Source organism: Dactylosporangium sp. NPDC000244, assembly GCF_040300725.1.
Classification (GTDB): Bacteria; Actinomycetota; Actinomycetes; order Mycobacteriales; family Micromonosporaceae; genus Dactylosporangium.
The window spans coordinates 115343-172181 of the sequence record NZ_JBEPEH010000019.1; the positions used below are offsets into that span (position 1 = coordinate 115343).

The following is a 56839-nucleotide window of genomic DNA, read 5'->3' on the forward strand; positions in this document are numbered from 1 at the left end:
TTGCGGCTCGCGAGGCCGTTCGCTGTGGCGGCGCACGGCGTGCAGCCGCCCTGGCCGCTGGTGATGTTGGTCAGCCTCGGGCTGGAGATCTCGCCGCAGTCGAGGCAGCGGCTGTGCCAGGGTTTCGCGCCTCCCGGGTACGGGTCGAGCGGCTGCATTCCGGCTGTCCGCATCCGGGAGACGGCTTCGGCTACGTCGAGGCGGCGGGCGAGTCCGTTGGCCGCGTCTGCGCAGGGCTTGCACCCACCTTCGCCGATGTCGTGCAACCGGGGACTACGGACCTCACCGCACTTCATGCACAGGCTTCGCCACGGCCCATGGCTGCCCGGATAGGGATCGAGAGGTTCCATCCACGCGGCGCGCATCCGGGCTACTGCAGCATCCTCTGGAAGTCTGCGAGCTTGGGTAGTACGTGCCCGACCGCAGGGCTTACAACCGCGGCCACCGCGGCGGGCAGTCACCAGCAGAACCGGGCCAGCCCATCCGCATACCAGGCACCTGCACCTCCACGGCGTCGCCCGGTCTCCGGGGTAGGGCTCCAGCGGCTGCATCAGCGCTGCGTACATCTTCTCGATGGCTTCGTGTGCGATCCGAGCCAAAGTCTCGGCGCTTGGTCGGCCGCCGCCCACTTCGCGAACCTGGATGTCACGCTTGCGCAGCCACGAGGTGACGGTGCCGGTGGCCACGCCATAGATTGCGCCGATCTTTTTCGCTGACAGGCCTTCGGTTTCATACAGGCGCCGAAGCTCGCGGTGAGGGGGGGATGGGGTGGGCCACGCAGGCACACTAGATGACTAATACGACATCCTGCGGGAACGTCACTCAAAGGCCCTGGATAAGCAGCCCGAGACGTCGACGGTCAGCATTGCCGCTGAACCCAGATGCGACGGAGCCCACGCGCCAGAACTCCGCGCCATCAACGGTGCCCTGCTGTCCATCGATCACGGCGGTGCCGCTGAGATCCGGCAGAGACCGGGGTTGATACTGGTGAGAACGCCTATTCAACTGTCGCGAGTTCTCGCCCCAGGGACGGGAAGCTGCCACCTAGCGGTTGCTGTGCGTAGCTGGGGTCAGTAGTGGCTGGGGAGCATGTCGCTGTCGAGCGCAGGATTTCGACGTTGATGATGGTGGGCTGGCCGCCACAGCGGCAGGCGTATCAGACAAGCCTTGGAGCAGATCAAGACGGAGACATCGACATGAAAATCTTCAGCTACGAGGACGAACCTGAAATCACCATGGACCCGGAGACCCGCCGCGCCTTAGTCCAGCAGCTCCTCGGCCCCGACGCGCCGCCTGCGTGGTGCGAGCTGGTTGAGGCGTTGGCGATGCTCGCCCCGGCCCACAACAATGACATCAGCCCGCTGCACTGCACGCTGGGTGAGCTGATCGTCTGTGCCCAACCAGCTGGAGTACCCATCGCCGAGATCGAGCGGCTGGAGGAGATCGGCTTTCACGTCGCCGATGACGAGGAGGACTTCAGGTCGACCCGGTTCGGCAGCGCCTGAGCTAACGTGATCCAGCAATCCTGGTGGAGTGACAGAACAGGTGGAAGTGACATGCGACTCGAATGGAGCCTAGATCGAATGGAGCGGTTTGATCGTCTTTGCGACGTATTGAGACGCTGTGTCACTGTCCGGAGCGAGTAATTCGTCGGCGTATGTTCTTGCCAGGTCGGGAGCGAGGTGAGCCATCGCGGTGAAGCAGGCGTCCCAGCCACCGGCGATCAACGCCCGGGAGAACAGCGGTTGTTGTGCGTGAGCGGGAGCTGCGACGGCGAGCGCGGCGAGCGCAGCTGCTTGCAGGTCGGGGTCTTCGATCGATTGCGAGAGGTTCTCGGCGGCCGTGAGGTTTCCCGCCTGGGCCGCGGTCTCGGCGAGTCGCTTCTGGATGTGTGGCCGCCACGTTCCGCTGATGCCGTCCAGGATGTGGGTCGCCCGTTCTACATCGTCCTGTTGGATCATCAGCTCGAGTACTTCGGCGATATTCGATGCGTGCGAGCTCCAGGAAATTCGTGAAGTCTTGCCGCGCTCGCTGAGGAGTGTCTCGGCTGCATCGAGCCGCCTTGCCTTCGCTGCTGCGACGGCCACGAGCGCAGCAACCTGGTCGTGCGTCAGCGGGTCGAGGCGTGCTGCGGCAGCGGCCCGCTGCAGGAGTTCGTCGGTCAGGGCGATCAGGCCGGCTGCAGCGGCTGCCGTAGCGAGCCTCGCGAGGGCGTCCACCCGCGGGTGCACCGTATCGAGAGTGGTGGTCAGCTCCTCGGCCTCGGCAATGACCTGTTCGACCTGGTCGACGCTACTGCCCGCTGCGACCGTCTCCGCGATCTGCACGAGCGCCGCAATCCGAGGCTCGGATGACCGGATCATGCCGGCGACGCGACGCGCGTCCTCGACGTCGCCCAGCCGGCACAGCACAGCCGGAAGCCAGTGCAGCGCATAGTCATGGTCGCGTGGGTCGCCGATCGCGTCCGCCGTAGCACGGGCGAGTTTGACCAGCTCACGTGCCTGCTCGGGCCGGCCCGCGGCAAGGTGTTCGTGTGCGACTTGTGTCAGTGTGTGGACCCTGTGCGACGAGACGGGAATAGACAACACGATGTCGCGAGCGCGGGCGGCGAGGCCCGCGCGCACGGCGGCGAGTGCCACCGCGGTAATCGCGCTCGGATCTCCGGAAGGGTTCTCGTTGGTGCGGGCGAGCCGCAGTGCTGCGGCCAAGTCTCCCACCGCGACCAGCGCCTCGAGCCCGGCGATCCGCAGCAGGGCCTGCTGTCCGACCGGGTCGAGCAGGCCGACGTTGGGCTCAAGGTGTGCGGCCAGCGCCGCGGCCCGGTCGTGATCGCCGATACGCAGCATGGCGTTGATGGCCGCGACTAGCGATGCGGTCCTGGCCTCGGCGGTGTCGATGGACTGGGCTATCTGTTCTGCCTGATCGGCGCACCTGACGGCGTCGTCGAAGGCGCCGTTGCAGGCGAGGCTCATGGCGACTCCGGCCAGGGCCTGCGCCCGCCGGAACGGATCGTGAATCATGCCGGCCAGCTCGTGCAAGTGCTCCGGGCTGGCCCCGGCCGGTTGGCGAAGAGCATGTTCAAGCACTTGGTCGCGTGTCTCGGACTGGTCGAACTCCTCCAGCAGGCGTGCGAACCACGCCGCGTCGACGGCGGCCACCAGCCCGGCGACCCACGCGAGTTGCGTGGAACGTTCACGCGGATCGGCTACGGACCGCGCTGCCTCTTCAGCCTCACGTGCCAGGGCGACCGCGTGATCAAGGTTGCCGGCCATGATCGCTGCCTCTACGCACCAGCAGAGCACCCTGGCCCGCCCGGCGGGTTCGAGTTGCCGTGCGGTGGTAACGGCGCGTTCAGTCATCTCGACAGCGCGTCGGGCGTCGCCCAAGTCCGCGAACCCTATCGCGACCAGCGCGCACTTGTCGGCGCGATCCTGAGCGCCGTCGAGCGTGGAACACAGATCAGCTGCCTGCTCAATCCATGCCGCTGCCTTTTCCCGGTCGCCGTGCCGAGCTGCGGTCTCCGCGAGCCGCCGTAGCTGCTGTACTTGGGCAGACGGACCGGGTAAAAGGTTGAGCAGCCGCACCGCACGGTCGGTATCACCGGCCTTCACCGCGGCGAGCCCTGCCACATCGACTTCCTGCTGCCGCATCCCGGGAAACTGCATGGCAGCAGCGCAACACTCGGCCTGGTCGGCGAACCACGCCGACGCAGCACGATCGCTGAGGCCGGCCGCCGCGACCGCGAGCTGGCCGTACACCCCGGCCTGCTGCAAGCCGGGATCGGCGGCCACGAGGCCGGCCGCCACGTCAACCAGCCGACGCGCCCGCAGCTGCTCGTTGGCCGCCACCGCCTGTATGGCGATGGCCAGCAGAGCACCTACATGCCGGCTCCCCGCGGGGATCGACATGGCCAGGCGTTCCGCCTCGTCGAACTGGCCGCACTCAGCCGCGACGCCCGCCAACTCAGCGAATACTACGGCCCGGTCGTCCATACCGGTCAGGGAACGGGCGAGCGCTTCGGCCCGGGCGGTCTGGCCCAGGCGTGCCCGCGCCTCGACGAGCGGCCACGGAATGTGGTTGTTCCGCCGGCGGATCCGGTTCCGCAGCCAGGCCAGCTGCGCAATGTCGGGCAGATGATTGTCGCCGGCCCGGTGCAGGGCATGCTGGGTGTCGCTGATCTCGGCGAGGGCGGTGTCGTCACCTCCCGTAACGGTCCGTAGCCACCGATGCCGATCGGTGTCAGTGGCCAGCGCAAGCATCCTCCGAAGGTCGCCGATGCTCTTCAGCATCCGGAAGTAACCGCGAATCAGGTAGCCGGCGGGGGTCTCAACGGGCCAACGCAACTGCCGGTAGCTGTCCGCCCACGTATAGAGGCGCTCCTGAAAATCCGCGAGCGTCTGCGGCCCGAGCCGGTCGAGGGCCTGGACTCGCAGGGTCTCGTGGGTGAAAAGGAAGACCCGGCCGTCGGCGCGCTGATCGGTGCGCCCGGCAACGGTGCGGCCGAACACACCGCCCAGGAGCCGATCGATCTGATACCCCGGCCTCCTGGTCAGCAGGTGGAGATCATCGCGGTTGAGGCCGCCGCCGCTGGCGGCGACCAGGCCGAGCACCTGGAAACCGAGCCCGTCGTGGCGATCGGGGTCGACGGCCAGGATCTCGTCGAGTTCACGATCGGCGAGCTCGATGACATGGCGGGCGTGCGGCGAGGCCGTCAGGGGCCGTATCCGGGCGGTACGCAGGGGGTGGTCGGCGTCGACGTCGGCCGGTAGCGGCGGATCGGGGCGCCCCACGACGATAACCTTGAGGCCGTTCTGGCGCTTGGGTAGCAGGGCGGCGATGCTGGCCTGGCCCGATCCTGGCAACGACCCGCAGTCCTCGTCAAGACCGTCGACGAGTAGCACCAGCCGGCGGCCCGCGGCAGCGGCCTTCGCCACGGCGTCGGCGAGCAGGCGGCGGCGCAGCCGGTCACGTTGGGCGGGCGAGAGGAGCGGCGGGGGCTGCTCGCCGGTGAGCGCCGTGAGCTGGTCCAGCAGGCCATCGGTGAAGGCCGCGCTGTCCGCCTGGCTCGCCAGCCGCGCTGTGACGAAGAACGACACCACCCACACGTCCGGCGGAGGGTGCAGGACGAACCAGGACATCAGCGCCGACTTGCCCGCCCGGGCCGGTGCCTGCCACCACACGTACGCCTCGTCGGTGGTGCACCAGGCAGCGAGTTCGGCGAGCTCAGCGTCGCGGTCGAGAAGTTTGACTGGCGCCATGTCGGCGAGCTGTTCGAGGTAGCCCGACCGGCGCCACCAGTCCGGACGCTCCCGTACGGCAGCTGCGGTGTCCCGCTCGAGGCGGGCCTTCTCGAAGAGCTGCTTCCCTCGCCTGACCTCCGTGTCAGTCGCACCGAGCGCACGCAGGAGGCTCTCGGCCTGGATGCCATCTGCGGGCCAGGCGATGCCGCGCAGGATCTCGCCAACCCGGCTGGCCGAGGAGAGCTGCATCCGGCCGGCGAGCGTTCGCAAGCTGGGCAGCCCGTTCTCTCGGTGGATCCGCGCGCACAGGTCGAGCCAATCGCGCCACGGCCCCCGAGCAGGCCACCGTGACTGGTCCACCGGCTTACCCCGCCCGCTGATGATCGCCGCCCTTTCGCCCCGCCCGCTGTGCGCTCAGCGTACGGCCGGTGTACTCCTGAAGGTCACTCCGGTCCTGGCCGGAGGCGTACGACCAAGGACAGTACGGCAGCACACCGCCGGAGGCGCGGCATCGGGGCGAACCTGAATCCCATACCGATTCCCCGTGCACGAAGGGCATACCACCATGCAGATCTGGATCACCGTGACCGCCGTCCTCGGCGACCTGCTCACGCTCGCCGGCGGCGCCGTCACCCTGGTGGCGGCCGTACAGGCGAACCATCGTCCCCCACGCCGATGCCGCGCACTTACGTCACGTCGGAGACGCGGCGTCGAGTAGATCAACTAGCCGCCGCTAATGCCGCGATTCGCGCCGTGCGCGAGCCGGTGCATCTCCCGTCGATCAAAGAGCGTAGCCGGCCGAGGTCGGCGCAGGCCGACGCAACGGAGTTCGGCGGCACGCGGACAGACTTCGCTGGCGACGGGCAAACACGCTGGCTCGCCTACCCGAGCCCAACCGGCGTCAGCGTGGGTCCCGAACTGACGAACACAACAATCGGCCATCGGCCGGTGGGACCCGAGCTCACCAACAAACGGGTCCCACAGTCGCCGACGAAGCCAAAAGACGGTCACCCGGCAGACGCTTGTTGCCGAGGCCGGTATCGCGTTGATCCACATGCGGGCGACAGAGATGGGGTACCTGTTCCACCCAGCGCCATCGTCCGGAGTCAGGCAACAGACAGTCAGCGAACTGTGCGCGGTGTGCAACGCGGTGGTGCGTGGCGGGTATCCTGAGCCGCTCGACTGACCACGCCGGTGACGCTTCGGCGACGGCCAATGATCTGTGGGCTTGCTCGAAGGGTGCTGCTGGTGTGGGCTGACAATGAGACAGAAGTTGATCTCCTTGGTTACGAGTTCCTCGTCGACAGCCTTGTTGTCGCCTTGACGGAGCCTCGTCTCCTGCCTTTGACACTCGGAGTGCTCGGCGATTGGGGCTCGGGTAAGTCGAGCCTCATGATCATGGCTCGTCTGCAGTTGGAGAAGCTATCAGCGGCTGCTGAGGAAGAAGCGAGCGATGGCCAAGAGCCGGGGCGGTACGTGTGCGTGCCGTTCAGCCCGTGGCGTCACCAAGACTTCGAGGACGTTAAGGTCGCGCTGATGTCGGCTGTGCTTGATCGGCTGGCACAAGAAATCACCGAGCCGGAGGATGAGCAGCACGAGCGGATCGGGCGGCTAAGCCGATTCAAGGAGAAATTGCGGGCAAGTGGCCGGTGGGTCGGCAGAACGACCCTTGCTGGAGTCCCGGCTGCTGTGACCGCCGCCGCTGCTTACGATCCGACCCTGGTGCCCGTGGAGGTCTTGCCGATCGCTCAGGCCGTTGTTGGTGCGGCCGTGAGCGAGGGCCAACGAGCACTGGCAAGTTCTTCGGCGAAGAGCACGACGTCGGTGGGCACACCCACCGACGTCGAAATCACGAACAGCACCGAGTTTCATCGGCAGTTCGAAGAGCTAGTTGAGAATCTCACCGGCGTTCGGGCGGTCGTAGTCTTCATCGATGACCTCGACAGGTGCCTTCCTGATGCAGTAGTTGACACGTTCGAAGCGATCAGGCTGTTCCTCAATAGCAGTAAGACCGCGTACGTCGTAGCCGCTAATCAGGCTGTGGTTGAGGCGGCGATCGACTCTCGGTACCCAGAGCTTCGCCGTGACGATGGCGTAGGTATTGGCGCGGACTATCTGGAGAAAATGCTTCAGCTCAAGATTGCGATCCCCGCGTTAGCTGTCCCGGAAGCCGAAACGTACGTAAACCTCCTCCTGGCCGATCTGTGGCTGGGACCTGAGGAATTCGCGACAGTGCTCGAATCCACGCAGAAGTTGCGTGCTGGCGGAGAACTGACGGTCGCGTTTAATCTGGGGATCGCCGCCGGTCTGCTCAATGCAGTTCCCGACAAACTGGCTCGCGATCTGGGTTGGGCCGCCGAAATAACGCCCTCCCTCGCCACGGGGCTGCGCGGCAATCCGCGGCAGATCAAACGATTCCTGAACACGCTGATGTTACGACACCGCAGCGCGGCGCTACGCGGCGTCGTACTGCGACCCGACGTACTCGCCAAGCTCCAAATCCTGGAGGAACAGCATTTCCCCGACTTCAAACGACTGTTCGACTGGCAGCTCGGCGCTGAGGGGATTATCCCGGAACTCGCGCAGGCGGAGGGCGCGGTCCTCCACGTCGCCGCAGCGGAGACCGACAGCGCAACCTCAGCCACGTCCGGGTCAGCAGTCGCCGCGTCGAAGGCGGGCAGTAACAACACCAGGGCGAACGACGGTGGCTCTGAGAGGCCATCTCGGGTACGGAAGGCGTCAGCGCCCCCGAAGCTTCGAGCCGACGTTCAGGCGTGGACCGACAAGGAGCACGTGAGGCATTGGTTGGCGCTAGAGCCGCGCCTCGGGGCGACCAACCTGCGTCCTTACTTCACCTACTCGCGCGACAAGCTTTCGCTCGGTGTGGCGGTGTCCCGGATGCCGCAGCACCTCCAAGCGCTGCTACGGCGAGTTCAGGACGCTCTGCCAGCCACGCGCAGGGCAGCGATCGGCGATGTTGCACAACTGCCACCGCACGAGCTGGCTCAGCTCGTGGACGGTCTGATGGACCGCGTTGGTCGGAATCCGGGCGGCCCTGGCACGCTGGGGGCGGTCGAGTTGGCCGACCGGATCCCGGACACGGCCGCCACGATTGTGCAGGGGTTGCTTCCGCTGCCGCCCTCGGCCGTTCCCGGCTCGGTTGGAACGGCGGCCGTTCGCCGCCTTGCGGGCGTTGCCGGCATCGATGAGCTCCTGGACAAATGGGCAGGTGGCGATAACACCGCGCTTGCCAGCGCCGTTCGAGCCGCTCGCCGTCCCAGCACCTGATGGGCACGTCAGCGGACCGATCGGCCGGAGCGGGCGGGGCCTGGACACCGCTCAAGCAGGCCACCACCGCGTACCTGCGGACGCTACCCACTGGCGGCGACTCAGCCCGTGCCCGGCGGGTCATCAGCCGGCACGTGCCCGTGCTCGGCGGCGCCGGTGCCGCCACCGCGAGTGCCCGCGCCGGACGTGCAGGCATCCAACGACTCGGCGACTTCCTCACCGACATCGGCACTGGCGACCTCGGCTCGGCGCTGCGTGACGCGGGTTTGGAACGTCTCGTGGGCCAAGATCGGTTTGATGTACTCGACGAATTGATCACTTACATCGCGGGCGACGGCAGTGACGCGGATTCGCAGGCAGCGCGCGACGCCGCCTGCGACGTCATCGATGACGTCTTCGGGGATGCCGACAGCTGGGACGATCTCCACGCGACTGCCATCTCTGCCGAGGACCTACCGCGACTGTTGGAGGCGTTCCTTGCGCGCTATATCTACAACCGCATGCCGGTCGTCGCCGAGCGACTCAGCCGACTGTTCGACCCGCAGGCAGCGCAGCAAGCCGACGCCGACATGCGCGCCATCATCGAGGACATGGTCGCTATCGCGATGCCCACAGACCCGTTCAACGTCGACTGGTCAGGACCACAGGGCCGTCAGATTGCCGACGACGCGCTGAGACGGGCCTATGAAGCATTCGAAGGCTGGGACGGAGACGAGTCATGATCCGTTACCGGGTACGCACGGACTTGAGCACCTCTCTACCCGATGACCTTTCCGCAGACGTCCGCCTTCTGGATTGGGCACCCGGCGACGTGGCCGCCACCATACAGACCGGAGACCACGGCCCCGCCTTCTTCTCCGGCTGGCGTCCGCCGCGACCAGCCGCAGATCTCCTGATGCTGGGCGCGGCGGCGTACTGCGTCGACAAGACTGCACGTCGCAGCCGGCGCCCGGACCGGTGGACACGCGACCTGGCCCTTGAGCTACCAGTCGGCGACGTATCCGCGTGGGCTAAGGCCGACTGGCCCCAAGTCCTCAACTTCCTGACCGGTGACCACTGGGACGTTGCTGCATACGCCTCAACCGGCCACCCTCTCACCGGAGTACGCGGAGTTCCCGCCGGCCCGCAGCCCACCGGCCTCGGGGTGGACGCGGTGTGCCTGTTCTCTGGTGGGCTCGACTCGTTGTGCGGGGTCATCGACCTGCTGGAGGAAGACCCGAACCGCACCCTGTGCCTCGTATCCCACCACGAAGGCGGACAAGCATCCACCGCCCAGCAAGACCTCTACGCGCAACTGACCGCCCACTACGGCACCCACCGGCTCGCGCTGCGCCGTTTGTACCTCCGTCCGGCACCAGCCAACCAATGGCAAACCCGTCCGCTTCCGCGAACCCGAGAGAACACGACACGAGCCCGATCCATGCTGTTCCTGTCGACCGCTCTGGCCATCGCGGCGTCATGCGGGCCCAACGTGCCCGTTTACATCCCAGAGAACGGCTTCATCGGCATCAACGTGCCACTAACCCGTGCCCGGTTCGGGAGCTTGAGTACCCGCACCACTCATCCCCATTTCATGAATCTGTTGCAGGCGGCGGCTTTAACGGTGGGAGTGGGGAACCCGATCCTGAACCCCTATCGGCTCGCGACCAAAGGAGAGATGCTCGCCTCATCGCGCAACCCGTCCCTGCTGGGGCGCCTGGCACCTGTGAGCGTCTCATGTGCACACCCGGAAGCCCCGCGATGGTCGAAGCGGAGGCAGGGCAACTGTGGCTATTGCTTCCCTTGTCTGATCCGCAGGTCGGCGATGGCGCACGTCGGATGGGACAACGATGAGTACGCATGGGATGCCTTGACTGAAGCAGTACTGCTCGACAGTCAGAAGCAGCGCGGAAGCGACCTGCGCGCGGTCGTCAACGGAGCGTTCACGCCACGCCCAGATCGTGATGCCCTCCGCAACGGCCCGCTGCCCGCCGGGGAGCGACGCGCCTTCGTCGACGTCTGGCGCCGCGGGCAAGCCGAACTCAGAACGTGGCTGGCCAGTGGAGCCGAAGGCGACCTTGCACAGATCATCGGAGCGCTGCAATGACCTCCGACCAGCCCGTGCTTTGGGACACCCACTGCCATCTCGACACCTACGACAACCCGGTCAACGTCTTGCAAGAGGCCACAGCGTCAGGCGTCGCGGTCGTAGCCGTGACGGAGGATCCGGGACGCTACCGACAACTGCGAACTCGACTCGGACGACGCAGCGGGCTGGAAGTCGCCCTTGGATGGCACCCCCTGCGCATCCAAGACGGGTTCGAGGCAACCCTGGCCCGGTTTCTGCGACTCCTGCCCCAAGCAACCTGGGTCGGTGAGATCGGCCTGGACTTCTCTCGGGCAGGGGCGGACACGAAACGGGCCCAACTCCGAGTCTTCGACGCACTCCTCGCCCAGCCGCACCTGCGTAGTCATCCGACGACCGTGCACAGCCGAGGAGCCGAAAACGACTGTGTCACCCGACTGATTGACGCCCAAGTCCCCGCCATCCTGCACTGGTACACCGGATCAATCAGCATCGCGGAGAAGGCATTGGCCGGCGGCCTCTACTTCTCGATCAACCCCGCCATGATGGTCTCCCGCCGCGCCGCCCCTTTGCTAGCGTTCGTCCCACCCGAACGGGTCCTGCTGGAGACGGACGGGCCCTACACCAGGTCGGCGGGTCGAGCTGCACGACCCTCCGATCTTCTAGGTCTCGTCAGGCGCCTCGCCCTCATATGGAACGTCAGCGACAGCGACGCTCGCTCGACTTTGTCTACCAACCACGAGCGACTCCTTCAACGCCCAGCTGATCGCACGAGCTGACCGACGGCCGAGCCAAGCCAAGGTGTTCTTTGACTCGAAGGTTTGATACATGGTCTGAACAGGGCGAGTGCCTGGTGATTAGCTACCGGATCCGCCCGTCCGGCCCTGGCGTTGCCGGCGCCTTGGTACGCCGGTACGAGGGTGGGGCTCGACACCGGTCCGTGGCCTCTTGGGCGCGGCGAGATCGTGACGTCGGGGCCGGTATGGACGTCGTAGCAGGACGCATAGCACGTCCAAGGCAGCGTCGCGGCGATGGGGGTTGTTGGTAACGACCGCGGTGACCGCGAGTACCGTGACCAGGCTTAAGGCGAGTACGGCGAGCGCGAGATACGCCGGCCACGGCAGCGATCTGGCTTGCTCGAACAACCATGACATCGGGGGCCGCTCCCAGGGCAAAGAACAGGGAGGGCCTTATGTGTCAGGTGTAGGCCAACTCCCGGGGGACGGACAAGACAGTGTTCGTCCACGACTCGGTCGGTCCGCGGGTCAGCTGCGGTCCTGGCGGCACGGGGACCCCGAGCGGGTCTACGCCGGGGATGTGTCCATACATTGAGGCTGCGCGGTCCAGTTGCGTGTGCGCGTGGCGACGCAGCCGCCGGATCGCAGCGGTGAGCAGCTCCGCCAACGATCGGGTGCGAGTGTCCAGGCGCGCGAGCAGCCGGCGGATCGGCCGGAGCAGTGACCGGTCAGAGAGATTCATCCGTGGCACCTGGGGTCGCCGGTTCGCCACGGCGAACAGTTCCGGCGCGACCCGCCGCAGCGCTGTGTATCCGCTGGTCGGACTCGCCTGTGTCGTCGTGCGGGGAATTACCAGCACCTGACGGGCGTGATCACCTTCGGTGACATCGATCCCGTTCGACAGCATCGATGTCGTCAGCAGGACCTGGAGCCGCTGCGCGACCTGCATCGTCTCGGCCACCGTGGGTGCTGCGATCAGCACCTGCCGGTTGGTGTGGGCCAGGTGTGAAACCAAGGTCAGCGCTGTCGTCGTCTTGCCGCAGCCGGCGGGCAGGTCGATGTGCGCGACACCGGGCACGATGATGCCGTCCGGCGTGATGTGCAGCTCGACCTGCGAAGGCATCGTGTCGGCGTGCCGTAGCACCAGATCGGTGAATGCGTCGCGCCGTCGCGCGACCTCGGTGAGGTCGAAGGACGCGATCCCGATGGCCACGGCGACACTGTACGCGTTGGACACAACGGTCTTGGGCCGGTCCGGCGTGCGACACGCTCCCCGCAGTGCCACGGACGTTGGATCGGGTGGATCATCAACAAGCTATTCGGCGGCGACATCTGCCGGTGCGGCCCGCAGGTGAGTGCCATCACCCAGGACCATGTCGGCTTTGCGTACCTCAACAACTCCGGCGGCTCCACAGCGACGCTCAGCGGCAACAGCTGGCAGGACGGCGGCGGCCCGATCGAGGCGCCCTTCGGTGGCACCCCGGCGGCGGTCCCCGGCACATCCAGGCGGAGAACTACGACACCGGCGGACAGGGCGTCGCCTACAACGTGACGTCGGTCAACGGCACCGCGCCACCGACGACCGTGTGAGTCCTTCCGGCCACGACGCCGCGGCCCGCCGGCACAGGAAAGCACGCCGCGGAGACGCGCGCTATGACGTCGCCGCGAGGAAAACCGTTGTCGGCTCCATGGAATGCGGCGTTAACCTCGGTCTCATGATCTGGCGGTCGCAGTACGTTGCGGTGGACGATGTTCACGTAGTCGAGCCCGATTGGCGCGCGCTGCGCGAGGCGACCGACGAGAACCCGTTCATGCACGCCGCCGTCGAACTCCTCAAAGGGGCCTTGGGCGTGACCAGTGCCCTGGCCGGCATCGTGCCCGACCAGCCGTACGATCTACATGCCGCGATCCGATGCGGCTTGCTCGTCCGGGCCTGCAAGCTGTGCACCGACCTGGTCGCGGACGCGTGCATGCTTATGGGACGTCAGCAGATCGCCTTGACGCGGCAGCTTCTCGAAACGCTGGCCAACCTGTCCTACCTCTGCGGCGACGACGAATGCGGCGCGCGGCACCTCGCTTTCATCCAGGACAGCCTCATCGCCGAACGCGAGTTCCTCAAAGTCGTCGAGCGTCAGCAGGCCGCCAACAGTGCCGCCGAACTACCGATCGAGGCCCGGATCCGCGCATCCATCAACGACACCGCCCGAGCCGCCGGTATTGAGGTCGACCAGATCCCCGGACGACGGCAGATCAACTGGCCGTCCGCGCTGGACCGGATCGAGATGGCGTTCGGCCCCACCGCGTACCCGTCGTTCCGCACCGGATCCGGTGCGGTACACGGCACGTGGCACGACCTGCTGCGCAACCACCTCCGGCAGGTCGATGGCGGCTTCGAACCCGACTTCGGGGCCGCGACTGCACGCCCCCAGCCGTTGTTGTCGGCCACGATCCAACTCACGACGGTCGCGATCACCTACCTGCGCCGACAGTCGCACCACCACCAGCAGATGTTCGACGAGCCCTTGGCCGCAGCACTGGGATTCGCGTTTCGCACCGACGACATGCACGAGCGGTGGATTTCGGCCGCCACCGACCACCGCCGCGAAGACCCCGCTCATGCCGGCTAGGCCGGAAAGCGCCACCCGACCCTGTGTGCCGCGCGGCCGGTCTCACCTGCAGGTTGAAGATCAAGCTTAAGGAGCCGGATGTTCCGGCCCTTGGTTGCAGGCGGCTTACCAAGTCGGCCGAATCGATCCCCACCTTTGGCCAGCCCTAAGCGTTGTGCGGGCAGGTTTTCGCTTACCACCTGCTCTTGGCGTGTCGTTCCCGCCCAATCGGCAGTTGGATGGCAGGGTGGTTACATCTCGCAACTCCTCGTAAGCTGAGTCCGCAGATAGCGTGTATCTCTGGAAGGGCCATCGTGACACCAGCCGCTGATGGATTGCTTGATGAGCAACACGAAGTACCGCCTCGCACGGTGAAGAAAACGATAAAGACGGACCTCATCGCGGGCTTTGCGACCGAGAGCGCCAAAGATGGCGAATCGGTGCGGGTGGCACACCAATTTCAAGTCACGGCTGACAGTCCATATTTCTACATGTTCGTCAACCAGATCAGTGACGATTTCTTACAGCTTGCCGGCTTGAGCGGCGACTCCGTCACAAAGTTCTTCATCGTCCAGCGACCGGATGGTGAGGCCGATGTCTACACCGACTATCCAGTCATCGCCCAGGCGCGCGTCAGCCGCGCTGTGACAAAGGGTGATCCCCTTTACGTCCACGATATCAGCGATATCGTGAGCTACCGTCCTGAAGGAATCACGCTAGAACCGACCGATACCGTCATATGCGTCATGAAGGTTGGTTGGAAGTACGGCCTGTTCTTTGACGCCAGCCGCAAAATCTCCCAAGATGGTGTGTGGGCGCAACTGGGCGCGCTTTATCAAGACCTACATGTTGATCGCGTACTGGCTAATATCCGGGATCGCATCAGGCTTTCGCAGCGACCACACATCATTACAGAGGGCAGGACGGATTGGCGGCACATTGAAGCCGCACGCCGGGCATTGGGTGTGGATATGTCGCTCGGATACCCAACTACCAGTGATTCGTTGGGGGATTCTGCGCTCTTTCAGGTATGCGAGCGTCTATCGAAATTTGGGCCACCCAACACAAACAAGGTGATCGCAATATTCGATCGCGACAACCCGCAGGTACTGGCCAAGCTGAAGGCGCGCGGCGACCTGGATGCCTTCCAGGCATGGGGCAATAATGTCTATTCAATTGTCCTCCCCGTGCCTGCACACCGAGTGGACTACAAGAATATCTCAGTTGAGATGCTCTACACCGACACGGACATAGCGACTAGGACAAGCGACGGCAAACGGCTCTACTTTAACAACGAGTTGAGGAAAGAGATTGTTGCCGACGCTGTCCTCCGCTACGCGCCAATCCCGCCTGCTGAATCGGCGGAGTTGACCAAGAAGCCATATGACGACGAGGCAGAGCTAATCGTTGATGACAACGGCTGCCATGTCGGCTTGTCCAAAGGCCGGTTCGCGGATCTGGTCTACGCCAGGACAGACGCCTTCGGGCATTTGGACATGTCAGCATTCGCGCCAATCTTTCAGATTATAAGGGACATCTTGGCGCACGATGGGAACGCAGACACTTCGACTTCGTGACTGTCTTACGGCCCTGGCGCGGCGCGCAATTAAGGAGAGCTGGCCATCGTCCGGTCAAGTTGCGGTAAACCCCGCATCGGGTTGCCCGGATCGATCTCCAGGCAAGCGGACAGCTTCACGATGTTGTGCAGGCTGATGTTCCGCCGGCCACTCTCAACCTGTCTCCCATGTAGGTCCAGTGGGCGCCGGAGGAACCGGCGAGTTGCTCCTGGCTCTTGCCGGGCTCGTGTCGTGGGCGAACGTCCCGTCCCGGCCGGTCGAAGATCCACGCGGACGGCTTCGTCGACCGCCCCACACTCGACTTGCTCACAGAATCGCTCACCGTGCAAGATCGAACCTGCAGAACTGGGCATCAGGAACCAACATCAGCCGGCATTCGACCAAAGGCGTTCTTCCTGGAAAAAGCATGAGTCGACATTGGGCGTCAGCGTATGGCAGAATGGGTTCTTCACTGGCAGTGTGGGGGTCAGGGGTTCGAGTCCCCTCGGCTCCACCCATCGGGAAGTACGGCTAACGCCCTGGTCACCGCATTGCGCGGAGAACCAGGGCGTCGCTCGTTTCAGATCACGCCGTGAGCCGGTCGGTGGCGTCCTCCAAAAGGGCGTCCAGGGTGGCGGCGATGGCGTGATCGCGGTCACGGGTCGTGTGCTGGTAGATCATGGCCGCGCGGGTGCTGGAGTGGTCGATGCGCGCCATGAGTTCCTTGAGGGTGGCGCCGCTCTGTGCAGGCCAGGTGCTCCCGGTGTGCCGGAGATCGTGAAGGTGCAGGTCGAGATCGGGTGAGATGCCCGCCTCCCGGAGCGCCTTCCGCCAGATGCGGTGGAAGTTGCGGCGGCGGGGATGCCGCCCAGGGGGCCGACGAACAGCCGACCGTGCGGGCCGGGCTCGGCCCAGTCGGTCAGGTGCTGCTCGATGTCGGCCCGCAGCCCGCCTCGGACTTCGGGTCGTCGTCGACCTGGGTGCCGTCCTCCATCTCCACGGTTGCCCGTTGCTCCGCCTGCGGAGCGCGACCAGCTCGCCGAAGCGCAGTTGTGCGAAGGTCGCCGGCAGCACGAGCATCCGGTAGCGCGGCTGGATGCTGGCGGCGGCCGTTCCTCCACCTTCACCGTGGCGGCGCCCTTGATACGGCAGGGGTTGCGCCGGATCAGGTCGTCGTCAACGGCCGTGTTGAAGACCGCGTGCGGGATGCGGTAGGTCTTCGCCACCGTCGACCGGCCGATCCCGCCGTCGAGCAGCCGGGTACGCCACGCGCGGACCTTCGGCGGGGTGATCTGGCTCAGCGTCGCATCGCCGGAGTGCGGGAGGATGTGGAGGGGCGCCCCTACTTGATGTGGAGAGCCCGACGATGCTTGCCGTCGAATTGGCTCAATCCACCGAAATCTGCAGGAGTGTGATTGGTGCCTGGCTACTTCTGGGTCGTTTGGGTCTTGCCGACGGTGAATGTTCCGGTGACCGTCTTTCCGTCCGACTCATATACGGTTGGCACGCGCGGCTTGACCATGTTTTGCCGAGACCATTCAACGGCGTCTTGCGGTCGGGTGAAATTGGGCGGATCAAGGTCCACCTTCTTGACGTATCCCTCTTGTGCTTGATCCGACATGACGCGGATGAGATCGGGTTCCTGATCACGTGAGCCGGCATCGGCGGCCGATCCGTAGGTTTGACCATCCGCGTTCCGGGCGTGCGACTCAACTGTCAACGGAGCGCAGTGCCCGGGGCGTATAAATAGCGAATACCGACGCGACGGTTAGGACAGGGTCACAGTGCGGGATGCCGAGGACTTCACGCAGTTCGTGCATCGCTGCGCCTACCGGTTTGAAGAAGATCGCGTTCCTCCTGACAGGCAGCGAACACGACGCGGAAGATCTACTTCAGACGGTGCTGGTGAAGCTGTACCGCAGATGGCCGCGGCTTGAGGCAAGCGGTGACCCGATCGCATATGCCCACCGCATCTTGGTCAACACGCATGTCAGCGTCCGGCGGCCGACGGGCGATCTGCCCGAAGGCACCCACGGGCCAGACCCGGCTGCGCGCGTCGACGCCGCTCTCGCACTGCGCCAGGCGCTGCAGACGCTGACTCCGCGCCAACGGGCCGTGGTGGTGCTGCGTCACTACGAGGACCTCAACGAGCGCAGCGTGGCCGAGATTCTCGGCTGCTCGGTCGGAACGGTGAAGCCCTGAACTCGCGGGCCCAAGGATGGCTCAGGAAGCAGATGCAACCGGACACGGAGGGGGCGCGCGACGACCATGAACGATCGCGATGAACTCTTGCGGGAACTGGCGGACAGCTGCCCACCGCCTCACGATCCGGTGGCGTCGGCGATCAGCGAGGGCCGCGCACGGCAACGGCGGCGTATCTTCCTCGTGGCAGCGGCGGCGGCCGCCCTCGCCATCGGCGCTGGTGCGACAACCTTGGCCGTCCGGCCCTTCGCGTCAAAGCCGGCGATTGGCAGCCCGGTGGCCGCGCCGCCAGCAGCTTGGCCGCCGCGCGGCGACCTAGCCGCGGACACGAACGTGCTGCCAGCGGTAATCCGGACGTGGAACGTCGGCTATCAGCAAATCCGTGTCCTGTACGCCGGCCGGAACTTCGCCGGAAAGGGCCCTGAACCGGTCGTCGTGGTCGCCGCCGCCCAGGATTCGCACGGCCGGAAGCGAATCGGCTGGTTCACCGCCTCCGGCACTGCATTGAACACCATGACGCCGCTAATCCGGCGGGCAGAGACGGCTGAGCCGGAGGAGACTGGTTTCTACGACCTCGGCGTGGTTGTCAACCTGTCCGACGCTTGGGTGGCATTCGACCTGGCGGCGCCCGGCTTTACCGTCTTGGTCCCGTCGGTCCCCGGCCCCGATCTCCCCTACGGCGTCAACGACCCCGTGGGCGAATTCGTCCAGCGGATCATCAGCGGGCCCCGAACCTGGGTGACGATCACGCGTGACGGCCAGGTCGTCGCCCAACATGACCTGGGTTAACGGAAACCGAATGCCGGTGGCCGCCAGAGGACAACCACCGGCATTCGAGCGGGGCTTTTTACAGGATCGCGCCGACGCCGATAGCCGCGACTCCGCGAACGGGTAGCGCCATGGCGACGAGGATTGAAAGCCGAAGCCGACGCCGGGCAGCCCACGTGAGCATCCCCATGGCCCGCTTCCGCATCAACACCAGCGGCGTCTTGCTCCAAGCCCGGCGAGCCCGCACCGCAGGGCGTAAATCTAGGCGTGGATGAGGGCCAGGTCCTCGCCGGCTCGGATGCCGGGGCCGCTGAAGGTCGACCGGGTGCCGCCCGGGCCCGCGTGGACCACTCGGGCGCCGGCCAAGTAGCGGATGCTCACGTTCTCGGCGAAGTTCCTGCCGTTCGGCAGGGCGCCGGCGGCCATGACGGTGCCGATGTCCACGCCCCAGACCCGGTGACCCTCGTGGCCGTCACGGAACAGCACCGCCACGTCGCCGCTCAAGTAGGCGTCGTAGACGATGCGCACGCCCAGGTCCAGTCGCAGGGCCAGCAGGGTGTCGCCCCGGGCGCCGTCCGACAGCGCCGTGCTCGCCGATTCGATGGTGTCGGCGCCCCGCGTGTGCTCATAGGTGAGGCGCTGGGCGTTCGGGATTTCGATGTCGTACTTCAGGTGCTCCGCCGCCACCACCCCGCCGTTCGGGGACCACAGGTGGGCCGCGGTGGCGACCAGCCGCGGCGCGTCCTCGATCGGCAGCTCCACCGGCTCCGAGCCCACCCCGGTGATCGAGGCGCTCGCCACGCGCAGCGTCGTGGTGACCGGCGTCCAGCCGTGCGTGCCGTGCAGCAGGCCGTCGATCTGGACCCGATCCGGCGTGCGGCCCAGGCACGCGGCCACGGCCTCGGTCAGGCCCTCGTCGCCGAGGCCGAACAGCTCCACCTCCGACGCGCTCGTCGGATGGCGGTCCTGCCCGTGGGCGTTGACGCTTGATGACGCATAACACTGGCCCGCAACGATCGACAGCTCAATGCCCATGACCGGCCCCCGAGATCACGCAATGTTACGCATACGTTACGCCTGGTCGAGTGAACTTGACCTTGAAAAGCGAAACCGGGGCCGAGCCGCGATTCAGGGGCGGGCGGGCGCCGCGTGGAAGGCCGGTGCCGACTGCTCGGGCGCGACCGCGGTCGCCTTGCGCAGGCGCAGTTCGGCGTCGAAGGCCTCGTCGTCCAGGCTCCGCTTCGCGGCCGCGGCCATGTCCGCGGCCTTCGCGGTCTGGCGCTCGATCTCGGACGCCTCCTGGTACGCGTTGAACTTCCGGTCCCGAATGACCTTGCGCAGCATGAGTTGCTGCGCGAACGGGTGCGCCTGCGGGTCCCACCCGTTGCGGTGCATGAGCGCGTCGGCCAGGTCCGAGGCCGTGATCTCGCCGCGGTCGTGCGCGGCGTTGACCATGCGGACGAGGTCGCGGCGGCGGTTCTCCGGGTCGTCCTCGGTCACCGGGAACGCGTTCGCGCGGCGGAGGCGGTGCACGGCCCCCTCCGACTCCTCGAACGCGCGCCACGCGGCGTCCTGGGTCCGCTGGGCCGCCTCCCACTCGCCCCGCCGGCGCTCGGCCATGGCGTTGGCGCGCTCGGCGGCGATGGCGATCTCGGCGCAGTACCGCTGCAGCTCTTCGATCTCCTTGGCGCTGCGCTCGAGCTTGGCCTGCTTCTCGCGCGCGGCCTCGGGGTCGCGGATCGCCTTGCGCAGGCGGCTCCACCAGGACGGTCCGCCGGAGCCGCGGCGGGAGATCAGCGTCATGATCAGGAACGTGATGACGACGGCGGCGAGCAGGGCCAGCCAGATGGCCAGGGCTTCCTGCATGCCGTGCGAGAAGTTCTGCATGGTGGGGGGCACCTCGGATGGGCGAGACCGGTCAGGGAGGGGTTCGTCTCACGCCGGGTGCGCTGGTGGTGCCCGGCCCGCCACGGCACCCACGTGGCGGCCGGTGAGCAGCGGGCTCGAGCCGTCGGCGAGGACGGGCTCGGCGTGGGCGAGGGGGACGACCGGCCGCGCCTCGTCCACTGTGGACTCCGACTCGGGCGCCGCGGGCGCGGTGGCGTTCAGCGACACCGGCGCGGGGCGGGCGGGCTCCACTGTGGACGGCAGGGCGGGGGTGAAGCCGGCGCCGATGATCAGCGCGCAGACGGCCAGCGCGAGTCGTCGCACGCGTCGCCGCAAACGGCTGGGCGGCGAGACGACCTGCATCACTCAAACATGCCCCTTCCCGGCGAAGGTCGCAACCTAGGGTGAAAATTCCTACAGTCGGGGAGGCGTACCGTGTCGCCGTGGATCTGACCGTCATCCTCGGCCCGATGAAGAGCGGCAAGTCGCTGGAGCTGGTGAGCCTGCTCTCGCCGCTGCAGTACACGGACGCGCGCCACCGCGTGTTCCAGAGCGCGCGCCACGTGCGCGACGCCGGTGTCGTCTCGCGCAGCGGCGCCGCGCTCGCGACCGTCAAGGCGACCTCGCTGGCCGCGGCGCTGGACGAGGAGCTCGACGTCGTCGGCATCGACGAGGTGCACATGTTCACGCTCGCCGACATGCTCGTCGTGCGCCGGCTGCTCGAGCGCGGCACGCGCGTGGTGGCGGCCGGCATCGACCTCGACCACCGCGGCGAGCTGTTCGCGCCGGTGCGGGCGCTGCTGGAGCTCGGGCCCGCGAGCGTCACCTACCGGCGCGCGGTGTGCGATCGCTGCCGCTCGTTCTCGGCCGTGTACACGCAGGTGCTCGAGCGCGGCGAGCCGATGATCCGGGAGCTCGCGCCGTCGACGGCACTGCCGGACGACGGGACGTACGCGTACGAGGCCCGCTGCCGCATCTGCGTGGTGCTCCCGGACAAGCTGATCCTCGCGGTCTAGATACCCCCTGGGGGTTACCGCGCGCGGGTATGCTGGCGGGTATGACCAGCCCGACGCCGCGTGGGTACACCGCCACCAAGGACCAGCTCCAGAGCCGCCTGCGCCGCATCGAGGGCCAGGTGCGCGGCGTGGAGAAGATGGTCGACGAGGATCGGTACTGCATCGACGTCCTCACCCAGATCAGTGCCATCCAGGCCGCCCTGGACAAGGTGGCGCTCGGGCTGCTCGACGACCACGCCCGGCACTGCATGCACAACGGCGCCCAGGACGGCAAGGGCGAGGAGATGGCCACGGAGATGATGGCGGCCGTGGGACGGCTCCTCCGCCGGGGCTGACGGTTCCCTATTGTCTACTGCCGTGCCCGATTACGCGTTCGTACGGCAGACCGACGGCTTCACCTGTGGCCCCACGGTCGCGATGGTGGCCTCCGCGGCCCTGGACCCCTCCTACGGCGCGACCGTCTCGGACGCGGGTGAGGAGCAGCACCGCATCCACGCCGCCGCCAGCCGGCTGTGGCCCCGCAAGCTCGGCACCACCCCGTGGGGTGTGGCCGGGATCATCTCCGCGCACACGGCGGCGCTGGGCGTGCGCTACGGGTGGCGGCTCTTCCGCGGCGACCTGGCGGCGGCGATCGCGGCGGTGGAGTGCGACTGGCCGGTGGCGATGCTCATCGGCGCCGCGATCCCGCGCCACTGGGTGCTGATCGTGGGGCACCGCGACGGGGTGCTGGAGTGCTTCAACCCGGCCCGGGGCGTGGTGGCGTCGATTCCGGTCGCGGACGTGGCGGCGCGGCGGCTGGAGCCGCTGGGCTTCCCGCGCGCGTTCGCTCTGGTTCTGCCGCGACACGTCACGTCCTGAAACCAGCGCGACGGGATGATCACGGGTACGTTGCTGGCGTGGTACCGCTGAGCTATGTCCAGGGCGACGCGACCAGCCCGCACGCCGCCGGGCCCAAGATCATTGCGCATGTGTGCAACGACCTCGGCGGCTGGGGCAAGGGCTTCGTCGTGGCCGTGTCGCGCCGCTGGCCCGAGCCGGAGCGGGACTATCGCGCCTGGCACCGCGAGCGGGCCCGGAACGACTTCGGGCTCGGGGCGGTCCGTGTCGTCCAGGTGCGGCCCGACACCTGGGTCGCGAACATGATCGGACAGCACGGGATGCGCACCGGCTCCAAGGGACCGCCGATCCGGTACGACGCCGTCGACCGCTGCCTCGACGCGCTCGCCGGCCACGCCGGCCGCCTCGGCGCGTCGGTGCACATGCCGCGCATCGGCGCCGGCCTGGCCGGTGGCCGGTGGGAGCGCATCGAGCCGCTGATCATCACCCGGCTGTGTGCCAGCGACATTCCGACGACCGTGTACGACCTAGCCTGATCACGTTGCCGCCGACGTCCTCTGGGAGTGTGCAGTGAGGCGCATCCTGAGCCTGGTCCTGGCCGCCGCCATGCTGGCCGGCTGCTCGAACGACGACAAGAGCACTCCCGCGCCCGCCGGCGAGCCGTCGGCCGGGACCGTGGTCGCCATGGCGCACGCGGATGCGCAGGCGCTCGCGGACAAGTACCGCACCGAGGCCGTCACGGCCCTGGGCGCGACGCTGACCGGCCCGCCGACGAGCAGCCTGGCGCCGTGCGAGGGCCCGCACACGTTCACCGCGATCACGTACGGTGACGTGCCCGTCCCCGTCGACCAGCAGGCCGCCGCCCTGCAGAAGCTGCGCGAGCACTACAGCGGAGCGCAGTACACGGTCGCGCCGCCCGGGGCCGACGCCTCCCTGAACGCGATCACGTCCGACCGGGTCAAGATCTCGATCGCCCCGGAGGGCGCCGACACGCTGCGCATCAACATCGCGACCGCGTGCTATTCGTCGGACGAGCCGTTGTGACCTACGAGTTGTCGGACGAGCCGCTGTGACCTACGAGCGGGACCCGCGCGTGGACGCGTACATCGACGCGCTGCCCGAGTGGCAGCGGGTGATCTGCCGCCGGGTCCGGGACCTCGTCCACGAGGCCGATCCGCAGGTGACGGAGACGATCAAGCGCACGGTCCGGCCGTACTTCGTGCTCGACGGCAACATCTGCGCGCTGCTGGCCGCGAAGACGCACGTCAACGTGTTCCTCTACGACGGGGCGATCGTCCCGGACCCGGACGGCATCATCACGGCGGGCCACGGGAACTCGACCGCCCGGACCGTCGCCGTGCGCGAGGGCGGGGAGGTGCCCGCCGGCCCGCTGCTCGCGATGTTCCGTCAGATCATCGCGAACAACCGCGCCGGCGGGTGGCGCCGGCTCAAGCGCTCCGGGTGACGAGGCTCAAGCGCTCCGGGTGACGAGGACCGGGCGGCCGCTGTGGACGTGGTCGCGCAGGGCTTCGATGTCCGGCTTCCGGCCGTTCTTCTTCAGCACCTCCGCCGCCAGGATGTCGCTCAGTGGGGCGTCGGGGTCCGGGTCCTCGGCGGTGAGCTCGACGTAGGACGGGGCCACCAGGCGGCCGTGGACGGTGCCCTGCACCAGGTCGGGCTCGAACTCGTCGTCGAGGACCACGGCGCGGGTGCGCAGGTCGCCGTGCAGCATGACGAGCTTGTCGGTCATCTCGCCGGCGAACAGGTCCGCGTGCACGTCGCCGAGGACGATCAGCTTGGGGTCGCACCACAGGAAGATGTCGCGGGTCTTCAGGCTGCCCAGGACCACGAGGGCCGCGGCGCCGTCGTCCTCGTCGAAGAGGTTGCCGCGCACGGTCAGGTCGCCGTCGACGATGTATCCCGTCGCCGCCTCGGGTGTGTCCGCGGCGAAGGGGTGGTCCCCGGCGTGGCCGGTCAGGCGCAGGTCGCCGTCGATGACCAGGTCGGGGCCGGTCACGAGGATGTACTCCTCGTTGTAAAGGTTCTCGTACGAGGACTCGGGCAGCCCGCGCCGCTCGAAGAGCTCGACCGCCTCGTCCCATGACACGTACCGCGTCCGCATGCGGCGCACGCTACCAAGGCTGATATCAGGGCGGCGCGACCACCCGCGGACCTGGCAGTGACGGCGCGCCAGCGCCGAGCGGTGTCTGGCGGGAGCGACGGTCCGCCACCACCGCGGACCCGAGTCATGGGCTTGAGTGACCTTCCTGAGAGAGCGCTCTCCAGGCGCCGATTTTCCGGGCTCTTGACTGCGGGGTCACATCGACGTAACACTTCATCTACTCGCTGAGAGCGCTCTCACCGCCATGGATCGCGCCCGGCCGGCAACCTCGAAAGCAGGCAGCCCATGAGTTCCAGATCTCGCGCCCTACGCAATGTTCTGCTGGCCGGGACGACATTGACCGTTGTCGCGTTCGGCCTCGCCGGCGTCATCGGGTCGGCCTCCGCCGCCGTCACCGGCAACCCGATCATCGGTCCCGGCGGCAAGTGCGTGGACATCTCCGGCGACGACACCGGCGTGAACGGCACCGCGGCCCAGCTGTGGGACTGCCAGGCCGCGGCCGCGGACCAGCACTGGACCTGGAGCGGCACCGCGCTGACCGCGATCGGCCGGTGCCTCGACGTGGTCAGCGGCGGCACCGCCAACGGCACCAAGCTGCAGCTGTGGGACTGCAACGGCACGGGCGCCCAGCAGTGGGTGGCGCAGGCCGACGGCTCGATGAAGAACCCGCAGTCCGGCCGGTGCATGGACTCGCCGAGCGGGGCCACCGCCAACGGCACCCGCCTGCAGATCTGGGACTGCAACGGCACCGGCGCCCAGAAGTTCTCCATCACCACGACGACGCCGCCGACGGGCACCTGCCCCACGTACTCCGACACGCCGGACTTCGGCGCGAACGTGCACATCTACGACCACTCGATGAGCGACGCGGCCATCCAGGCCTCGCTGGACTCGGTCTTCAACGCGCAGAAGGACACCCAGTCCGCGCAGTTCGGGACCCGCCGCGACGCCCTGGTGTTCAAGCCGAGCACGACCCCGTACGCGGTCGGCGCGAACATCGGCTTCAACACCTCGATCCTCGGCCTGGGCCAGAACCCCGACGACACGCGCATCAACGGCGCCGTCACCGTCGACGCCTTCAACGCGAGCGACGCGGGCAACGCCACCCAGAACTTCTGGCGCTCGGCGGAGAACCTCTCGGTCAACACCCTCGGCGGGACCAACCGCTGGGCCGTCGCGCAGGCCGCGCCGTATCGCCGCATGCACGTCATCGGCGGGCTCAACCTGTTCCCGGCCAGCTACGGCTGGGCCAGCGGCGGCTACATCTCCGACTCCAAGGTGGACGGCAACGTCGAGTCGGCGTCGCAGCAGCAGTGGTACACCAAGGACAGCACCCTGGGCAGCTGGAGCGGTTCCAACTGGAACATGGTCTTCTCCGGCGTCAACGGCGCCCCGGCGAACAACTTCAACACCAACCCGGCCGCCGGTCCCCGCTACACGACCCTGGCCACGACCCCGATCTCGCGGGACGTGCCCTACCTCTACATCGACGGCAGCGGCAAGTACCGCGTGTTCCTGCCCTCGCTGCGCACCAACGCGTCCGGCGCGAGCTGGGCCGGCGGCTCGACCCCCGGCACCTCGGTGCCGATGAGCACCTTCTTCGTCGCCAAGCCGAGCGACTCCGCCGCGACGATCAACACCGCCCTCGCCAACGGCTGCAACGTCTTCTTCACGCCCGGCGTCTACCACGTCAACCAGACGCTGCACGTGACCAAGGCCAACACGGTCGTCCTCGGCATCGGCTACCCGACGATCATCCCCGACGGCGGCGTCAACGCGATGGACGTCGCCGACGTCGACGGCGTGCGGCTCAAGGGCCTGCTCTTCGACGCCGGCACCACCAACAGCGACACCCTGCTCAAGGTCGGCCCGGCCAAGTCGGCCGTGTCCCACGCAGGCAACCCGACCACGGTCCAGGACGTGTTCTTCCGCATCGGCGGCATGGTCGCCGGCAAGGCCACGAACAGCCTGGTGGTCAACACCAACAACACGATCATCGACCACACCTGGGCCTGGCGTGCCGACCACGGCAACGGCATCGGCTGGACGGTGAACACCGCGGACAACGGCCTCACCGTCAACGGCGACAACGTCCTGGCGACCGGCCTGTTCGTGGAGCACTACCAGAAGAACGAGGTGGTCTGGAACGGCGCCAACGGCCGGATCATCTTCTTCCAGAACGAGATGCCCTACGACCCGCCGAACCAGGCGGCCTGGATGAACGGCTCGACGCAGGGGTACCCGGCCATCAAGGTGGCGTCGGGGGTCACCACCTTCGAGGCCTGGGGCCTGGGCAGCTACTGCTTCTTCAACGTCAACAACTCCGTGGTCTCGGCCCGCGCGTTCGAGGTCCCGGCGGTGGCGGGCGTGAAGTTCCACAACATGGCGGTCGTCTCCCTCGGCGGGGTCGGCACCATCAGCCACGTCATCAACAACACGGGGGCGGCGGCGAACTCGACCACCAACAACGTGTACCTGGTCAACTTCCCCTGACCCACACATCGTCGACGGCCGGCCCGGCGCATCGGGCCGGCCGTCGCCGTGTGGCCCCTTCCCCTCAGCGCGTCATGACGGCGCCGCCGCGGCGCCTCACCCGCTAGGTTGATCGGGTGGCCTACCTGCTCTCCGTCAACGTCGGCACGCCCGTGCGCACGGATCACTCCGACATGTCGCACACGGGCATTGACAAGCAACCCGTCGAGGGCCCGGTGGCGATCTTCGTGCCCGGCCCGCGCGGGACGCAGGAGACCGGCGTGGCGGGCGACCGCGTCTGCGACACCCGCCACCACGGCGGCCCGGACCAGGCCGTCTACGCCTACGCCCGCGAAGACCTCGACACATGGGCCGGGGAACTGGGCCGCGACCTGCCCAGCGGCGTCTTCGGCGAGAACCTGACCACGTCCGGCCTGGACGTGACCGGCGCGCGGATCGGCGAGCGCTGGCTCGTGGGCGACACGGCCGTGCTCGAGGTGTCCGCCCCGCGCATCCCGTGCCGCACGTTCGCCGGCTGGCTGGGGGAGCGGGGCTGGATCAAGACCTTCACCCGGCGCGCCATCCCCGGTGCCTACCTCCGCGTCATCCACCCCGGCTCGGTCCGGGCCGGCGACGAGGTGCGCGTGGTGCACACCCCGCCCCACGACGTCACGATCGGTCTCGCCTTCCGCGCGCTGACCGCCGAGCCGGAGCTGCTGCCCCGGCTCCTCCCGGCCGACGCGTTGCCGGTGTGGACCCGCGAGAAGATCCGCAACCGCCTGGCCGCGTAGCCCCGCTGCCTGGCGCTAAGCCGTCTGGAGCGAGCGCTTCGACAGGCCCATGAAGTAGCCGTCGATCACCGACCGCACCGGGGCGTCGGGCTGGTCCGCGGCCCCGAGCGTGACGAACAGCGGCGTGTAGTGCTCGGCCGTCGGGTGCGCGAAGGGCATGCCCGGGGCCTGGCTGGCGTACCGGCTCAGCGTGTCGACATCCCCGCGGGCGAGCGCGTCGGCGGCCCAGGCGTCGAAGTCGGCCGACCAGCCCGGCGGGCTGCCGTGCCCGGTCCAGTGCTCCCGCGTGAGGAACGGCAGCCCGTGGGTCATGAACCCGGAGCCGATGACGAGCACGCCCTCCTGGCGTAGCGGCCGGAGCCGGCGCCCGAGTTCGAGCAGCCGGTCGGGGTCGTGGGTGGGCAGGCTGAGCTGCAGCACCGGGACGTCGCCGAGCGGGTACATCGTCATGAGCGGTACCCAGGCCCCGTGATCGAGCCCGCGACTGCGGTGCTCGTGCAGCGGCTCCGAGTCGGGCATGAGCGCCGCGACCTGGCGCGCGAGCTCGGTGGCGTCCGGCGTGTTGTACTGCAGCGTCCAGAAGACGGGCTTGAAGCCGCCGAAGTCGTACACCAGCGGCGTGTGGGCGGCCGTGGCCGAAACGCTCAGCGGCGCCTGCTCCCAGTGCGCGCTCACGATGAGAATCGCCTTCGGCTTGGGCAGCGCGAGCGCCCATTCGTGCAGCTGGCGCATCCACTCGGCGTCCTCGAGCAGCGGCGGCGCGCCATGGCTGATGTACAGGCTGGGCAGCGCCCCATCCTCGGGCGCCCACATCCGCTGCTCGCGACTGGCCGGCACGGCCACCGCGAGGTGCCGTTCGAGAAGGGGAAGCTCGTTCATGTTTTTAGAGTAGCGCGTTAGTTGAGCGCTCAACAGTGTGACGGCGCTCGCGGGTGGCTACTGGGCGCGCTGGGATGCTCGCCACTTGCCACTCGCGACCGGGCGCAGTGGGGATGCTCGCCACGCGCGAGCGGGTGCGGACACGGAGGCTGGCCAGCAGCGGCGCCCTGGACGTGCAAGGTGCCCGGGCGGCCGGCGCGAGGACGGCGGTGACCCTCGCGCCCCCGCGACCTTCGCGACCTTCCGCCTCCTGTGACGGCCTGCTGCCCTTTGTTTCTGCGAGCTGGTGATCCGCCGTTCGCCTTCGTCCGTTCGCCAGCGCGCCGCCTTCCCTCTGCAATGCGGCCGGCCGACTCAACCAGCCGCCATCTCGGAGGCTCGGTGCAGGGCATCGGCCACGGCCCGCGTCTCTTCGGCGCCGTACACGAGGAGGAGTTCGCGCTCACGTCCACCACGGCGATCGGTAGCCGTGGCGCGCTCAACGACGACCCGGGTGGTGGTGAGCCGGTCATCGACGCAGATGTCCATGTCGGCCACGCCGATGTCCACCTGCCGGACGAAGAGTTCTTCCATGAGGGAAAGCGTGGCGCCACCCCGAACCCGGTACGCCGCCCTGATCGGGTTATTCGCCCTCGCCTCCGCACGGCCCGGCCCCGGCCTCGTTCGCGCCGCCCCGCCCGCTGTCGTGGGTCGCGCCCTGTCCGCCGCTGTGGGCGTGGAACCGTTCCGCTCGACATCCGCGGATGCGCCCGGTGCCTCCGACACCCGCGATGGGCAGAGTCGCCGTGGGCAGCCCGGCCCTTAGAAGTGGGCGCGCGCGGCGGTGGTGACCAGGAGCTTGGCCTCGTGCAGGTGGACCTTCTCGTCAGCGGTGACGTTGGCGTCGGCGGAGCGCCGGTGCACGGCCGCTTCGAGCTGGGAGAGGGGGTTGTCGCGAGTACAACTCAGGAGCGTGTCCAGGAATGCCTCGGCCCGCTCGGCGAACTGGTGCCCGGGCAGCACCGCGACCGTGGCGATGATGAGCGCCGTCATCGCCACGTCCAGCTCCGGCGGCCCCTCGCAGCTGTTGCGCCAGTCGATGACGACCGGGCCGCCCTCGGTCATGACCACGTTCTCGGGGTGCAGATCGAGGTGGAGAATGCGCGTACCAGGGTCGGTGGCTGAGCGAACGCGCACCTTGTGCAGCCGTTCGAGCAGATCGGCCAGCACGGTGGCACCCGCCTTGAGGTCGAGGGTGCCGTCGCCGAGGGCCTGCAGCATCGTGGGCCCTTCGAGCCGCTCCATGACCAGGTCGGCGCCCTCGGCCTGGTAGATGCGCGGAACGGGATATCCATGGTCGGAGACGTATCGCATGATCGCCGCCTCCGCCGCGACATCCCCGCCGCGACGGTACCGCCGGAGCACTCGCCGCTCGTCGAGCGCATAGACATCCGCGTCGCGGCCGCTGGCGAGAAGTGCGGTCATGCCGCGACTCTACGTCCCCGGCCGGAATCATTCAGCCCTTAGGTGCGGGGCCATCCACTCTCATGAGCGACATGCGGCCGCTTGAGCCAAACACCGCGTGACGAACGCCTTCCAGCACGCCCGATGCCCAACCACGACAGCGAGTAACCGCAACCGATCCCCGGGCCGGAGCGCACCGCACGTTCGCTCACATTCGCTCGTGCAAGTCACGCATGCACATTCGTTCATCTCCACCGCACGGCTCGCGCATGCACGTTCGCTCACGCCCCGCCGTGCGAGTTGCGCATGCACGTTCGCCCGGCTCCCCGTCGTGCGAGTCCCCGCGCTCGTGCGAATTTCCATGCACGTTCGCTCATGTCCAGCTGTGCGAGTCGCGTGTGCACGTTCGCTCGGCTTCCGTGTGCGAATGCTCGTGCTCGTGCTCGTGCGAGTCCGCGTGCTCGTTCGCTCATATCCGGCTGTGCGGGTTGCGTGTGCGCGTTCGCTCACGTTGCGCTGTGCGGGGCGCGCGTGGCTTGCCGCCGTGCGAATCGCCAGGTCGAGGAAGTCGAGGAGTGGTGTGGCTAGAGCCAGCCGTTCTCGTCGGCCAGGCGGACGGCTTCGGCTCGGGTGCGGGCGCCGGTCTTGCCGATGGCCGCGGACAGGTGGTTGCGCACGGTGCCCTCGGACAGGCCGAGCTGGGCGGCGACGTCGGCTACGGTGCCGCCTTCTCGGGCTGCGCGTAGTACGTCGGCCTCGCGTGGCGTCAAAGGACTGTCGCCGCTGGCCAGAGTCTCGGCGGCCAGGGTCGGGTCGACCACGCGGAGACCCTGGGCGATGCGGCGCACGGCATCGGCGAGCTGCTTCGCGGGCGTGTCCTTCACGACGAACCCGGATGCGCCGGCGGCCATCGCGCGCCGGAGGTACCCGGGGCGGCCGAACGTCGTCACCATCAGCACCTTGCACGAGGGCAGCGCCTTGCGCAGCGCCGCGGCGGCGGCGATACCGTCGAGGCCGGGCATCTCCACGTCGAGCAGGGCGACGTCCGGCCGGTGCTCCCGCGCGGCCGCGACGACCTCGTCCCCGCGCCCGACCTCCGCGACGACGGACAGATCGGCCTCGAGATCGAGCAGCGCCGCGAGCGCGCCCCGCACGAGGGCCTGGTCGTCGGCGATCAAGAGTCGGATGGACACCCGAGCATCGTGTCACGCCATGAACGCGAGCCCGTCACGCGTCACTGCGCACGAGGTCGAGCGCTCGGAGATGCACGAGGGCTCCACTTGGCCGAACGCGGTGCTCGTTCGGGTGTGGCATTGGCGACACCGGCTATGTAGTGATCTGGATTACTTCGCGAGCGTGAGTGGTCGTTGGCGCGGCGCTGACGGTCGCCGGCGCGCCGCGTCTGGCTTGGTGCGCGAGTTCGGTGGTCGTTCGCGCGGTGCGGAAGTCGTAGCGTCCGCGCGGTACTGAGGCTGAAGACGTCCGGGTGGCGCTGGGGTCGGGAAACGGCCGCGTGGCGCTGGGGTTGCCGGTGCAGGGCGGCTTACTGGGCCAGCTCCGTGATCGTTCGCACGGCGGCGGTCGCTACGTTGGCTGCGAAGTCGTAGTCCAGCGTGTCCGCGGTGTCGTCGGTTCGGTGGTAGTGCACGTTGCGATAGTCGGCCGTGTCCGTTACGAGCAGGGAGCGGCGGCCGGCGTCCCAGTACGGTACGTGGTCGCTGCGCATTGCCACATGCTCGGCGAAGGCCGGCAGAACCAGCGGCAGCGACGGTATCTCCAGGTGCCGTGCGAAGCGCGTCTGCAGGTCCTGGGAGCGCTCGTCGGCGACGAGGGCGATGAAGTCGCCGCGGTCGGGGATGTCCAGGAAGTCGCCGAGCTCCTCCGGGATGCGCTGGTGCGCGGCGGTGTGTCCGATCATCTCGAAGACGATCGACTCTGTCTGCGCGGTGATGAAGGCTTGGTGAGCGGCGCTGCCGTCGAATCCTGACTCTTCGCCGCCGAACAGACAGAAACGAATGGTGCGGGCGGGCAGGTCCGCGTCGCGCAGGACGCGGGCGGCCTCCAGCACGCCGGCCACGCCGCTCGCGTTGTCGTCGGCGCCGGGGCTGGCCTCGACCGTGTCCCAGTGCGCGCAGAGCTCGACGGCATCGTCGGAGGTGCCGCCCTCGATCTCGGCGACGAGGTTGACCTGGTGCAACTCGCTGCCGTAGCGCTCGACGCGCACCTTGAGGCCCATGGCGCTGAGCTGATCCGTCGAGTACCGCAGGCACGCGGCGACTCCCGGCAGGTCCTCGAACCGCGGTCCGTGCGCGGTGAGCGCTTCGACATGTGCGCGCAGCCGTTTCGCGGAGATCATGGCCACAGGATAAGGAATCCGAGCCATGCCCGGGAACGCCGGAACCGTCGCGCGTTTGGGAATCCGCCCATCCGTGCGGGGGATCGCTCGCCGCTTGCAGTGGCTGGTCCCGGGAGGCGGGAGAGCGGGCAGGTCGCGCGAGGTGGGCGAATGCGGCGGCTGGGAAGCGAGGGGGAGACACCCGCGAGAGGTGGAGAGCCAGGGTGGCCGGAGGCGGAGACGCCTGCGCGGGGTGGGGAGCCAGGGGGGCCGGGGGCGGAGACGCCCGCGCGGGGTGGGGAGCCAGGGTGGCCGGAGGCGGAGACGCCTGCGCGGGGTGGGGAGCCAGGGTGGCCGGAGGCGGAGACGCCTGCGCGGGGTGGGGAGCGAGGGCGGCGGAGACGGAGAGGTCCGCGCGGGGTGGACGAGCGTGGCGGTGGAGGAGCGGGGGGTGGGGGAAGAGGTGGAGGAGAGAAGCGGCGACCAGTGGGCCGAGGCTGGGCCTGGATATGGAACAGCCCCCGAGGTTCCCGCGCTCTGCGCGTGGGCCGGTCGGACTACACCGGAAAGCCTCGGGGGCTGGGTGGCTGTCTCGTATTCGCCTGCCGCCATCCGGGCGGACACACGAAGTGCGAGTCCAGAGGACGGCGACTAGCGGACAGTCACCTCACGAGTCCCATTGCTACACAACTTTGGACCACCTCCTTTCCCGTGTACGCCCAACCTAGCCAGCCCCATGGATCACCCGCAACGGTTTTTCGAGAGCATCTTGGTTAGCGGCCTCCGCGCTGCCCAGGCGCTTGATCAAACGGCGCACCACGAGCAGGGGGATGATGCCGAAGACGCCGAACGAGATGTCGATGACCGACCACCAGATCGGGATGCCGCGCACGGGGCCGGCGAACAGGGCCAGCGGCACGACGCCGACGCAGGCGATCATGCCCCAGTCGATGATCCAGATGTTGCGCACCGGGTCGCGGAAGGGGCCCCAGAAGGCGACGGCGATGACGAGGTGGGCGAAGGCCAGCCAGTCAGTGCCGTACATGATGAAGGGGTAGCGGTCGTTGGTCTCCGTGATGCCGCGGTCGACCCGGGCGATCCAGTCCACCAGGGCCTGCGGGGCGGGGGAGCCGTCCAGCAGATTGTGCAGCCAGCGGACCTCGTGCTCCAGGGGGAACGCGGTCACGCCGCTGGCGACCAGGCCGACGATGAAGATGATCAGCCAGACGCGGATTTTCGTCATGCCCGCAGCGTAGGGGCGGGCATGACGGATTGGCGGGGGCCGTCACGAGATCTGCACAACATCCGTCCGGGAACGGAACCCGAGGCCAGTAGGAGGCGTGACGGGCGGGGATGAGATCCGGGAAGCCGACGCCAGTAGGAAGCGCTACCCGCCGCGGAGGGTGAGGCCACGGGAGTAACGGTCCGTACCCCGGCGGACATCGCGGTAGCTCTCTGCTTCTGGATGCTCTTGAAACCGCCCTCAGCGCGCCGCTGCCGACCGTAAACGCCGCGACGCCCCCGGCGGGTGCCGAGGGCGTCGCGGAAGGCGCAGACGGGTCAGGAGTCCTGGTAGCTGGCGCCGCCGTCGGCCTCGTGGCTGAGGGGCCGGGCGCCGCCGGGCGGCGGGGCCTCCAGGGAGTGGCCGGGCGCGTGGGCCGGGAAGCGGGCGTCGAACGCCGGCCGCTCCGAGCGGATGCGCGGCATGCTGTCGAAGTTGCGCAGCGGCGGCGGGCAGGACGTCGCCCACTCCAGGGACATGCCGTGGCCCCACGGGTCGTTGACCTCGACGACGCGGCCGGTCTTGTACGACTTCCACACGTTCCAGATGAACGGCAGCGTCGACAGGCCGGTGATGAACGAGCCGATCGTGGAGATCGTGTTCAGCGTCGTGAAGCCGTCCGAGGCCAGGTAGTCGGCGTAGCGGCGGGGCATGCCCTGCGTGCCGAGCCAGTGCTGGACCAGGAACGTGGTGTGGAAGCCGATCGTGGTCAGCCAGAAGTGGATCTTGCCCAGGCGGTCGTCCAGCATGCGGCCGGTCATCTTCGGGAACCAGAAGTAGATGCCGGAGTACACCGCGAAGACGATCGTGCCGAAGAGCACGTAGTGGAAGTGGGCGACCACGAAGTAGGTGTCCGACACGTGGAAGTCGATCGGCGGGCTGGCCAGCAGCACGCCCGACAGGCCACCGAAGAGGAAGGTCACCAGGAAGCCGATCGCGAAGAGCATCGGCGTCTCGAAGGTGATCTGGCCTCGCCACATGGTGCCGATCCAGTTGAAGAACTTCATGCCGGTCGGCACGGCGATGACGAAGCTCAGGAACGAGAAGAACGGCATCAGGACCTGGCCCGTGGCGAACATGTGGTGCGCCCACACGCTCATCGACAGGGCGCCGATCGCGATCGTCGCGCCGACGAGGCCCTTGTAGCCGAAGACCGGCTTGCGGCTGAAGACCGGGATGACCTCGGTGATGATGCCGAAGAACGGCAGCGCCACGATGTAGACCTCGGGGTGGCCGAAGAACCAGAAGAGGTGCTGCCAGAGCATCGCGCCGCCGGTCTCGGCGTCGTAGACGTGCGCGCCCAGGCGGCGGTCGGCCTCCAGGGCCAGCAGTGCGGCGGCCAGGATCGGGAAGACCATGATCACCAGGACGCTCGTCACCAGGATGTTCCAGGTGAACATCGGCATCCGGAACATCGTCATGCCGGGCGCGCGCAGGGTCAGCACCGTGGTGATCATGTTGACCGCGCCGAGGATCGTGCCGAGGCCGGAGAGCACCAGGCCGACGATCCACAGGTCGGCGCCGACGCCGGGGGAGTTGATGATGCTGTTCAGTGGCGCGTAGGCGAACCAGCCGAAGTCCGCCGCGCCGCCCGGCGTGATGAACCCGATCAGCGTGATCGAGCCACCGAACGCGTAGAGCCAGTAGGCGAACGCGTTGAGCCGGGGGAAGGAGACGTCGGGGGCGCCGATCTGCAGCGGCGTGATGTAGTTCGCGAACGCGAAGACGATCGGCGTCGCGAAGAACAGCAGCATGATCGTGCCGTGCATGGTGAACAGCTGGTTGTACTGCTCAGGCGAGAGGAACTGCAGACCCGGGCGGGCGAGCTCGGCGCGCATCAGCAGCGCCATGAAGCCGCCGATCATGAAGAACACGAACGACGTGATGAGGTACATCAGGCCGATCTGCTTCGCGTCCGTGGTGCGCAGCAGCCGAGCGAACGCCGAGCCCTTGACCGGCTTGTGCACCGGCCATGGCCTGGTGACGATCGGCTTAGGTGCGACGGTGGTCACGAAAGGCCTCCTGAGGCTGTTGAACCAGCTGGCAAGCCAGCTCCGCGAGGTGTCGAGCGATCAACACGTCACCCCGCAGGCAGGATAGTCCTCCCGCCCGACGCGGAATCGCTGGGGTTCAGCTACCGCCCTTGGCCCCGAAGTCGAAGCTGATGGCGCCCGCCGCGATCGCGGCCAGTACCAACAAGATGATCCCCCAGAAGATCAGCCGATCGGCGGGAGTCGGGCTTTTCACCGCACCGAAGAGTCGGCTGGTGATGGGCGCGGCCGGCGCCTCTATCACGGCGGTGTCGGCATTGTCCGGCACGGCCGCCACCGGGCGGCGCTCGCCGAGGGCCTGCAGGACGATCAGGACGGCGCCGGCGAGGACCAAGAGGACGCCCAGCACCGCGACGATCACGGCGATCCAGTCACGCATGATTGCCTCCTTCGCACCAGCAGGCTAGAGAACCCGGCGGGTGCGAGTCGAGACCCGGCTCACGCTCCGGCGCTGAAATTTACAGTCAGAACCCCGGTAGCGAAACCTTGCGGCAATCTCGTGTTGACACCGCAGAAACGGTGTACGACGCTCCGATATGGAAGCGCTCCCAAAATCGACGACTTGCTATCTAAGGAGGTCGCGATGTCGATTACCGCCGCTCCAGAAGCGCTCGATCCCACGCACGACCCCATGCGTGACAGCTCCGAACACCCCACCCTTGCCCATGTAGCCGCCCTTGCCGGAGTGTCTTCCGCCACCGCCTCACGCGTGCTCAACGGCTCCGCCCGCGTCTCGCCGGCCGCCCGCCAGCAGGTCCGCGACGCCGTTGACCGCCTCGGCTATGTCCGCCAGCGTGCCGCCCGCGCTGTCGACCGCCGCCCCCGTTCCGTCGCCGCCGTGGTGTGCGAGCCGAACGCACGCCTCTTCGCCGACCCGTTCTACTCCCGTGTGCTGGCCGGGGCCAGTGCCGCGTTCGCCGAGCGCGACATGCCCATGCTCCTCGCCGCGGGCGAGCGCCCCGCCTCGCTGCAGCGCTACCTCAGCAGCGGGCACATCGACGGCGTACTGCTGATCTACTGCCGCAGCAGCCACCCCCTCGTCGTCACGCTCCCCGCCCTCGGGGTGCCGGTCACCCTGATCGGCCGCCCGCTGCAGGGCAGTGCCCTGTCGTACGTCGACGCGGACAACCGCGGCGGCGCCCGGCAGGCGGTGGAGTACCTGGCCCGCACCGGCCGCCGGCGCATCGTCACGATCGCCGGGCCGCCGGACGTCTCGGCCGGGGTGGACCGCCTCGCCGGGTTCCGCGAGGGGCTCGAACGGGCGGGGCTGGACCCGGGCCCGATCGCGTACGGCGACTTCACGCGCCCCGCCGGGGTGCACGCGATGACCCGCCTGCTCGATCACCGGCCCAACCTCGACGCGGTCTTCTGCGCGTCGGACCTGATGGCGGTCGGGGCGCTGCACGCGCTGCGGCAGTCGGGCCGGCGGGTGCCGGAGGACGTGGCCCTGGTCGGCTTCGACGACCTGCCCCTGGCCGCGTTCACCCAGCCGCCGCTGACCACGATCAAGCAGCCGGTCGAGGAGATCGGGGCGGCCGCCGCCCGGCAGCTGCTCGCGCAGATGTCGAACGAGCCGTGGGACGAGCCGCCGGTCCTGCCCACGACCCTCGTGCGGCGCCAGAGCGCCTGATCGTCGTGGTACTGCATCCAAGCGCCGCTATCCGGCCGAATGACTGGGTATGCGGCTCTTGGACCTGTTGGACGCGGCCCGGGACCTGGACAGCGGCGCCGTCGCCGGCATCGTCGTCACGCTGACGGCACGGCACGGCGTCGCCGCGACCTGGACCGGGGCCTGCGTTCCGGCCCTGCGGCGGATGGCCGCGGGAGCCGGCCCGGCCGACATCGCCGTCGAGCACGCCCTCACCGAGGGCATCGCCCGCGGCCTCGACCTGGCCAGCGTTCCGCGGCACGCCGACATCCGCAGCAACCACGTGCTGCTCGCCTGCGCACCGGGCGAGCAGCACGAGCTGCCCCTCAAGGCGCTCGCGGCCGCGCTGTTCGAACGCCGAGTCGGCACGTTCTCGCTGGGAGCCGGGCTGCCGTGGCCCGCCCTGCACGCCGCGACGGGGCGGACCGCCCCGAGCACCGCGGTCATCTGGGCCCAGACCGCGGAGACGGCCGACGCCGCCGGACTGTTCGCGGTCGCCGCGGATTTCGCCGGTACCGTCTTCGCCGCCGCCGGCCCCGGATGGCTCGCGGCCGGGGTGGCGCCGCGCCTCACCCGGGCGGGACTTGCCCATCTCACCTCCCTCGACCTGGCCATATCCGCCTGCGCGCGGGTCCCGGAGCCGCTAGACATGGAGGCGTGAAGGCGATCACGCTGACCGCAGACCACAGGCTGGCCCTGCGGGACCTGCCCGACCCGCGCCCGGCTCCCGACCAGGTCCTGCTGGCGATCCGCGCCGCGGGCGTCGACGACGATCTCCCCGAGGCCGCCGACGTGCCGGACCCCGGGGCCGACGGCGTGCCGGGCCCCGAAGCCGGCGGCGTGCCGGGCCACGAGATCGCCGGCGTCGTCGTCGCCCGGGGCCCCGAGGTCACCGACTTCGTGGTCGGCGACGAGGTCTACGCGTGGGCCGACGGCGCCTACGCCGAGCGGGTCGCGGTCCCGTCGCTGCTCGCCGCCCACAAGCCGGCCGGTCTCACGTTTGTGGAAGCCGCAGCGGTACCGAGGGCGGCCGTCACGGCCCTGCAGGCCCTCCGCGCCGCCGGGACCGGGGAAGGCGACGTGGTGCTCGTGCACGACGCGGCCGGCGGGGTCGGGCACTTCGCGGTGCAGATCGCGCGGGCGCTGGGGGCCGAGCGGGTCATGGGCACCGGAGACGGCGACTTCCTGAAGGAGCTCGGCGCCGAGCCGGTCGACGGGTCCCCGGCGGATGTCGCGGTCGACTTCTCCGGAGGCGAGACCACGGCAGCGGTACTGAGGGAGGTCCGCGATCCCGCCCGCGCCGTGTCCACGGTGAATCCCGCGATCGCCGCGGCGGGCGGCCGGTACGTGGTCCCCAGCCCCTCCGCCGCGGACCTCCGCTGGCTGGCCGAACTCGCCGACCGCGGGCGGCTGCGGGTCGCCCTGCACCGGGAGCTGCCCCTGGCCGAGGCGGCGGATGCGCATCGGCTCCTGAGCGCCGGAGGCGTGCGCGGAAAGCTTGTGCTCACGCCGTAGGGATTTCGGCCTGGTGGCGGTACCTTCTCGGACATGATCGACGCTCCCGCCGACTACCTGGGCCGGCGGCGTGTTTCGCATCGACCGGCACCGTTGGTGCTCATCGCGGTACTGATCGTGGCCGTGGTCGCCGGGCTGGCCCTCGTCGTCGCGCTCCCGGACCGCGCCCCGCGCGACCTGCCCTCGCAAGCCGAGGATCCGGTGATTCCGGTCCTGTCGCTGGAGCCGCCGCCCTCACCGTCCGCGGCGCCGCCGTCCGCGTCCCCTTCGGTGTCCGCGTCGCCGTCCCGCTCGCGCACGTCGCCGTCGGTCAAGCGGTCACCGTCGCCGTCGCGGCCCCCGGCCCTGGTCTTCGAGGCGGAGGCGGGCGTCCGCTCGGGCCAGATGACGGTCCGCTCCGTGCCGGGCGCCTCGGGCGGCCGGGTCGTCACCGGCATCGGCGACGGCCGGGCGCTGGTGTTCCCGGCGGTGACGGTGCCGGCGAAGGGCGAGTACCGGCTCACGATCGCGTACGCGTCCGACTCGTCCCGCCGCTGCTATCTCGGCCTGGGCCGCCGCTGGACGCAGCTGACGTTCCCCGCGAGCGGCGGCGCGAACAAGGTGGCGACGATCTTCATGACCGTCCGGTTCGACCAGGGCCGCAACACAGTCGAGGCCGGGAACACCCCCGGCAGGTGGTGCCCCGACCTCGACCGCATCACCGTCACCCCTGCTGACCACCCCAGCTCGGTGACGTCGTGAGCAACGTTTTGGCGTGACCGTGCGCCGGTGGACCATCCAGGGAGGCTTCCGGTTTTTCCGGCGCCGGTCACATGAGTAACTATGCGGGGCCGACCTGAGGACCGGCCCAAACGGCGCTGTGAAGTTCCTGAGTACCCCGATGATCAGCGACTTTGCCCTCCACGCCGACGGCCGCCGCACGCGTGGCTTGGGCGGTGCGCGCCGCGGCAGCCGACGGTGGCCGGGTCGGTGGCCACGGTCGCGGGCATCGCGGCGCTGATCTCGATGACGAGGTTCCGGCGAGCTTGTCACCGGCCAGCTATGCACCCGCACTCGCCTCCCGAGCCGGGGCGCGCGGATGCGTGGAGCACTCCGCGGGGCATCCGGGCGCTGGGCGGCTGGGCGCGCGGAGCATTCAGGGCGCGCGGGGCGCATTCGGGGCGCGCGGGGCGCATTTCGGGGCGCGCGGGGCGCGGGCAGGTTCGGGGCGTGGGGCGTGGGGCGCGATCGGGGCGCGGGGCGGACGGGCGGATGGGGCGTCAGGCGGCGCGAGCCCGCGGAGCCCGCGGTGCCGCCCGGCGGGCTGGCCGAGCGTGCGGGTGCGCACGGGCCCGGGTGCGCACGGGGCTCAGGTGCGCACGGCGGGCACGGGCGGCGGAGGCGCGGGGCGGTGGGGCGCAGGCGCGGGCGTGGGGCGGTCAGCCAGGCGCGGTGAGGCGGCCCCGACGGCAGGTGCGGCGGGTTGGGGTCAGGCGACGCGGAGGGTTTCGCCGAGGACGCGTACGACGTCGCCCTTGTGCAGCTGCCGGCCGCGGCGGGTGTCCACTTCGCCGTTGACGCTGACCTCGCCGTCGAGGATCAGCTCCTTGCTTTCGCCGCCGGACTCCATGATGTCGGCGAGCTTCAGGAACTGACCCAGGCGGATCATGTCGCCGCGGATCTCGATGTCTCTCACATCGCGCAGCGTATCCGCCGCTCCGCCGGCGCCCGAGATGGTCGGCCTCCCTGCCCGCGACGGGCGACACGCGCGGTTCAGCGTGTTGCGCGTGGCGTGCGGTTCGATTGCGCGCCCACGCTCAGCGCGTCCCGTGGGGAGTGCTCGCGGTGAGTCGTGCGCGTGGCGTGCAGTTTGATTGCGCGCCACGCCCCGCGTGTCTCGGCGGGCGCGTCGGCGGCGGGTCGGGCGCGTGGCGCGCATGGCGCGCGGTTCGATTGCGCGATCCGTGCCGCACGCGTCGCGTCGTTCTTGTCGCGCGTGTCGTGCGGCGTGCGGTTCGAGGCACGCGGCACGCGCGGCTCGCGTTGTGCGCGGGCCGCGTTGCGTGCGGGCCGCGTTGCGCGTGGCACGCACGGCTCGCGTTGCGCGTGGCGTGCAGTCCGCGTTGCGCGTGGGCCGCGTTGCGCGTGGGCCGCGTTGCGCGTGGCACGCACGGCTCGCGTTGCGCGTGGCGTGCAGTCCGGATGAGCGGGGCGCGCAGTTTGCTCCGAGTCCGGCGTGGGGGTTCGTGTCGGGCGGGCTGGCGGTGAGTCGTGCGCGTGGCGTGCAGGCGGATCTGATGGCGCCGTGCAGCCAGCGGAGTGGCTCGGTTGCGGTGAAGAAGCGTCTGGCGGTGCGGTGGAGCGGCGAGTCGAGGCTGAGCGGTGCCGAGTTGACCGAACGAGGGCCTTTGCGTGTGGCTGGGAGGGTGCGGTTGTGTCCGGGCGGTGGGGCCTTCACGGTGCGGCTGGGAGTGGCCGGCTGGGTGATGGGCCTTCACGGTGCGGCTGGGAGTGGCCGGCTGGGTGATGGGCCTTCACGGTGCGGCCGGGAGGGTGGCGGTTGCGTGGGGGCGAAGGGGCCTTTGGGGTGCGGGCGGTCGGGCCTTCGCGGTGCGGCTGGGAGCAGCCGGCTGCGTGGGGGCGACAGGGCCCTTGCGGTGCGGCCGAGAAGGGGCGAGTTGCGTGAACGAGGACCCGGCGCCAGCAGGAGGCGCCACCACCCGCGGGCGGTGAGGCCACGGGAGTAACGGTCCGCACCACGGCGGACATCGCGGTAGCTCACCGTATCTGCCATCGGAAGCCCCGCCCGCCGCATGACAGTTTTATGAAAAATCGACCGTGATCACCCGAGAGGGTGAATCAGGGCCCCGAAGTCACCCTACGTAGAAGCGCCGACACGGGCTGTTGCTGAGCGTGACCCCAAATCGACGAGAGCGCCGCGCCCGGGGTGAGTGGGCACGGCGCTCCGCATGCGTCGTTTAGAGGGGTCGGCCTAGGCCGGGGAGAGACTGCGTTCCGTAACGGTCAGGCCGGCTGGGTTACCCCGCCACGCGGGGCGGGCAGGCGGCCGGACACGGTGCCGGGCGGGATCGGTACGCCGAGGATGTCGCTCACGCCCACCACCGCGAACAGGCGCGCGATGAACGGGTTCGGTCGGCGAATATCGAGCTTGACGCCCATGCTGTGACAGATGCGCTTGGCAACGACGAGGGTGCCGATGCCGGTGGAGTCGAGGAAGGTGACCCCCGCGAGATCGATGACAAGGAGGTCGATGCTTCCGTCGAGCACTGAGCTCACCGCTGTGCGGAGCTCCTGAGCGGTCTCATAGTCGATTTCGCCACTCAGGGTCAGCACTGACTCTCGCTGATCTGAGGGACGAGTCTCGATCGACAACTTCACGTGACCCTCCTGGTGCTGAGCCGTCCACCATGGACGACCCTTCGAGGTCCCGCAAGCGTAGCGAAGTCCAGCCGTTTTCGCCACGCTCCGTGTAGGGGCTCCTTACGTAGTGACGTGAGAAGTCCTCACATCGGTGCTGCGGGATCCGCTTGCCCGGATGACGGTACACGTCGGTTGTTACACGGCAAGTCCAGCCATGTGCCATCCGCCGGTCGGTCAGCTCCCGGCCACGACCGGTTCACCGACCAGGGTCACTCCGGCCGCACGCAGCTCTACCAGGGCAGACTCCGTGGTCGTGGGTGCTACCCCGGCCGTGAGGTTCAGGAGCACGGTCGTAACAAAACCCTCACGCACCGCATCGAGAGCCGTCGCGCGGACGCAGTGGTCGGTGGCGATGCCTACCACGTCGACGTCGGTCACGTCGCGCTCGCGCAGCCAGTCGGCCAGGCCGTGGCCGGCCGCCGAGCCCTCGAAGCCCGAGTACGCGGCCGCGTACGAGCCCTTCTCGAAGACCGCCTCGATCTTGGCGGTGTCGAGGGAGGGGTGGAAGTCGACGCCGCCGGTGCCGACCACGCAGTGCACCGGCCAGGTGCTCACGAAGTCCGGGTGTTCGGCGAAATGCGCGCCGGGGTTGATGTGGTGGTCCTGGGTGGCCACCACGTGGTCCCACGGGCCGTTGGCAATCGCCGCCGAGATCTCCGCGGCCACCCCGGCGCCGCCGGTCACGGCGAGGGAGCCGCCCTCGCAGAAGTCGTTCTGCACGTCCACCACGATCAACGCCCGCGTCATGCGGTGCCTCCTGAGATTCCGCCGGACATGATGACCGGGACCGCGGGGTCGCCGGCCGAGAGCTTGAGCCCCTCCCACGGGATCGAGATGAGGCACTGGCGCAGGTGCTCGCGCGAGGCGGCCAGGGTCGGCAGGTCCGCGACCGGCTCGCCGGCGCGCAGCAGGGGCCGCTGGAGCAGGCGGTCGTGCGGCAGCTGCTCCGGCTCGCCGAGCGAGACGACGACCTCCTCGGTCGCCGTTCCCGTCGGTTTGTGCCGCCGTACCGCCGTCTTGCGCCCGCCGACCGTGCCCTTGTTCTCCGAGCGCTTGACGACCGGGCGCCCCTCGACCTCGACGAGCTTGTAGACGAGCCCGGCGGTCGGCGCGCCCGAGCCGACGACGACGGCGGTGCCCGCGCCGTACACGTCGACGGGCTCGGCGGCCAGGGCCGCGATCGCGTACTCGTCCAGATCGCCCGACACGACGATCTGCGTGTCCGTGGCGCCCAGCGAGTCGAGCAGGGCCCGCGACTCGGACGCGAGCACGGACAGGTCGCCGGAGTCGATGCGCACGGCGCGCAGCTCGGGGCCGGCGACGGCGATCGCGTTGCGGATGCCCTGCGCGATGTCGTACGTGTCCACGAGCAGCGTCGTCTGCTTGCCCAGCGCCGCGACCTGGGAGGCGAACGCGGCCTGCTCGGAGTCGTGCAGCAGCGTGAACGCGTGCGCGGCCGTGCCCGTCGTCGGGATGCCGTAGCGCCGCCCCGCCTCGAGGTTGGACGTGAACGCGAAGCCCGCCAGGTACGCCGCCCGGGCCGCCGCGACCGCCGCCTCCTCCTGCGTGCGCCGCGAGCCCATCTCGATCACGGCCCGCCCGCGCGCGGCGGTGACCATCCGCGCCGCGGCGGCCGCGATCGCGCTGTCGTGGTTGAGCACCGACAGGATCAGCGTCTCCAGCACCACGCACTCGGCGAACGTGCCGCTCACGGTCAGGATGGGGGAGCCGGGGAAGAACAGTTCGCCCTCGGCGTAGCCGTCGACGTCTCCGCTGAATCGGTACTTCGACAGCCAGCCGGCCGTCGTCTCGTCCACGATGCCCCGGCTCTCGAGGAACTCGATCTCCTCGTCCCCGAAGCGGAAGTCGGCGATCAGGTCGAGGAGGCGGCCGGTGCCCGCGACCACGCCGTACCGGCGCCCGGTCGGCAGCCGGCGCGCGAACACCTCGAACACGCAGCGCCGGTCGGCGGTGCCGTCCCGCAGCGCGGCGGACAGCATCGTCAGCTCGTAGTGGTCGGTCAGGAACGCGCTACTCGTCACGTGAACAACATATTCCAAGGGTGATAGGACGGCGATCACTCCTTGACTTGGCAACCGGGAGCGCCCGAGTCATCTGCCGGGCGCTCCGGTGCGAAAGGGAGCCGCTAGTCCTCCGGCGGCAGCGAGCGCAGCGCCGCCGCCAGCTCCGCCCGCCCGGTCACGCCGAGCTTCGCGTACACGCGCATGAGGTGGTTGTCGACGGTACGAGAGGAAAGGTAAAGCTGATCCGCGATCTCCTTCGACGGCACGCCGGCCGCGGCCAGGCGCGCGATCTGGCGCTCCCGCCCCGTCAGCATCGGTTGCGGCACGACCAGGGCCGGCGTCACCGCCTGCGGGCACTCGACGCGCAGCTCGGCGAGGCGTTGCGCGGCGCGGGGCGTCTGCGGTGAGCGGATGCCGCGCAGCAGCGTGACGGCCCCCGCGGCGGCCTCGGCGGCGAAGAGGTACAGCTCCATCTCCGCGAGCTCCTCCGCCACCGCGAGCAGCGCGCCGCCGTCCTCCTCGGCCATCGCGCGCACGTGCCAGGCCATGGCGGGCGCGAGGCGGCCCTCCACCGTCTGCGCCAGGGCACCGATGCGCTCGTTGACCTCCTGCGCGAAGCCGAGGCGGCCCAGGTCGTACAGCGCGAACATCTCGTGCGCGGCGAACCCGTCGCTGCGGTTGCGCGCGGCGAGCAGCCGCAGCACCTCGGCGGCCGTGCTCACGTCGCCCGCGGCCACGGCGACCCAGGCGCGGGCCTCCTCGAGCCACGGGTACAGGACCTCCATCGAGCGGTAGTGCGCCTCCTCGGCCAGCGCGAACGCCGCGGCCGCCCCGGACGCGTCGCCCTGCAGGGCGGCCACGTGCGCGCGCTCGGCGTGGGCGAGGGCCACGAAGATCCGGCCGGTGGCGAGCATGGCGCTGGCCTGGCTCGCGGCGCGCCCGGCCTCCTGGAGGTGGCCGCGCAGGCGGGCCGCCTGGGAGCGGACGATCTGCAGGTAGCCGGAGCCGAGCAGGAAGTTGCCGGCGTCGGCCATGCCCGCGAACTCGGTGGCCACGATCGCGTCGACGGCCGCCAGGTCCGCGGCGAGGATCATCGCCGTGCCGCGGGCGAGCTCGATGCCGAGCTGGATGTACGGCACCTCGGCCCGCCACTGGGCGGCGTCCGCGTCGAGCAGCGCCATGGCCTTGACGGTCTGCACCGGGGTGCCGCGCATGGCCTGCAGGTGGCCCATGTTGCTGCGGGCGAGCGCGCGCGGCCCGGGCGCGGAGGCGGGGCCGTCGAGCACGGTGCGGGCCAGGGTGAGCGCCTGGCCGTAGTCGCCCCGGTGCAGCCGCATCGTCGACTCGACCGACAGCGCGAGGGAGCGTTCACGCAGGTCGGTGAGCTTGTGGGCCTGGCGGTCCATCTCATCGGCGGTGGAGGAGTCGCCCTGGCCCCACTGGGAGGTGATGTTCCGGATCGCCAGCCACCGGCTGCGCTGGGCCTCGCCGGTGATCTGGTTCTCGTTCTGGTCGAGGATCTGGGCGCCCTCGTCCGGGCAGTTCGCGAACATCAGGATCGTGGCCAGGGTCTCCGCGGCGTCGAAGCCGCCGCCCGCGGCCACGGCCGCCTTGCCCAGGCGCATCGCGAGCGCCATGTCGTACGTCGCGAACGCCAGCCGGCACGCGTTGAGCAGCAGCACCGGGTCCCGCGCGGTGTCGGAGTCGAGCCGCCAGACGGCCACGCGCAGCAGGTCGTCGCGGCGGCGGGCGCCGGAGTTCTCGACCAGCGTGGCGAGATCGGCGAGCAGGCGCCGGAACCGGGTCACCGGGCAGCGGCGGCGGACGACCTCGCCGTACAGCGGATGGGCGAGCCGGACCGTCGTGCGCCGATCCTCCACGACCACCCGGACCAGCTGCCGCTCCTCGGCGGTCTCCACGGTGGCCAGGTCGGTCGCCTCGACCAGCAGCGGCAGGCCGATGGGCTCGCCGAACGCGACCAGCTCCAGCACCGCCCGCTCCTGCGGGGTCAGCTTGCCGATGCGGGCGTCGACGACCTCGGTGAGCGTCGGGGCCAGGTCGACCTTGCCGGTCCAGCGCTGCATGCCGTAGCTCTCGATGATCTCGCCGGCCGCGTGCGCGGCGATCACGAGCTCCCGCAGCAGCAGGGCATTGCCCTGGGAGAGCTGCTGCAGCCGGTCCACCGAGGCGGAGTCGACCGGGCCGCCGAGCACCTGCTGCAGCAGGTCGGAGGTCTCCTGCAGGGTGAGCGGGCCGAGCTCGATCCGCTCGACGAGATCGTCCTTCCACAGCGCGCTGATCGGGTCGTGCACCGACTCGCCCGTGCGCACTGTGCCGATCACGGTGGCGTTCTCGGAGCGGGCGACGTAGTACACGAGCGCGGCGGAGAGGGGGTCGAGCAGGTGCGCGTCGTCGATCGCGACGACGATCGGGCGGCCTGCGGCCTGGCGGTGCAGCGCGTCGACCGCCCAGCGCAGCAGACCCGCGGGCGAGCCGCCCGCGGGCTGGTCGGGCGGGAGCACCTGGGCCAGCCCGCCGAGCGGGAGACCGGCCGTCGCCGCGTTGGCGGTGGCCGTCCAGACGGCGATTCTGTCCTGGTCAAGTGCGTTCACGCCCTCGCGCAGCAATCGACTCTTGCCGATGCCGGGCGGGCCGCCGAGAATCAGGCCGCGACCGGTCGAACCGGTGGCCGCCTCAGCGACACGAATGAGTTCTGCGTTTCTGCCGACAAAGCTCCAGGGAGGCACCGTCGCAGCATATCGATACGTTGATTACTGCGCGTACCTGTGGAAGCACGAACTTGAGTACCCCGTTCGGCTCCAGTGAGTAGCACGAACCCTGCTGCTGTAAGTGTCCGTTCACGTAGCGTTCCGATGCCCCGCCCACCAAGCGCCGTTCGTTCGCGTGTCAGGGCGGGCCTTCCCGGGCGTGCACAAGGAGGTCGCACATGGGCTTCGGGGTCATGCAGGCGCCGCTGATCGATCTTACCGTCGTGTCAGCGCCGGCCTTCGGCGTCCCGACGAGCGGGAGATCGGTGTCCGTCATGCCGGCCGGAAACATCCGAGGCAGCCGGAACCATCGGCAACCGAGCACCCCGTCGCAGTCGTCCCGGCGGTCCTGCGCGGTCGTCGCCGGCACCGCGCGGTCCGGCAAGACGGCGCTGGTCAACGCGCTGATCCGGCGTACCGCGGAGCCGATCGAGACCGGCGACGCCTGGGTGGTCTTCCGCCACGGCGAGCGCCCGGAGGCGTGGGCCTTCGTGCCCGGGCACCGCGAGGCGCGCCCGTTCCCGGACCGCAGCACGATCAAGGGGCCGGCGCGCCCGGCCCGGCGGATCGAGATCACCCACCCGTCGCCCCTGCTCAAGCGGCTCGCGTTGATCGACACGCCCGGCCGCGGGGACCTGGACCCGGCCACCTGCGAGATCTCCCTCGACGCCGCCGCCGACGGGCTCGGCCTGGTCTTCGTGGTCGGCGCCGCGGCCCCGCTCGGCCGCGCCGAGCTCGACCTGCTCGCCGCCGCCGCCGACCGGCTGGAGCGCGTCGCGTTCGTCCTCACCCACATCGACCAGCACGACGAGTGGCCCGAGATGCTCGCCGCCAACCGGGCCCTGCTCGCCGCGCGCGGCCCCCGGCTCGCCACCGCCCCGTGGTTCCCGGTCTCGCTCGAGCCGGCGTCGATCTTCGGCGTCGCCGAGCTGCGCCACCAGCTCGAGGCCTGGAGCGACGAGCGGGCCGACACCGGCGTGCCCAAGAAGGTCACCGCCACGACGGTCTCGGCCACCGGCGACGCGTGGCAGGAGCACCTGGAGCGGGAGATCCGCGCCCGCCGCCTGGCCGCCGTCGAGCGGGTCTCGATCGACCTGGCCACCATCCACGTGCGCTGTGTCCAGGAGCTCGGATCCGGCAAGGGCTGCCCTGAGCTGCCCAGGGTCCTCGACCGGCAGCTGCACGCGCTCTCCGTGCGCAGCTCGCGCCAGCTGCGCACCGACACCCGCGAGGTGATCGACGCGGTCTTCGGCGCGCTGCTGGACACCCCACCGGACGAGGTCGTCCTGACCCGGATCGCCACCGCCGCCCGCCGGGCCGTGGACGGCGCCCGCGACGACGGCCGTGAGCGCGACCGGGCGCTGCTGGTCACCACCACCTCCGGCGTCGCCTCGCTCACCGGCGCGGGCGCGCTGGACGGCCTCTGCGCGACCGGCCTGGCCGGCGGCGCGGATCCGGACCCGGCGCAGGTGCTCTCGCCGCTGGGCATCGGACTGAACGCCGGGTCGTTTGCGATGTGGCAGCCCCGGCACGCGCCGGGCGGCCCGCCGAAGCTGCCGGACAAGAAGGACTGCCGCCGCTGGCTCCAGCACGCGCTGCGCGAGATCGAGGTCGAACTCGGCCACGAGCTCAGTGAGCGCTACGCCGAGCTGCGCCAGGCGCTGTCGATCATTGCGGGGGACGCGGTCGACCATGGCGTGCTGCTCGCTTGATGGCACCATGTTGGTATGGCGGCGCCGCAGGTCCTACCGATCGAAGAGACCCACGTCGAGGTTGATGAGGTGCCCCAGACCGACCGTCCGTGGGTGACTGTCGTCTGGAACGATCCCGTCAACCTCATGAGTTACGTGACCTGGGTCCTGCAGAAGCTGTTCGGGTACAGCAAGGAGAAGGCCGAACGCCTCATGCTCGACGTGCATCAGAAGGGGAAGGCGATCGTCGTCAGCGGGGCGCGCGAGAAGATGGAGTACGACGCCTCCCGGCTGCAGGCCCACGGGCTCTGGGCGACGGTGGAGCAGTCGTGACCATGTTCGTGCGCGCCGGCACGGTGTGCGTCGCCCGGTTCGGCCCGGGCGAGGCCGCGGTGCTCAACGAGGTCATGCTCGAGGTCATCACCCTGCTCTCCGAGGGCTTCGACCGCACCGATCCGGTCATCGGGCGCCTGTTCCCCGATGTGTACCGCGACGACCCCGCCCTCTCCGCGGAGCTGCGCCGATACACCGAGGACGACCTGCGCTCGGCCAAGCTGGAGCAGGCCGCGCTCCTGCTGGACGCGCTGCCGGTCGAGGGCGGCGAGGTGGCCCTCGACGAGGAGCAGGCCGAGGCCTGGCTGCGGGCGCTCACCGACGTCCGGCTCACCCTGGGCCTGCGCCTGGGCATCGCCGACGACGACGTGGACATCGAGTCCGAGCTCGACGAGGCGATCCTCAAGGACCCCACGTCGGCCCGGGTCGCGCAGCTCTCGGTGTACCAATACCTGACCTATCTGCAGGAATCGCTCGTCGGCGCGCTCATGGGCTGAGATGCCCGTCACGGGCGAGTGTCGCCCGGGTTTCGGTAGGCTGTCTCCCGTGCTGACCATCGACGCCGCGATCCTCGACGCGATCGTCGCGCACGCCCGCCGGGACCACCCTGACGAGGCGTGCGGGATCGTCGCGGGTCCGGCCGGCTCGGACCGGCCGGAGCGACACGTGCCGATGGAGAACGCGGCCCGGTCCATGACGTTCTACGAGTTCGACTCCAAGGAACAGCTGAAGCTGTGGCGGGAGATGGACGACGCCGACGAGGAGCCGGTCGTGGTCTACCACTCGCACACGGCCACCGAGGCCTATCCGTCCCGCACGGACGTCTCCTTCGCCGGTGAGCCCGGCGCGCACTACCTGCTCGTCTCCACCCGCGACCCGGAGCTGACCGAGGTCCGCTCGTTCCGCATCGTGGACGGGGCCGTCACCGAGGAGCCGGTTCAGGTAGTTAATGCAGTCGTGGATCCGAACGCCGTCCAGAAGTACCTCTTCGGGCAGAGCCCGGCGACCGTCGACTACGAGTGTCGGACCGGCAACTGACCTGCCGCCCGTTCTGACCCGTTTCGTCCCGTCGTCTTCAGAGGAGAACACCATGGCCATCGAAGTTCGCATCCCCACCATCCTGCGCAGCTACACCGGCGGCGCCAAGACCGTCGAGGGCTCCGGGGACACCATCGCCGACCTGCTCAACGACCTCGACTCCCGGCACGCCGGGATCAAGGACCGGCTGATCACGGGCGAGGGCGGCCTGCACCGGTTCGTCAACGTCTACATCAACGACGAGGACGTCCGGTTCCTCGGCGCGCTCGACGCGAAGCTCAACGACGGCGACTCCGTGACGATCCTGCCCGCGGTCGCGGGTGGCGCGTTCGCGTTCGCCGCCGCCCACGCCCTGCGGGGCTGATCGCGTGACGCGCTACGAGTCCCTGCTCGACGCGTGTGGCAACACGCCGCTCGTCGGACTGCCTCGGCTCTCGCCGAGCGCCGACGTGCGGCTCTGGGCCAAGCTCGAGGATCGCAACCCGACGGGAAGCGTCAAGGACCGCGTGGCGCTGTGGATGGTGAAGGCGGCCGAGGAGTCCGGCCGCCTCCGCCCGGGTGACACGATCATCGAGCCGACCAGTGGCAACACCGGCATCGCGCTGGCGATGGTGGCGAAGCTGCGCGGCTACCGGCTCGTGTGCGTGATGCCCGAGAACGTCTCCGCCGAGCGCACCTCCCTGCTGCGGATGTACGGTGCGGAGATCATCACCTCGCCGGCGGCGGGCGGCTCCAACCGCGCCGTCGCCGTGGCGAAGGAGATCGCGGCCGAGCACCCGGACTGGGTGATGCTGTACCAGTACGGCAACGAGGCCAACGCGCGCGCCCACTACGAGTCGACCGGCCCGGAGATCCTGCGCGACCTGCCGACCATCACCCACTTCGTGGCGGGGCTGGGCACCACCGGCACGCTCATGGGGGTCGGGCGCTACCTGCGCGAGAAGGTCGAGGACATCGAGATCATCGCGGCCGAGCCCCGCTACGGGGAGCTCGTCTACGGCCTGCGCAACCTCGACGAGGGCTATGTGCCGGAGTTGTACGACGCGAAGGTGCTGACCCGCCGCTTCTCCGTCGGCACCCAGGACTCCGTGCTGCGCACCCGGCAGCTGGTCGAGGTCGAGGGCATGTTCGTGGGCTTCTCCACCGGTGCCGTGCTGCACGCCGCGCTCGCCGTCGCGCACCAGGCGCTCAAGGCCGGCAAGCGGGCCGATGTCGTGTTCCTCGTGGCCGACGGCGGGTTCAAGTACCTGTCGACCGGCGCCTACGGGGGCACGCTCGCGGAGGCCGAAAACGCCCTCGAAGGGCAGCTCTGGGCCTGAGCTACAGGCCCGTCACGATCCAGCCGAGCAGCAGGCTCACCGACGCGGCGCCGAGCAGCGCGTAGGGGAGCCTGCGCCGGTGCACGCTCGCGAACGCCGCGATCGTGCACGCCAGGCCCAGCAGGCCGATGGTGATGACGACGGGGCCGTACCAGACGCGGTACTGCCCGATGAGCCCCACGAAGGCCCGCAGCGCCACCGCCATGCCCCCGAGCCCGAGCGCGGCCGCCCAGGCGCACACCGCGGCGATCTGGCGGTTGTCCGGGCGCGGGTCGGCCTCCGTGGGCAGGCGGAACGCGTCCGGCAGGTGCCGGCGCAGTCGCTTCACACGGGACACGTCAACCGACACGGTGCCTCCTCTGTTGCCGCCTCACTGCGTGCAACGACCGAGGTAGTTGAGCGTGACGCGACCCCTGTCACGTTGGCGACATCCGCCCCCCGATCTTTCGGCCTGGGCAGCCAGTCCGGCGTAGGCTGCGCAGCGTGAGCGGGCCAAGCCGTGCCCTACAGCCGCGGGTTCGTGGATTGGATCTATCCTCACCCTTACCGTTCCTATCCACATGCGATCCACAGTTCGTTCGAAGACGGGAGACGGCGGGTTGAGGGCAGCATCATGAGGCTCACGGTTCTCGGCTGCGCCGGCAGCTTCCCGGGGCCTGAGGCGCCCTGCTCCGCCTACCTGGTCGAGGCGGACGGCTTCCGCCTGCTGATCGACTTCGGCCCGGGCTCGATGTCGGCGCTGCAGCGCTACGGCAGCCTCTACGCCGTCGACGCGATCCTGCTGTCGCACCTGCACTGTGACCACATGCTCGACGCCTGCTCCTACATCGTGGCCCGCCGCTACGCTCCGGCCGGACCGTTCCCGCCCCTGCCCGTCTACGCGCCCGTGAACGCCCCCGAGCGGATCACGGCGGCCTACGGCGGCGAGCACGAGCCGATGTCCATCGGCGACGTGTACACCTTCTACGCCCTGCAGCCGGGCAGCTTCCCGATCGGGCCGTTCGGGGTGACCGTGGACCGGGTCAACCACCCCATCGAGACCTACGGCGTGCGCCTCGAGCACGACGGCAAGGTGCTCGCGTACTCGGCCGACACCGCCCCCTGCGAGGCCCTGATCCGCCTGGCCCAGGGCGCCGACGTGTTCCTGTGCGAGGCGAGCTACCTCGACGGCGTGGACAACCCGCCCGACCTGCACCTGACGGGCCGGGAGGCGGCCGAGCACGCCACCAAGGCGGGCGTCGGCCGGTTGCTGCTCACCCACCTGGTCCCGGCCTGGGGGAGCGAGGCGCTCACGCACGAAGCGGCATCGAGCGCCTTCTCTGGCCCGATCGATATCGTGCGGCCTGGCGCGCGGTACGACATTTAGGGACCCGTTCGCCGTCTGGCCAACAAATCGTGGCCGCATGCATGGACGCCGCCCTCATGGTCATGGCATGCGGATCGCGATCGTCACCGAATCGTTCCCGCCCGATGTGAACGGCGTCGCCCACTCCGTCGTCCGGGTGGCCGAGCACCTCGTAGCGCGTGGCCACGAGCCGCTCGTGATCGCTCCTCAGCCGTCGTCCGCGGCGCGCTCGGTCACCGGCTCCTTCCCGTACCAGATCATCCGCGTGCCCTCCGTGGCCACGCCGGGCTATGGGAGCTTCCGCCTGGGGCTGCCCAGCCGCCGCCTGGCCGCCGCGCTGAGGGCGCATCGCACCGACCTCGTGCACCTGGCCAGCCCGTTCGTGCTCGGCGCCCGCGGCATGACGGTCGCCGCCTCGCTGGGCCTGCCCACGGTGGCCGTGTACCAGACGGACGTGCCCGCCTACGCCCGCCTGTACTACCGCTCGAACCTCGGCGAGTCGGCCGCCTGGCGCTGGCTGCGGCACATCCACAACTCCGCCGACCGGACCCTCGCGCCGTCGACCGCCGCCGCCACGGCCCTGCACGGCCACGGCATCGAGCGCGTCTGGCTCTGGCGCCGCGGCGTCGACGCGGCCCGTTTCGACCCCGGGCACCGCTCCGCGGCCCTGCGCCGCGCGGTCGCCGCCGAGGGGCAGGTGATCGTCGGCTACGTCGGCCGGCTCGCCGTCGAGAAGCGCGTCGACCTCCTCGCGCCGGTCAGCCGCATCCCCGGCGTCCGCGTGGTCGTGGTCGGCGACGGCCCGGCCCGCGCGACCCTCGAGCGGGCCATGCCGGACGCGGTGTTCCTCGGCGAGCGCCGCGGCGACCAGCTGGCCCGGATCTTCGCCAGCCTCGACCTGTTCGTGCACACCGGGCCGTTCGAGACCTTCGGCCAGACCATCCAGGAGGCCCTCGCCAGCGGCGTGCCCGTGGTCGCGCCGGCCCAGGGCGGCCCGCTGGACCTCGTCGACGACGGCCGCACCGGCCTGCTCGTGCCGCCCGGCGACGCGCCCTCGCTCGTCTCGGCGGTGACCGAGCTCGTCCAGGACCACGAGCGGCGCCTCGCCATGGGCGTGGCCGCGCGTGTGGCGGTGGCGTCGCGCACGTGGGCCGCGGTCGGCGACGAGCTCATCAGGCACTACGCCGACGTGCACTCCGGTGGTATCGCCGCACGCTCGGTGCCGATCCCGGCATGAGCTCGAAGATCGTGCGGCTGGCGAACTTCGTCATGCCGCGCTCCGGTGGGCTGCGCACGGCGCTGCAGGCCCTCGGCGAGGGGTATCTGGCGGCCGGCCACGAGCCCATCCTCATCGTGCCCGGCGCCGAGCGCTCCGACGTGATGACCTCGCAGGGCCGCGTGATCACGATCCCCGGGCCCGTGGTGCCCGGTACCGGCGGGTACCGCGTCCTGATCAACCGCCGCAAGCTCGCGAAGCTGCTCGAGGACCTGGCGCCCGACCGGCTCGAGGTCTCCGACCGCTTCACGCTGCGCTGGACCGGCCGCTGGGCCCGCGAGCGCGGCATTCCCGCCGTGATGGTGTCGCACGAGAGCCTCGCCGGGCTGCTGACGTTTGCCGGCCCGCTCGGCAATCCCTGGGCGGACCTGCTCAACGCGCGCAGCTTCCGCTCGTACGACCGCATCGTGTGCACGACGGGCTGGGCGGCCGGCGAGTTCCGGCGCATCGGCGCCGAGAACCTCGCCCAGGTGCCCCTCGGCGTCGACCTCGACCTGTTCAACCCGTCCCGCTACGACGACTCGCTGCGCGCCCGCTACGCCGAGCCGCACCAGGTCCTGCTCGTGCACTGCGGCCGGCTCTCCTCCGAGAAGCGCCCCGAGCGCTCCGTCGACGCCCTGGTGGCGCTGCGGAAGCGGGGGGTCGACGCGGTACTGGTGGTCGCCGGTGACGGCCCACTGCGCGCCCGCCTGCAGGAGCAGGCCCGCGGGCACGAGGTGCACTTCATGGAGTTCGTGACCGAGCGCACCACGGTCGCGTCCCTCCTCGCGACCGCCGACGTCGTCATCGCGCCCGGCCCCATCGAGACGTTCGGGCTCGCGGCCCTGGAGGCGCTCGCGTGCGGCACGCCCGCGGTGGTCGACGCGGCGTCCGCGCTGCCCGAGGTGATCGGCGACGCCGGCGTCGCCGTCGCGCACGACTTTGCTTCCGGTGTACTGCAGGTGCTCGAACGACCCGCCGCCGCCCGCCGCGCCGAGGCACGCGCCCGGGCGGAGCAGTTCTCCTGGCCGGCCGCGGTCGCCGGCTTCCTGGCGGTGCACCACTCGCTGGTTCTGTCGGGGGTGGCGTCGTGAACGCTGACGCGCTTGCCTCCGGTCTTTCGGGGGTGGACTCGTGACCGTTTTCGCAGCTCTTGGAGATTCGACCACCGCCGGCTTCGGTGACCGGGTCAAGGGCCGGTGGCGCGGCTGGGCACCGATCTTCGCGTCGGCGCTCGGCGTGCGGCTGCACAACTTCTCACTCAGCGGCGCCCGGGCCGCCGACCTGGAGCGCGACCAGCTCCCGCGCGCGCTCGCCGTCCGCCCGGCCCTCGCGGCCGTGCTCATCGGCACCAACGACACCCTGCGCGACCCGTTCGACGGGGCCCGGTTCGCCGGGCACCTCGAGCGCACCGTCGCCCCGCTGCGCGAGTCCGGCGCCGAGGTGCTCACCATCCGGCTGCCCGACCCGGGCCGCATGTTCGGCCTCCCCGGCCCGCTGGCCCGTCCGCTGGCCCGCCGCATGGCCGAGATCAATGAGGCGGCCGACCGGGTCGCCGCGCGGTACGACACCATCCACTTCGACGCGGCCGGCAACCCGGACTCGTACGAGCGGGACATGTGGAGCGTCGACCGGCTTCACCCGAGCGAGCGCGGGCACCGCTTCCTGGCCTGCTCGTACTTCGACCTCCTCGAACAGCGCGGTGTCGTCAAGGCCCTGCTGGCCGACGGCCTGGCCCCGTCCCGCCCGTCGCCGGAGCCGACCAACCGCCCGCCGAGCGTCCTGGCTCAGGCCCTGTGGATGTCGACGGCCGGCACGCGGTGGGTGATCCGCCGCTCGACCGACCTCCTGCCGGGCCTGGCCCGCCTGGCCTGGGCCGAGTGGCGCCACGGCTCCCCGGCCGCGGACCTGGACCTAGACCTGGACCTGGACCCGGTCCCCGGCAAGGTCGCCTGATCGGCTTGTCTAGGCTGGTTCCTATGGCCCGACCCGATGGACGCGTCTCAGACCAACTTCGACCTGTATCGATCACCCGCCAGTGGAGCATGCACCCGGAGGGGTCCGTACTCATCGAGTTCGGCGGCACCCGCGTGCTGTGCACCGCCAGCGTCACCGAGGGCGTGCCGCGCTGGCGCAAGGGCTCCGGCCTGGGCTGGCTGACCGCCGAATACGCGATGCTCCCGCGCGCCACCACCACCCGCAGCGACCGGGAGAGCGTGAAGGGCAAGATCGGCGGCCGCACCCACGAGATCTCCCGCCTGATCGGCCGCAGCCTGCGCGCCTGCATCGACCTCAAGGCCCTGGGCGAGAACTCGATCGTCCTGGACTGCGACGTCCTGCAGGCCGACGGCGGCACCCGCACGGCGGCGATCACCGGCGCCTACGTGGCCCTCCACGACGCCGTCTCCTGGCTGGCGACCCAGCGCAAGCTCGCCGGCAAGCCCGCGGACGTCCTGCACCGCTCGGTCGCCGCCGTCAGCGTCGGCATCATCGCCGGCGAGCCCCGCCTGGACCTCTGCTACGAGGAGGACGTGGTGGCGGATGTGGACATGAACGTGGTGTGCACCGGCGCCGGCGAGTTCGTCGAGGTCCAGGGCACCGGCGAGCAGGGCATCTTCACCCGGGCGGAGCTGGACACCCTCGTGGACCTGGGCGCCCGCGGCTGCGCCGACCTGACCGCCCTTCAGCAGAAGGCCCTCGCCGGATGAACCTCCTCTTGGCGACCCGCAACAAGAAGAAGCTGATCGAGCTGCGCCGGGTCATGGAGGCCGCGGCCCTGAGCATCGACCTGCTCGGCCTGGACGACGTCGACAGCTACCCGGAGGCCCCCGAGACCGGCCTCACCTTCGAGGACAACGCCCTCCTGAAGGCCCGCGAGGCCGTCCAGTACACCGGCTTGCCCAGCA

General features: G+C 69.6%; 56 protein-coding genes (2 of these 56 cut by a window edge). 33 read left to right on the forward strand and 23 right to left on the reverse strand.

Features of this window, described 5'->3' with window-relative positions; all coding sequences use genetic code 11:
• A protein-coding gene (locus ABT369_RS26750) for a hypothetical protein (RefSeq protein ID WP_350615913.1) crosses the window boundary here: on the reverse strand, window positions 1-158 show its 5' end (the start). 595 nt of this gene lie to the left of the window's left edge; the window shows 158 of its 753 coding nt (coding positions 1-158); the start codon lies at window positions 156-158; its stop codon lies off the left edge, out of view.
• Window positions 159-1118: 960 nt separating this feature from the next.
• Here ABT369_RS26750 and ABT369_RS26755 point away from each other — a divergent pair.
• Window positions 1119-1505: a hypothetical protein gene (locus ABT369_RS26755; protein WP_350615915.1), complete on the forward strand. Its 387-nt coding sequence runs from the start codon at window positions 1119-1121 to the stop codon at window positions 1503-1505.
• A 69-nt stretch (window positions 1506-1574) separates the two neighbouring features.
• Here the strand turns inward: ABT369_RS26755 and ABT369_RS26760 are convergent, their stop codons facing one another.
• Complete coding sequence (locus ABT369_RS26760; protein WP_350615916.1) at window positions 1575-5510, reverse strand: P-loop domain-containing protein; 3936 nt, start codon at window positions 5508-5510, stop codon at window positions 1575-1577.
• Between the two features lie 969 nt (window positions 5511-6479).
• Here ABT369_RS26760 and ABT369_RS26765 point away from each other — a divergent pair.
• From ABT369_RS26765 to ABT369_RS26780, 4 genes are all read left to right on the forward strand, one after another.
• Complete coding sequence (locus ABT369_RS26765; protein ID WP_350615918.1) at window positions 6480-8528, forward strand: P-loop NTPase fold protein; 2049 nt, start codon at window positions 6480-6482, stop codon at window positions 8526-8528.
• 134 nt (window positions 8529-8662) lie between these two features.
• Window positions 8663-9250, forward strand: a complete 588-nt coding sequence (locus ABT369_RS26770) for a Qat anti-phage system associated protein QatB (protein ID WP_350615919.1) — start codon at window positions 8663-8665, stop codon at window positions 9248-9250.
• The gene (gene qatC / locus ABT369_RS26775) at window positions 9247-10614 is read left to right on the forward strand and encodes a Qat anti-phage system QueC-like protein QatC (RefSeq protein WP_350615920.1); all 1368 of its coding nucleotides are present in this window, start codon (window positions 9247-9249) and stop codon (window positions 10612-10614) included. The genes ABT369_RS26770 and qatC overlap by 4 nt, the downstream gene beginning before the upstream one ends.
• Window positions 10611-11372, forward strand: a complete 762-nt coding sequence (locus ABT369_RS26780; protein WP_350615922.1) for a TatD family hydrolase — start codon at window positions 10611-10613, stop codon at window positions 11370-11372. The genes qatC and ABT369_RS26780 overlap by 4 nt, the downstream gene beginning before the upstream one ends.
• A gap of 418 nt (window positions 11373-11790) precedes the next feature.
• Here the strand turns inward: ABT369_RS26780 and ABT369_RS26785 are convergent, their stop codons facing one another.
• On the reverse strand, window positions 11791-12543 hold the full coding sequence (locus tag ABT369_RS26785; protein ID WP_350615923.1) for a DEAD/DEAH box helicase family protein: 753 nt from the start codon (window positions 12541-12543) through the stop codon (window positions 11791-11793).
• 502 nt (window positions 12544-13045) lie between these two features.
• Here ABT369_RS26785 and ABT369_RS26790 point away from each other — a divergent pair.
• A complete protein-coding gene (locus ABT369_RS26790) occupies window positions 13046-13957 on the forward strand; it encodes a DUF5677 domain-containing protein (RefSeq protein WP_350615924.1) in 912 nt (303 codons plus the stop codon).
• A 293-nt stretch (window positions 13958-14250) separates the two neighbouring features.
• A complete protein-coding gene (locus ABT369_RS26795) occupies window positions 14251-15513 on the forward strand; it encodes a hypothetical protein (RefSeq protein ID WP_350615926.1) in 1263 nt (420 codons plus the stop codon).
• Between the two features lie 564 nt (window positions 15514-16077).
• Here ABT369_RS26795 and ABT369_RS26805 read toward each other — a convergent pair.
• Both ABT369_RS26805 and ABT369_RS26810 read right to left on the reverse strand, forming a co-directional pair.
• Window positions 16078-16572 carry a site-specific integrase gene (locus ABT369_RS26805; RefSeq protein WP_502891825.1) on the reverse strand — a complete coding sequence of 165 codons (495 nt, stop codon included), beginning with the start codon at window positions 16570-16572 and terminating at the stop codon, window positions 16078-16080.
• Between the two features lie 346 nt (window positions 16573-16918).
• Window positions 16919-17212, reverse strand: a complete 294-nt coding sequence (locus ABT369_RS26810; protein WP_350615927.1) for a hypothetical protein — start codon at window positions 17210-17212, stop codon at window positions 16919-16921.
• 116 nt (window positions 17213-17328) lie between these two features.
• Between ABT369_RS26810 and ABT369_RS26815 the strand changes: the two genes are divergently transcribed.
• Both ABT369_RS26815 and ABT369_RS26820 read left to right on the forward strand, forming a co-directional pair.
• Complete coding sequence (locus ABT369_RS26815; RefSeq protein WP_350615928.1) at window positions 17329-17694, forward strand: SigE family RNA polymerase sigma factor; 366 nt, start codon at window positions 17329-17331, stop codon at window positions 17692-17694.
• Window positions 17695-17760: 66 nt separating this feature from the next.
• A complete protein-coding gene (locus tag ABT369_RS26820) occupies window positions 17761-18483 on the forward strand; it encodes a hypothetical protein (protein WP_350615929.1) in 723 nt (240 codons plus the stop codon).
• Between the two features lie 240 nt (window positions 18484-18723).
• Here the strand turns inward: ABT369_RS26820 and ABT369_RS26825 are convergent, their stop codons facing one another.
• From ABT369_RS26825 to ABT369_RS26835, 3 genes are all read right to left on the reverse strand, one after another.
• Entirely contained in the window at window positions 18724-19497 is a 774-nt protein-coding gene (locus ABT369_RS26825) for a hypothetical protein (protein WP_350615931.1), read from the reverse strand.
• Window positions 19498-19590: 93 nt separating this feature from the next.
• Window positions 19591-20349 (reverse strand): hypothetical protein, encoded by a 759-nt coding sequence (locus ABT369_RS26830; RefSeq protein ID WP_350615932.1) that lies wholly within the window; start codon window positions 20347-20349, stop codon window positions 19591-19593.
• A 48-nt stretch (window positions 20350-20397) separates the two neighbouring features.
• Entirely contained in the window at window positions 20398-20673 is a 276-nt protein-coding gene (locus ABT369_RS26835; RefSeq protein WP_350615934.1) for a hypothetical protein, read from the reverse strand.
• A 119-nt stretch (window positions 20674-20792) separates the two neighbouring features.
• On the opposite strand from ABT369_RS26835, the gene ABT369_RS26840 reads away from it, so the two are divergent.
• From ABT369_RS26840 to ABT369_RS26865, 6 genes are read left to right on the forward strand one after another with little or no spacing between them, the layout of a single operon-like run.
• Window positions 20793-21365, forward strand: coding sequence for a thymidine kinase (locus ABT369_RS26840; protein ID WP_350615936.1), 573 nt, complete (start codon window positions 20793-20795; stop codon window positions 21363-21365).
• Window positions 21366-21406: 41 nt separating this feature from the next.
• Window positions 21407-21700, forward strand: coding sequence for a metal-sensitive transcriptional regulator (locus ABT369_RS26845; RefSeq protein ID WP_350615938.1), 294 nt, complete (start codon window positions 21407-21409; stop codon window positions 21698-21700).
• A 22-nt stretch (window positions 21701-21722) separates the two neighbouring features.
• Window positions 21723-22223: a hypothetical protein gene (locus tag ABT369_RS26850; RefSeq protein ID WP_350615939.1), complete on the forward strand. Its 501-nt coding sequence runs from the start codon at window positions 21723-21725 to the stop codon at window positions 22221-22223.
• Between the two features lie 38 nt (window positions 22224-22261).
• Entirely contained in the window at window positions 22262-22738 is a 477-nt protein-coding gene (locus tag ABT369_RS26855) for a macro domain-containing protein (protein ID WP_350615940.1), read from the forward strand.
• A 34-nt stretch (window positions 22739-22772) separates the two neighbouring features.
• Entirely contained in the window at window positions 22773-23246 is a 474-nt protein-coding gene (locus ABT369_RS26860) for a lipoprotein (RefSeq protein WP_350615941.1), read from the forward strand.
• A gap of 25 nt (window positions 23247-23271) precedes the next feature.
• Window positions 23272-23667: a DUF1801 domain-containing protein gene (locus ABT369_RS26865; RefSeq protein WP_350615943.1), complete on the forward strand. Its 396-nt coding sequence runs from the start codon at window positions 23272-23274 to the stop codon at window positions 23665-23667.
• 6 nt (window positions 23668-23673) lie between these two features.
• On the opposite strand, the gene ABT369_RS26870 is transcribed toward ABT369_RS26865, so the two are convergent.
• On the reverse strand, window positions 23674-24324 hold the full coding sequence (locus ABT369_RS26870; protein WP_350615944.1) for a hypothetical protein: 651 nt from the start codon (window positions 24322-24324) through the stop codon (window positions 23674-23676).
• 285 nt (window positions 24325-24609) lie between these two features.
• Between ABT369_RS26870 and ABT369_RS26875 the strand changes: the two genes are divergently transcribed.
• Together ABT369_RS26875 and ABT369_RS26880 are read left to right on the forward strand one after the other, a co-directional pair.
• Window positions 24610-26817, forward strand: coding sequence for a pectate lyase-like domain-containing protein (locus tag ABT369_RS26875; RefSeq protein ID WP_350615946.1), 2208 nt, complete (start codon window positions 24610-24612; stop codon window positions 26815-26817).
• A 116-nt stretch (window positions 26818-26933) separates the two neighbouring features.
• Entirely contained in the window at window positions 26934-27587 is a 654-nt protein-coding gene (locus tag ABT369_RS26880; protein WP_350615947.1) for an MOSC domain-containing protein, read from the forward strand.
• A gap of 15 nt (window positions 27588-27602) precedes the next feature.
• Here ABT369_RS26880 and ABT369_RS26885 read toward each other — a convergent pair whose 3' ends face one another.
• The 8 genes from ABT369_RS26885 to ABT369_RS26920 form a co-directional block, all read right to left on the reverse strand.
• Entirely contained in the window at window positions 27603-28466 is an 864-nt protein-coding gene (locus tag ABT369_RS26885) for a dioxygenase family protein (protein ID WP_350615949.1), read from the reverse strand.
• Window positions 28467-28820: 354 nt separating this feature from the next.
• Window positions 28821-29039, reverse strand: coding sequence for a hypothetical protein (locus ABT369_RS26890; RefSeq protein WP_350615950.1), 219 nt, complete (start codon window positions 29037-29039; stop codon window positions 28821-28823).
• 228 nt (window positions 29040-29267) lie between these two features.
• Window positions 29268-29930, reverse strand: coding sequence for a phosphotransferase (locus tag ABT369_RS26895; protein ID WP_350615952.1), 663 nt, complete (start codon window positions 29928-29930; stop codon window positions 29268-29270).
• A 563-nt stretch (window positions 29931-30493) separates the two neighbouring features.
• Window positions 30494-31102 (reverse strand): response regulator transcription factor, encoded by a 609-nt coding sequence (locus tag ABT369_RS26900; protein WP_350615954.1) that lies wholly within the window; start codon window positions 31100-31102, stop codon window positions 30494-30496.
• 350 nt (window positions 31103-31452) lie between these two features.
• Entirely contained in the window at window positions 31453-32265 is an 813-nt protein-coding gene (locus ABT369_RS26905; protein ID WP_350615956.1) for a M20/M25/M40 family metallo-hydrolase, read from the reverse strand.
• Between the two features lie 703 nt (window positions 32266-32968).
• Window positions 32969-33487: a hypothetical protein gene (locus ABT369_RS26910; protein WP_350615958.1), complete on the reverse strand. Its 519-nt coding sequence runs from the start codon at window positions 33485-33487 to the stop codon at window positions 32969-32971.
• Window positions 33488-33804: 317 nt separating this feature from the next.
• Window positions 33805-35538 carry an aa3-type cytochrome oxidase subunit I gene (gene ctaD, locus ABT369_RS26915; RefSeq protein WP_350615960.1) on the reverse strand — a complete coding sequence of 578 codons (1734 nt, stop codon included), beginning with the start codon at window positions 35536-35538 and terminating at the stop codon, window positions 33805-33807.
• Window positions 35539-35656: 118 nt separating this feature from the next.
• Window positions 35657-35956 carry a hypothetical protein gene (locus ABT369_RS26920; protein ID WP_350615962.1) on the reverse strand — a complete coding sequence of 100 codons (300 nt, stop codon included), beginning with the start codon at window positions 35954-35956 and terminating at the stop codon, window positions 35657-35659.
• Between the two features lie 252 nt (window positions 35957-36208).
• Here ABT369_RS26920 and ABT369_RS26925 point away from each other — a divergent pair, with 252 nt between their 5' ends.
• From ABT369_RS26925 to ABT369_RS26940, 4 genes are read left to right on the forward strand one after another with little or no spacing between them, the layout of a single operon-like run.
• Window positions 36209-37207 (forward strand): LacI family DNA-binding transcriptional regulator, encoded by a 999-nt coding sequence (locus ABT369_RS26925; protein ID WP_350616064.1) that lies wholly within the window; start codon window positions 36209-36211, stop codon window positions 37205-37207.
• A 49-nt stretch (window positions 37208-37256) separates the two neighbouring features.
• Entirely contained in the window at window positions 37257-37886 is a 630-nt protein-coding gene (locus ABT369_RS26930; RefSeq protein WP_350615963.1) for a transcriptional regulator, read from the forward strand.
• Window positions 37883-38740 carry an NADP-dependent oxidoreductase gene (locus ABT369_RS26935; protein ID WP_350615965.1) on the forward strand — a complete coding sequence of 286 codons (858 nt, stop codon included), beginning with the start codon at window positions 37883-37885 and terminating at the stop codon, window positions 38738-38740. The genes ABT369_RS26930 and ABT369_RS26935 overlap by 4 nt, the downstream gene beginning before the upstream one ends.
• Window positions 38741-38773: 33 nt before the next feature.
• Entirely contained in the window at window positions 38774-39481 is a 708-nt protein-coding gene (locus tag ABT369_RS26940; protein WP_350615967.1) for a carbohydrate-binding protein, read from the forward strand.
• 727 nt (window positions 39482-40208) lie between these two features.
• Here the strand turns inward: ABT369_RS26940 and ABT369_RS26945 are convergent.
• The 5 genes from ABT369_RS26945 to ABT369_RS26965 all read right to left on the reverse strand — a co-directional run bounded on the left by ABT369_RS26945 (window position 40209) and on the right by ABT369_RS26965 (window position 46931).
• On the reverse strand, window positions 40209-40415 hold the full coding sequence (locus ABT369_RS26945; RefSeq protein WP_350615968.1) for an RNA-binding S4 domain-containing protein: 207 nt from the start codon (window positions 40413-40415) through the stop codon (window positions 40209-40211).
• A gap of 1328 nt (window positions 40416-41743) precedes the next feature.
• Window positions 41744-42202, reverse strand: coding sequence for an STAS domain-containing protein (locus ABT369_RS26950; protein WP_350615970.1), 459 nt, complete (start codon window positions 42200-42202; stop codon window positions 41744-41746).
• A gap of 132 nt (window positions 42203-42334) precedes the next feature.
• Complete coding sequence (locus ABT369_RS26955) at window positions 42335-42907, reverse strand: nicotinamidase (RefSeq protein WP_350615972.1); 573 nt, start codon at window positions 42905-42907, stop codon at window positions 42335-42337.
• The gene (locus tag ABT369_RS26960) at window positions 42904-44202 is read right to left on the reverse strand and encodes a nicotinate phosphoribosyltransferase (protein WP_350615973.1); all 1299 of its coding nucleotides are present in this window, start codon (window positions 44200-44202) and stop codon (window positions 42904-42906) included. Before ABT369_RS26960 ends, ABT369_RS26955 begins: the two co-directional genes overlap by 4 nt.
• A gap of 104 nt (window positions 44203-44306) precedes the next feature.
• Window positions 44307-46931, reverse strand: coding sequence for a LuxR C-terminal-related transcriptional regulator (locus ABT369_RS26965; RefSeq protein ID WP_350615974.1), 2625 nt, complete (start codon window positions 46929-46931; stop codon window positions 44307-44309).
• Window positions 46932-47131: 200 nt separating this feature from the next.
• On the opposite strand from ABT369_RS26965, the gene ABT369_RS26970 reads away from it, so the two are divergent.
• Genes ABT369_RS26970 through ABT369_RS26995 form a run of 6 tightly spaced genes read left to right on the forward strand, consistent with a single transcriptional unit; the run spans window position 47132 to window position 51333 of the window.
• Window positions 47132-48664 (forward strand): hypothetical protein, encoded by a 1533-nt coding sequence (locus tag ABT369_RS26970; RefSeq protein ID WP_350615976.1) that lies wholly within the window; start codon window positions 47132-47134, stop codon window positions 48662-48664.
• 15 nt (window positions 48665-48679) lie between these two features.
• On the forward strand, window positions 48680-48976 hold the full coding sequence (clpS, locus tag ABT369_RS26975; protein WP_350615977.1) for an ATP-dependent Clp protease adapter ClpS: 297 nt from the start codon (window positions 48680-48682) through the stop codon (window positions 48974-48976).
• Window positions 48952-49473 carry a DUF2017 domain-containing protein gene (locus ABT369_RS26980; protein ID WP_350616066.1) on the forward strand — a complete coding sequence of 174 codons (522 nt, stop codon included), beginning with the start codon at window positions 48952-48954 and terminating at the stop codon, window positions 49471-49473. Before clpS ends, ABT369_RS26980 begins: the two co-directional genes overlap by 25 nt.
• A gap of 49 nt (window positions 49474-49522) precedes the next feature.
• Complete coding sequence (locus tag ABT369_RS26985; protein ID WP_350615979.1) at window positions 49523-50014, forward strand: M67 family metallopeptidase; 492 nt, start codon at window positions 49523-49525, stop codon at window positions 50012-50014.
• A 52-nt stretch (window positions 50015-50066) separates the two neighbouring features.
• The gene (locus ABT369_RS26990; RefSeq protein ID WP_350615981.1) at window positions 50067-50378 is read left to right on the forward strand and encodes a MoaD family protein; all 312 of its coding nucleotides are present in this window, start codon (window positions 50067-50069) and stop codon (window positions 50376-50378) included.
• A gap of 4 nt (window positions 50379-50382) precedes the next feature.
• Window positions 50383-51333, forward strand: a complete 951-nt coding sequence (locus ABT369_RS26995) for a PLP-dependent cysteine synthase family protein (protein ID WP_350615982.1) — start codon at window positions 50383-50385, stop codon at window positions 51331-51333.
• Window position 51334: 1 nt separating this feature from the next.
• Here ABT369_RS26995 and ABT369_RS27000 read toward each other — a convergent pair whose 3' ends face one another.
• Window positions 51335-51682 (reverse strand): hypothetical protein, encoded by a 348-nt coding sequence (locus tag ABT369_RS27000; RefSeq protein WP_350615984.1) that lies wholly within the window; start codon window positions 51680-51682, stop codon window positions 51335-51337.
• Window positions 51683-51946: 264 nt separating this feature from the next.
• Here ABT369_RS27000 and ABT369_RS27005 point away from each other — a divergent pair, with 264 nt between their 5' ends.
• The 6 genes from ABT369_RS27005 to rdgB form a co-directional block, all read left to right on the forward strand.
• Window positions 51947-52699, forward strand: a complete 753-nt coding sequence (locus tag ABT369_RS27005) for an MBL fold metallo-hydrolase (RefSeq protein ID WP_350615985.1) — start codon at window positions 51947-51949, stop codon at window positions 52697-52699.
• A 67-nt stretch (window positions 52700-52766) separates the two neighbouring features.
• Window positions 52767-53915, forward strand: coding sequence for a glycosyltransferase family 4 protein (locus tag ABT369_RS27010; RefSeq protein WP_350615986.1), 1149 nt, complete (start codon window positions 52767-52769; stop codon window positions 53913-53915).
• Window positions 53912-55027, forward strand: a complete 1116-nt coding sequence (locus tag ABT369_RS27015) for a glycosyltransferase (protein WP_350615987.1) — start codon at window positions 53912-53914, stop codon at window positions 55025-55027. The genes ABT369_RS27010 and ABT369_RS27015 overlap by 4 nt, the downstream gene beginning before the upstream one ends.
• Window positions 55028-55067: 40 nt before the next feature.
• Window positions 55068-55889 carry an SGNH/GDSL hydrolase family protein gene (locus tag ABT369_RS27020; RefSeq protein WP_350615989.1) on the forward strand — a complete coding sequence of 274 codons (822 nt, stop codon included), beginning with the start codon at window positions 55068-55070 and terminating at the stop codon, window positions 55887-55889.
• A 23-nt stretch (window positions 55890-55912) separates the two neighbouring features.
• The gene (rph, locus tag ABT369_RS27025; protein ID WP_350615991.1) at window positions 55913-56641 is read left to right on the forward strand and encodes a ribonuclease PH; all 729 of its coding nucleotides are present in this window, start codon (window positions 55913-55915) and stop codon (window positions 56639-56641) included.
• Window positions 56638-56839: the start of an RdgB/HAM1 family non-canonical purine NTP pyrophosphatase gene (rdgB, locus tag ABT369_RS27030; RefSeq protein ID WP_350615993.1), read on the forward strand. The gene runs 395 nt beyond the window's last position; 202 of the gene's 597 nt are visible here — the first part of the coding sequence; it begins with the start codon at window positions 56638-56640; its stop codon lies beyond the right edge, outside the window. The genes rph and rdgB overlap by 4 nt, the downstream gene beginning before the upstream one ends.

Excerpts from the sequence above, each read along its gene's own strand:
- ABT369_RS26955 (WP_350615972.1), bottom strand. The coding sequence starts at position 42,907 with ATGACGCGGGCGTTGATCGTGGTGGACGTGCAGAACGACTTCTGCGAG.
- ABT369_RS26905 (WP_350615956.1), bottom strand. The coding sequence starts at position 32,265 with ATGATCTCCGCGAAACGGCTGCGCGCACATGTCGAAGCGCTCACCGCG.
- ABT369_RS26875 (WP_350615946.1), top strand. The coding sequence starts at position 24,610 with ATGAGTTCCAGATCTCGCGCCCTACGCAATGTTCTGCTGGCCGGGACG.
- ABT369_RS26925 (WP_350616064.1), top strand. The coding sequence starts at position 36,209 with ATGCGTGACAGCTCCGAACACCCCACCCTTGCCCATGTAGCCGCCCTT.
- ABT369_RS26885 (WP_350615949.1), bottom strand. The coding sequence starts at position 28,466 with ATGAACGAGCTTCCCCTTCTCGAACGGCACCTCGCGGTGGCCGTGCCG.
- ABT369_RS26920 (WP_350615962.1), bottom strand. The coding sequence starts at position 35,956 with ATGCGTGACTGGATCGCCGTGATCGTCGCGGTGCTGGGCGTCCTCTTG.
- ABT369_RS26940 (WP_350615967.1), top strand. The coding sequence starts at position 38,774 with ATGATCGACGCTCCCGCCGACTACCTGGGCCGGCGGCGTGTTTCGCAT.
- ABT369_RS26910 (WP_350615958.1), bottom strand. The coding sequence starts at position 33,487 with ATGACGAAAATCCGCGTCTGGCTGATCATCTTCATCGTCGGCCTGGTC.
- ABT369_RS26790 (WP_350615924.1), top strand. The coding sequence starts at position 13,046 with ATGATCTGGCGGTCGCAGTACGTTGCGGTGGACGATGTTCACGTAGTC.
- ABT369_RS26970 (WP_350615976.1), top strand. The coding sequence starts at position 47,132 with ATGGGCTTCGGGGTCATGCAGGCGCCGCTGATCGATCTTACCGTCGTG.
- ABT369_RS26930 (WP_350615963.1), top strand. The coding sequence starts at position 37,257 with ATGCGGCTCTTGGACCTGTTGGACGCGGCCCGGGACCTGGACAGCGGC.
- ABT369_RS26780 (WP_350615922.1), top strand. The coding sequence starts at position 10,611 with ATGACCTCCGACCAGCCCGTGCTTTGGGACACCCACTGCCATCTCGAC.
- ABT369_RS26805 (WP_502891825.1), bottom strand. The coding sequence starts at position 16,572 with ATGCTCGTGCTGCCGGCGACCTTCGCACAACTGCGCTTCGGCGAGCTG.
- rph (WP_350615991.1), top strand. The coding sequence starts at position 55,913 with ATGGCCCGACCCGATGGACGCGTCTCAGACCAACTTCGACCTGTATCG.
- ABT369_RS26890 (WP_350615950.1), bottom strand. The coding sequence starts at position 29,039 with ATGGAAGAACTCTTCGTCCGGCAGGTGGACATCGGCGTGGCCGACATG.
- ABT369_RS26870 (WP_350615944.1), bottom strand. The coding sequence starts at position 24,324 with ATGCGGACGCGGTACGTGTCATGGGACGAGGCGGTCGAGCTCTTCGAG.
- ABT369_RS27015 (WP_350615987.1), top strand. The coding sequence starts at position 53,912 with ATGAGCTCGAAGATCGTGCGGCTGGCGAACTTCGTCATGCCGCGCTCC.
- ABT369_RS26820 (WP_350615929.1), top strand. The coding sequence starts at position 17,761 with ATGAACGATCGCGATGAACTCTTGCGGGAACTGGCGGACAGCTGCCCA.
- ABT369_RS26845 (WP_350615938.1), top strand. The coding sequence starts at position 21,407 with ATGACCAGCCCGACGCCGCGTGGGTACACCGCCACCAAGGACCAGCTC.
- ABT369_RS27010 (WP_350615986.1), top strand. The coding sequence starts at position 52,767 with ATGCGGATCGCGATCGTCACCGAATCGTTCCCGCCCGATGTGAACGGC.
- ABT369_RS26830 (WP_350615932.1), bottom strand. The coding sequence starts at position 20,349 with ATGCAGAACTTCTCGCACGGCATGCAGGAAGCCCTGGCCATCTGGCTG.
- ABT369_RS26825 (WP_350615931.1), bottom strand. The coding sequence starts at position 19,497 with ATGGGCATTGAGCTGTCGATCGTTGCGGGCCAGTGTTATGCGTCATCA.
- ABT369_RS26990 (WP_350615981.1), top strand. The coding sequence starts at position 50,067 with ATGGCCATCGAAGTTCGCATCCCCACCATCCTGCGCAGCTACACCGGC.
- ABT369_RS27005 (WP_350615985.1), top strand. The coding sequence starts at position 51,947 with ATGAGGCTCACGGTTCTCGGCTGCGCCGGCAGCTTCCCGGGGCCTGAG.
- clpS (WP_350615977.1), top strand. The coding sequence starts at position 48,680 with ATGGCGGCGCCGCAGGTCCTACCGATCGAAGAGACCCACGTCGAGGTT.
- qatC (WP_350615920.1), top strand. The coding sequence starts at position 9,247 with ATGATCCGTTACCGGGTACGCACGGACTTGAGCACCTCTCTACCCGAT.
- ABT369_RS26895 (WP_350615952.1), bottom strand. The coding sequence starts at position 29,930 with ATGACCGCACTTCTCGCCAGCGGCCGCGACGCGGATGTCTATGCGCTC.